This is a genomic window from Streptomyces sp. NPDC048650 (assembly GCF_043199095.1).
In the GTDB taxonomy this organism is placed as follows: Bacteria; Actinomycetota; Actinomycetes; order Streptomycetales; family Streptomycetaceae; genus Streptomyces.
This window is the reverse complement of sequence record NZ_JBICVM010000002.1, coordinates 683,587-739,958: the sequence shown is the minus strand read 5'-3', so window position 1 is coordinate 739,958 and position 56,372 is coordinate 683,587. Positions and strand designations below refer to the sequence as shown.

General features: G+C 72.7%; 53 protein-coding genes (1 of these 53 running past the window's edge). 36 read left to right on the top strand and 17 right to left on the bottom strand.

The window, feature by feature from the left end; translation table 11 throughout:
• The 4 genes from ACGFML_RS09155 to ACGFML_RS09140 form a co-directional block, all read left to right on the top strand.
• Positions 1-646, top strand: the 3' portion of a protein-coding gene (locus tag ACGFML_RS09155; RefSeq protein WP_393541597.1) for a segregation and condensation protein A. 539 nt of this gene lie to the left of the window's left edge; 646 of the gene's 1,185 nt are visible here — the last part of the coding sequence; its start codon lies off the left edge, out of view; its stop codon occupies positions 644-646.
• A 50-nt stretch (positions 647-696) separates the two neighbouring features.
• Positions 697-1,344 (top strand): SMC-Scp complex subunit ScpB, encoded by a 648-nt coding sequence (gene scpB, locus ACGFML_RS09150; protein WP_393541684.1) that lies wholly within the window; start codon positions 697-699, stop codon positions 1,342-1,344.
• Positions 1,344-2,582 carry a pseudouridine synthase gene (locus ACGFML_RS09145; protein WP_393541595.1) on the top strand — a complete coding sequence of 413 codons (1,239 nt, stop codon included), beginning with the start codon at positions 1,344-1,346 and terminating at the stop codon, positions 2,580-2,582. Before scpB ends, ACGFML_RS09145 begins: the two co-directional genes overlap by 1 nt.
• Positions 2,583-2,649: 67 nt before the next feature.
• Positions 2,650-3,660 carry an ADP-ribosylglycohydrolase family protein gene (locus tag ACGFML_RS09140; protein ID WP_393541593.1) on the top strand — a complete coding sequence of 337 codons (1,011 nt, stop codon included), beginning with the start codon at positions 2,650-2,652 and terminating at the stop codon, positions 3,658-3,660.
• Between the two features lie 69 nt (positions 3,661-3,729).
• On the opposite strand, the gene ACGFML_RS09135 is transcribed toward ACGFML_RS09140, so the two are convergent.
• Entirely contained in the window at positions 3,730-4,425 is a 696-nt protein-coding gene (locus ACGFML_RS09135) for a DNA polymerase beta superfamily protein (RefSeq protein WP_393541591.1), read from the bottom strand.
• Between the two features lie 138 nt (positions 4,426-4,563).
• Between ACGFML_RS09135 and aroH the strand changes: the two genes are divergently transcribed.
• The 5 genes from aroH (at position 4,564) to der (ending at position 9,014) form a co-directional block, all read left to right on the top strand.
• Positions 4,564-4,926 (top strand): chorismate mutase, encoded by a 363-nt coding sequence (gene aroH, locus ACGFML_RS09130; protein WP_393541590.1) that lies wholly within the window; start codon positions 4,564-4,566, stop codon positions 4,924-4,926.
• Positions 4,923-6,008, top strand: a complete 1,086-nt coding sequence (locus ACGFML_RS09125) for a prephenate dehydrogenase (RefSeq protein ID WP_393541588.1) — start codon at positions 4,923-4,925, stop codon at positions 6,006-6,008. The genes aroH and ACGFML_RS09125 overlap by 4 nt, the downstream gene beginning before the upstream one ends.
• 99 nt (positions 6,009-6,107) lie before the next feature.
• Positions 6,108-6,827 (top strand): (d)CMP kinase, encoded by a 720-nt coding sequence (gene cmk, locus ACGFML_RS09120; RefSeq protein ID WP_393541586.1) that lies wholly within the window; start codon positions 6,108-6,110, stop codon positions 6,825-6,827.
• Positions 6,824-7,492, top strand: a complete 669-nt coding sequence (locus ACGFML_RS09115; RefSeq protein ID WP_393541584.1) for a lysophospholipid acyltransferase family protein — start codon at positions 6,824-6,826, stop codon at positions 7,490-7,492. The genes cmk and ACGFML_RS09115 overlap by 4 nt, the downstream gene beginning before the upstream one ends.
• Before the next feature lie 58 nt (positions 7,493-7,550).
• The gene (gene der, locus ACGFML_RS09110) at positions 7,551-9,014 is read left to right on the top strand and encodes a ribosome biogenesis GTPase Der (RefSeq protein WP_393541582.1); all 1,464 of its coding nucleotides are present in this window, start codon (positions 7,551-7,553) and stop codon (positions 9,012-9,014) included.
• 21 nt (positions 9,015-9,035) lie between these two features.
• Here der and ACGFML_RS09105 read toward each other — a convergent pair whose 3' ends face one another.
• Both ACGFML_RS09105 and ACGFML_RS09100 read right to left on the bottom strand, forming a co-directional pair.
• Positions 9,036-9,380: a hypothetical protein gene (locus ACGFML_RS09105; RefSeq protein ID WP_393541581.1), complete on the bottom strand. Its 345-nt coding sequence runs from the start codon at positions 9,378-9,380 to the stop codon at positions 9,036-9,038.
• A 116-nt stretch (positions 9,381-9,496) separates the two neighbouring features.
• Positions 9,497-10,306, bottom strand: a complete 810-nt coding sequence (locus ACGFML_RS09100) for a hypothetical protein (RefSeq protein WP_393541579.1) — start codon at positions 10,304-10,306, stop codon at positions 9,497-9,499.
• A 285-nt stretch (positions 10,307-10,591) separates the two neighbouring features.
• On the opposite strand from ACGFML_RS09100, the gene ACGFML_RS09095 reads away from it, so the two are divergent.
• The 4 genes from ACGFML_RS09095 to ACGFML_RS09080 all read left to right on the top strand — a co-directional run bounded on the left by ACGFML_RS09095 (position 10,592) and on the right by ACGFML_RS09080 (position 14,650).
• A complete protein-coding gene (locus ACGFML_RS09095; RefSeq protein WP_393541578.1) occupies positions 10,592-11,155 on the top strand; it encodes a transglycosylase family protein in 564 nt (187 codons plus the stop codon).
• 150 nt (positions 11,156-11,305) lie between these two features.
• A complete protein-coding gene (locus ACGFML_RS09090; protein ID WP_393541576.1) occupies positions 11,306-12,565 on the top strand; it encodes a glycosyltransferase family 4 protein in 1,260 nt (419 codons plus the stop codon).
• Positions 12,562-13,500 (top strand): hypothetical protein, encoded by a 939-nt coding sequence (locus tag ACGFML_RS09085; protein ID WP_393541574.1) that lies wholly within the window; start codon positions 12,562-12,564, stop codon positions 13,498-13,500. Before ACGFML_RS09090 ends, ACGFML_RS09085 begins: the two co-directional genes overlap by 4 nt.
• Before the next feature lie 112 nt (positions 13,501-13,612).
• A complete protein-coding gene (locus ACGFML_RS09080) occupies positions 13,613-14,650 on the top strand; it encodes a helix-turn-helix transcriptional regulator (protein ID WP_393541572.1) in 1,038 nt (345 codons plus the stop codon).
• On the opposite strand, the gene ctaD is transcribed toward ACGFML_RS09080, so the two are convergent.
• A complete protein-coding gene (gene ctaD, locus ACGFML_RS09075) occupies positions 14,541-16,220 on the bottom strand; it encodes a cytochrome c oxidase subunit I (protein WP_393541571.1) in 1,680 nt (559 codons plus the stop codon). The genes ACGFML_RS09080 and ctaD overlap by 110 nt on opposite strands.
• A gap of 472 nt (positions 16,221-16,692) precedes the next feature.
• Between ctaD and ACGFML_RS09070 the strand changes: the two genes are divergently transcribed.
• Entirely contained in the window at positions 16,693-16,908 is a 216-nt protein-coding gene (locus ACGFML_RS09070) for an I78 family peptidase inhibitor (RefSeq protein WP_393541569.1), read from the top strand.
• A 101-nt stretch (positions 16,909-17,009) separates the two neighbouring features.
• Here the strand turns inward: ACGFML_RS09070 and ACGFML_RS09065 are convergent, their stop codons facing one another.
• Together ACGFML_RS09065 and ACGFML_RS09060 are read right to left on the bottom strand one after the other, a co-directional pair.
• Positions 17,010-18,044: a phosphatase PAP2 family protein gene (locus tag ACGFML_RS09065; RefSeq protein ID WP_393541567.1), complete on the bottom strand. Its 1,035-nt coding sequence runs from the start codon at positions 18,042-18,044 to the stop codon at positions 17,010-17,012.
• 279 nt (positions 18,045-18,323) lie between these two features.
• Positions 18,324-19,499 carry a hypothetical protein gene (locus tag ACGFML_RS09060; RefSeq protein WP_393541565.1) on the bottom strand — a complete coding sequence of 392 codons (1,176 nt, stop codon included), beginning with the start codon at positions 19,497-19,499 and terminating at the stop codon, positions 18,324-18,326.
• A gap of 212 nt (positions 19,500-19,711) precedes the next feature.
• Between ACGFML_RS09060 and ACGFML_RS09055 the strand changes: the two genes are divergently transcribed.
• Together ACGFML_RS09055 and ACGFML_RS09050 are read left to right on the top strand one after the other, a co-directional pair.
• Entirely contained in the window at positions 19,712-21,352 is a 1,641-nt protein-coding gene (locus ACGFML_RS09055; RefSeq protein ID WP_393541563.1) for an MFS transporter, read from the top strand.
• Between the two features lie 139 nt (positions 21,353-21,491).
• Positions 21,492-22,688, top strand: coding sequence for an acyl-CoA dehydrogenase family protein (locus tag ACGFML_RS09050; RefSeq protein WP_393541561.1), 1,197 nt, complete (start codon positions 21,492-21,494; stop codon positions 22,686-22,688).
• Positions 22,689-22,736: 48 nt separating this feature from the next.
• On the opposite strand, the gene ACGFML_RS09045 is transcribed toward ACGFML_RS09050, so the two are convergent.
• Entirely contained in the window at positions 22,737-23,183 is a 447-nt protein-coding gene (locus ACGFML_RS09045) for a cell division protein SepF (RefSeq protein ID WP_393541559.1), read from the bottom strand.
• Between the two features lie 403 nt (positions 23,184-23,586).
• On the opposite strand from ACGFML_RS09045, the gene ACGFML_RS09040 reads away from it, so the two are divergent.
• The 4 genes from ACGFML_RS09040 to ACGFML_RS09025 are packed head-to-tail and all read left to right on the top strand — an operon-like array spanning position 23,587 to position 27,461.
• Positions 23,587-26,109 (top strand): nitrate- and nitrite sensing domain-containing protein, encoded by a 2,523-nt coding sequence (locus ACGFML_RS09040; RefSeq protein ID WP_393541557.1) that lies wholly within the window; start codon positions 23,587-23,589, stop codon positions 26,107-26,109.
• On the top strand, positions 26,106-26,531 hold the full coding sequence (locus tag ACGFML_RS09035; protein WP_393541555.1) for a roadblock/LC7 domain-containing protein: 426 nt from the start codon (positions 26,106-26,108) through the stop codon (positions 26,529-26,531). The genes ACGFML_RS09040 and ACGFML_RS09035 overlap by 4 nt, the downstream gene beginning before the upstream one ends.
• Positions 26,528-26,869: a DUF742 domain-containing protein gene (locus ACGFML_RS09030; protein ID WP_393541553.1), complete on the top strand. Its 342-nt coding sequence runs from the start codon at positions 26,528-26,530 to the stop codon at positions 26,867-26,869. The genes ACGFML_RS09035 and ACGFML_RS09030 overlap by 4 nt, the downstream gene beginning before the upstream one ends.
• On the top strand, positions 26,853-27,461 hold the full coding sequence (locus ACGFML_RS09025; protein WP_393541551.1) for an ATP/GTP-binding protein: 609 nt from the start codon (positions 26,853-26,855) through the stop codon (positions 27,459-27,461). Before ACGFML_RS09030 ends, ACGFML_RS09025 begins: the two co-directional genes overlap by 17 nt.
• Before the next feature lie 54 nt (positions 27,462-27,515).
• Here the strand turns inward: ACGFML_RS09025 and ACGFML_RS09020 are convergent, their stop codons facing one another.
• The 3 genes from ACGFML_RS09020 to ACGFML_RS09010 are packed head-to-tail and all read right to left on the bottom strand — an operon-like array spanning position 27,516 to position 30,033.
• The gene (locus ACGFML_RS09020) at positions 27,516-28,460 is read right to left on the bottom strand and encodes an ABC transporter substrate-binding protein (protein WP_393541549.1); all 945 of its coding nucleotides are present in this window, start codon (positions 28,458-28,460) and stop codon (positions 27,516-27,518) included.
• The gene (locus tag ACGFML_RS09015; protein ID WP_393541547.1) at positions 28,457-28,963 is read right to left on the bottom strand and encodes a GNAT family N-acetyltransferase; all 507 of its coding nucleotides are present in this window, start codon (positions 28,961-28,963) and stop codon (positions 28,457-28,459) included. The genes ACGFML_RS09020 and ACGFML_RS09015 overlap by 4 nt, the downstream gene beginning before the upstream one ends.
• Positions 28,960-30,033 carry an LLM class flavin-dependent oxidoreductase gene (locus ACGFML_RS09010; RefSeq protein WP_393541545.1) on the bottom strand — a complete coding sequence of 358 codons (1,074 nt, stop codon included), beginning with the start codon at positions 30,031-30,033 and terminating at the stop codon, positions 28,960-28,962. Before ACGFML_RS09010 ends, ACGFML_RS09015 begins: the two co-directional genes overlap by 4 nt.
• Positions 30,034-30,511: 478 nt before the next feature.
• On the opposite strand from ACGFML_RS09010, the gene ACGFML_RS09005 reads away from it, so the two are divergent.
• The 11 genes from ACGFML_RS09005 to ACGFML_RS08955 all read left to right on the top strand — a co-directional run bounded on the left by ACGFML_RS09005 (position 30,512) and on the right by ACGFML_RS08955 (position 43,060).
• Complete coding sequence (locus ACGFML_RS09005) at positions 30,512-31,384, top strand: amino acid ABC transporter permease (RefSeq protein ID WP_393541543.1); 873 nt, start codon at positions 30,512-30,514, stop codon at positions 31,382-31,384.
• On the top strand, positions 31,381-33,279 hold the full coding sequence (locus ACGFML_RS09000; RefSeq protein WP_393541541.1) for an FAD/NAD(P)-binding protein: 1,899 nt from the start codon (positions 31,381-31,383) through the stop codon (positions 33,277-33,279). The genes ACGFML_RS09005 and ACGFML_RS09000 overlap by 4 nt, the downstream gene beginning before the upstream one ends.
• Before the next feature lie 8 nt (positions 33,280-33,287).
• Entirely contained in the window at positions 33,288-34,187 is a 900-nt protein-coding gene (locus tag ACGFML_RS08995) for an amino acid ABC transporter permease (RefSeq protein ID WP_393541539.1), read from the top strand.
• A complete protein-coding gene (locus ACGFML_RS08990) occupies positions 34,184-34,963 on the top strand; it encodes an amino acid ABC transporter ATP-binding protein (protein WP_393541538.1) in 780 nt (259 codons plus the stop codon). Before ACGFML_RS08995 ends, ACGFML_RS08990 begins: the two co-directional genes overlap by 4 nt.
• 11 nt (positions 34,964-34,974) lie before the next feature.
• On the top strand, positions 34,975-35,964 hold the full coding sequence (locus ACGFML_RS08985) for an ABC transporter substrate-binding protein (RefSeq protein WP_393541537.1): 990 nt from the start codon (positions 34,975-34,977) through the stop codon (positions 35,962-35,964).
• A 23-nt stretch (positions 35,965-35,987) separates the two neighbouring features.
• The gene (locus ACGFML_RS08980; protein ID WP_393541535.1) at positions 35,988-37,025 is read left to right on the top strand and encodes an LLM class flavin-dependent oxidoreductase; all 1,038 of its coding nucleotides are present in this window, start codon (positions 35,988-35,990) and stop codon (positions 37,023-37,025) included.
• Positions 37,025-38,410, top strand: coding sequence for an NtaA/DmoA family FMN-dependent monooxygenase (locus tag ACGFML_RS08975; RefSeq protein ID WP_393541533.1), 1,386 nt, complete (start codon positions 37,025-37,027; stop codon positions 38,408-38,410). Before ACGFML_RS08980 ends, ACGFML_RS08975 begins: the two co-directional genes overlap by 1 nt.
• Positions 38,407-39,201: a DUF1684 domain-containing protein gene (locus tag ACGFML_RS08970; RefSeq protein WP_393541531.1), complete on the top strand. Its 795-nt coding sequence runs from the start codon at positions 38,407-38,409 to the stop codon at positions 39,199-39,201. Before ACGFML_RS08975 ends, ACGFML_RS08970 begins: the two co-directional genes overlap by 4 nt.
• A gap of 282 nt (positions 39,202-39,483) precedes the next feature.
• Positions 39,484-40,386 (top strand): S1 family peptidase, encoded by a 903-nt coding sequence (locus tag ACGFML_RS08965; RefSeq protein ID WP_393541530.1) that lies wholly within the window; start codon positions 39,484-39,486, stop codon positions 40,384-40,386.
• 254 nt (positions 40,387-40,640) lie between these two features.
• The gene (locus tag ACGFML_RS08960) at positions 40,641-41,606 is read left to right on the top strand and encodes a slipin family protein (RefSeq protein ID WP_393541529.1); all 966 of its coding nucleotides are present in this window, start codon (positions 40,641-40,643) and stop codon (positions 41,604-41,606) included.
• A 380-nt stretch (positions 41,607-41,986) separates the two neighbouring features.
• Positions 41,987-43,060, top strand: a complete 1,074-nt coding sequence (locus ACGFML_RS08955) for a S1 family peptidase (protein ID WP_393541527.1) — start codon at positions 41,987-41,989, stop codon at positions 43,058-43,060.
• An 83-nt stretch (positions 43,061-43,143) separates the two neighbouring features.
• Here the strand turns inward: ACGFML_RS08955 and ACGFML_RS08950 are convergent, their stop codons facing one another.
• The 3 genes from ACGFML_RS08950 to ACGFML_RS08940 form a co-directional block, all read right to left on the bottom strand.
• Complete coding sequence (locus tag ACGFML_RS08950; protein WP_393541525.1) at positions 43,144-43,941, bottom strand: metallophosphoesterase family protein; 798 nt, start codon at positions 43,939-43,941, stop codon at positions 43,144-43,146.
• A 123-nt stretch (positions 43,942-44,064) separates the two neighbouring features.
• Entirely contained in the window at positions 44,065-44,505 is a 441-nt protein-coding gene (locus ACGFML_RS08945; protein ID WP_393541523.1) for a subtilase-type protease inhibitor, read from the bottom strand.
• A gap of 316 nt (positions 44,506-44,821) precedes the next feature.
• Complete coding sequence (locus ACGFML_RS08940) at positions 44,822-45,496, bottom strand: TetR family transcriptional regulator (protein ID WP_393541522.1); 675 nt, start codon at positions 45,494-45,496, stop codon at positions 44,822-44,824.
• Positions 45,497-45,601: 105 nt separating this feature from the next.
• Here ACGFML_RS08940 and ACGFML_RS08935 point away from each other — a divergent pair, with 105 nt between their 5' ends.
• Positions 45,602-46,372, top strand: a complete 771-nt coding sequence (locus tag ACGFML_RS08935) for an SDR family NAD(P)-dependent oxidoreductase (RefSeq protein WP_393541520.1) — start codon at positions 45,602-45,604, stop codon at positions 46,370-46,372.
• Positions 46,373-46,486: 114 nt separating this feature from the next.
• Here ACGFML_RS08935 and ACGFML_RS08930 read toward each other — a convergent pair whose 3' ends face one another.
• Positions 46,487-47,536, bottom strand: a complete 1,050-nt coding sequence (locus ACGFML_RS08930; RefSeq protein ID WP_393541518.1) for a DUF3533 domain-containing protein — start codon at positions 47,534-47,536, stop codon at positions 46,487-46,489.
• Between the two features lie 237 nt (positions 47,537-47,773).
• On the opposite strand from ACGFML_RS08930, the gene ACGFML_RS08925 reads away from it, so the two are divergent.
• The 3 genes from ACGFML_RS08925 to ACGFML_RS08915 all read left to right on the top strand — a co-directional run bounded on the left by ACGFML_RS08925 (position 47,774) and on the right by ACGFML_RS08915 (position 53,456).
• Positions 47,774-51,310 carry a DNA polymerase III subunit alpha gene (locus ACGFML_RS08925; protein ID WP_393541516.1) on the top strand — a complete coding sequence of 1,179 codons (3,537 nt, stop codon included), beginning with the start codon at positions 47,774-47,776 and terminating at the stop codon, positions 51,308-51,310.
• Complete coding sequence (locus ACGFML_RS08920; protein WP_393541514.1) at positions 51,307-52,389, top strand: helix-hairpin-helix domain-containing protein; 1,083 nt, start codon at positions 51,307-51,309, stop codon at positions 52,387-52,389. Before ACGFML_RS08925 ends, ACGFML_RS08920 begins: the two co-directional genes overlap by 4 nt.
• A gap of 212 nt (positions 52,390-52,601) precedes the next feature.
• Positions 52,602-53,456: an esterase/lipase family protein gene (locus ACGFML_RS08915; protein ID WP_393541513.1), complete on the top strand. Its 855-nt coding sequence runs from the start codon at positions 52,602-52,604 to the stop codon at positions 53,454-53,456.
• Positions 53,457-53,490: 34 nt separating this feature from the next.
• Here the strand turns inward: ACGFML_RS08915 and ACGFML_RS08910 are convergent, their stop codons facing one another.
• Positions 53,491-53,709, bottom strand: coding sequence for a hypothetical protein (locus ACGFML_RS08910; protein WP_393541511.1), 219 nt, complete (start codon positions 53,707-53,709; stop codon positions 53,491-53,493).
• Positions 53,706-54,485, bottom strand: a complete 780-nt coding sequence (locus ACGFML_RS08905; protein ID WP_393541509.1) for an APC family permease — start codon at positions 54,483-54,485, stop codon at positions 53,706-53,708. Before ACGFML_RS08905 ends, ACGFML_RS08910 begins: the two co-directional genes overlap by 4 nt.
• A gap of 18 nt (positions 54,486-54,503) precedes the next feature.
• Here ACGFML_RS08905 and ACGFML_RS08900 point away from each other — a divergent pair, with 18 nt between their 5' ends.
• Positions 54,504-54,968: an Lrp/AsnC family transcriptional regulator gene (locus ACGFML_RS08900; protein WP_393541683.1), complete on the top strand. Its 465-nt coding sequence runs from the start codon at positions 54,504-54,506 to the stop codon at positions 54,966-54,968.
• A 159-nt stretch (positions 54,969-55,127) separates the two neighbouring features.
• Here ACGFML_RS08900 and ACGFML_RS08895 read toward each other — a convergent pair whose 3' ends face one another.
• Positions 55,128-56,117: a lytic polysaccharide monooxygenase gene (locus ACGFML_RS08895; protein ID WP_393541507.1), complete on the bottom strand. Its 990-nt coding sequence runs from the start codon at positions 56,115-56,117 to the stop codon at positions 55,128-55,130.
• Positions 56,118-56,372 lie beyond the last annotated feature (255 nt).

Here is a 56,372-nt window from a genome sequence, read left to right as displayed (position 1 = left end):
CGAGTTCCTGGTCGTCGCGGCGACGCTGCTGGATCTGAAGGCGGCCCGGCTGCTGCCCGCCGCCGAGGTGGAGGACGAGGCGGACCTCGCGCTCCTGGAGGCCCGTGACCTGCTCTTCGCCCGACTCCTGCAGTACCGCGCGTACAAGCGGATCGCGGACATCTTCAGCGGACGGTTGGCCGACGAGGCGCGGCGATACCCGCGTACCGTCGGGCTGGAGCCGGAGCATGCCGAGCTGCTGCCCGAGGTGGTCATCAGCATCGGGGCGGAGGGGTTCGCCCGGCTGGCGGTCAAGGCGATGAGGCCCAAGGCCAGGCCGCAGGTCTATGTCGACCACATCCACGCGCCGCTGGTGAGCGTGCGGGAGCAGGCGGAGGTGGTGATGGCGCAGCTGCGCGCCGTGGGCACGGCCGGTTTCCAGGAGCTGGTGGCGGACGCCCCGGACACCCTCACCGTCGTGGCGCGCTTCCTGGCACTGCTGGAGCTCTACCGCGAGCGGGTGGTCGCCCTGGACCAGGAGGAGGCTCTGGGGGCGCTGACGGTCCGTTGGACGGGCGCGGAGGGGGCGGAGCCGGTCGTCACGGACGAGTTCGACCAGGAGACGCAGCCCCCGGCGGATGCCCGGGAGAGCGAGGAGACGGAGTGAGTGTGGAGGGAGCACACGAGGTGGAGGGAGCACACGAGGACGCGTACGAGGTGCAGGAGGCGGGGGACGGGGGCCCGGCGCCCACCGGTGCGCTCGGCGTCGCGGAGCTGGCGCTGAAGCCCGCCCTGGAGGCCGTCCTGATGGTGGTGGACGAGCCCGCGACCGAGGAGCACCTGGCGAAGGTGCTGGAGCGCCCGCGTCGCGCGGTGGCCCTGGCGCTGCGTGAGTTGTCCGACGACTACGCCCGCCAGGGGCGCGGTTTCGATCTGCGGCTGGTGGCCGGCGGCTGGCGGTTCTACTCCCGTGCCGAGTACGCGGACGCGGTGGAGAGCTTCGTGCTGGACGGCCAGCAGGCCCGGCTCACCCAGGCCGCATTGGAGACTCTGGCCGTGGTCGCGTACCGTCAGCCGGTCAGCCGTTCCCGCGTCTCGGCCGTACGCGGCGTGAACTGTGACGGTGTGATGCGCACGCTCCTCCAGCGCGGCCTTGTGGAGGAGGCGGGGACGGAACCTGAAACAGGTGCGATCCTGTACAGGACGACGAACTACTTTCTGGAGCGGATGGGCCTGCGCGGCCTGGACGAGCTCCCTGAGCTCGCACCGTTCCTCCCAGAGGCGGACGCGGTCGAGGGTGACTCCGCGGAAGGTATCCCGTCGTTCGACGTAGACGACAGCGGCGACTCTCAGACGGATCATTGATGCGAAGCAGCGGCAGGAACGACAGGGACGGCGGCCGGGGCAACTACCGCGGCGCCGGCAACAAGCGGGACGACAAGCAGCAGCGCGCGGGCCGCCCCCGTCCCGAGGAGCGCCGCTACGACGTGGGCGGATCCGCCGGCTCCGGCGGCTCCTCGGAGCGCAGGGACGAACGCGGCGGGGCCGCCAGGAGCGGTGGCCCGAAGAGCGGCGCTCCGAAGAGTGGTGCTCCCAGGGGCGGTGCTCCCAGGGGCGGTGCTCCGAAGAGCGGTGCTCCCAAGAGCGGTGCTCCCAAGAGCGGCGGCGGCAGCCGGGGCGCGGCGGCCCGCGGCGGAGCCAAGGGCGGTCCCCGTACGGGCGCCGCGTCCAAGGCGTCCCGTCCGGGCGGCAAGGGCGCTCCGCAGCGCGGCCGGGGCCAGGCGCCCGCGCGGCCCCGTGAGCTGGACGCCCAGATCGAGGAGCGCAACCGCGCCCGTCACAGCAAGCCGCAGGTCAAGACCCCCAAGACCTTCGGTGAGGAGGAGGGCGAGCGGCTGCAGAAGGTGCTCGCCAGGGCCGGTATGGGCTCGCGGCGCGCCTGCGAGGAGCTCATCGACCAGGCGCGCGTCGAGGTCAACGGCCAGGTCGTCATGGAGCAGGGCGTCCGCGTCGACCCGCAGAAGGACGAGATCAAGGTCGACGGCCTGACGGTCGCCACCCAGTCGTACCTCTTCTTCGCGCTGAACAAGCCGGCCGGCGTCGTCTCCACGATGGAGGACCCCGACGGCCGCCAGTGCCTGGGCGACTACGTCACCAACCGCGAGACCCGGCTCTTCCACGTCGGGCGCCTCGACACGGAGACCGAGGGCATCATCCTGCTCACCAACCACGGTGAGCTGGCCCACCGCCTCACGCACCCGCGCTACGGCGTCAAGAAGACCTACCTGGCCGCGATCCAGGGCCCGCTCCCGCGGGACCTGGGCAAGCAGCTCAAGGACGGCGTTCCGTTGGAGGACGGCTACGCCCGCGCCGACCACTTCCGGGTCGTGGAGAACACCGGCAAGAACTACCTCGTCGAGGTGAGCCTGCACGAGGGCCGCAAGCACATCGTGCGCCGGATGCTCGCCGAGGCCGGCTTCCCGGTGGACAAGCTCGTCCGTACCGCCTTCGGGCCGATCTCCCTGGGCGACCAGAAGTCGGGCTGGCTGCGACGGATGACCAACACCGAGGTCGGCATGCTGATGCGCGAGGTCGAGCTGTAGCCGAAACCGCTTGCGGCAACGGCGGACCACCCCTTAACGTCATCGTGACATTAAGGGGTGGTTTCACATGGGGGCACCGTCTGCCGCGACCGGCTCGCTCATCGGGCTGGCGCTCGGTGACGCGCTCGGCTTCCCGACCGAGTTCCACGACGTACCGTCGATCCTCACCAAATGCGGGCCCTGGCGGGACATGAGCCTGCCGGTGCCGGCCTTCGTCACCGACGACACCCAGATGACGCTGGCCCTCGGGCGCGGCCTGCGCACGGCCATGGGGCACGGCGAGCTCACCGCCGCCCGCCTGGCGGACCCGGTGCGCGCGGAGTACGTCGCCTGGTGGCGCTCGCCCGACAACAACCGCGCGCCGGGTACCACCTGCCTGGACGCCTGCCGGCTGCTCAGCGACGAAAGCCTGCCCTGGGCCGAGGCCAGCCGGACCGGGTCCAAGGGCTGCGGCGCCAATATGCGGGTCGCGCCCATCGGGCTCGTGCCGGGGCTGAGCGAGCAGCAGCGCTCCGGCGCCGCGCAGCTCCAGTCCGCGCTCACCCACGGCCACCCCACGGCGCTCGCCGCGAGCGACCTCACGGCGTACGCCGTCCACGCCCTCGCCCACGGTGCCAGGCCCGCCGAGCTGACCGGCCTGCTGCGCGCGTACGCCCACGCGCAGCGCACCGACTACCGCGAGGACTGGCTGGGTGACCTCTGGCAGCGCGCCCAGGACCCGTCACCGGAGGCGTTCACGGCGCGCGGCTGGGACGACTGCCTCGGCGTCCTGGACCGGCTGGACGCGGCACTCGCCGCACCGGACCCGGAGGCCGATCCCTGCCTCGCCACCGGCGCCGGCTGGATCGCGGAGCAGGCACTGGCCACCGGCCTGCTCTGCTTCCTGCTCTTCCCCACCGAGCCCCGCACGGCCCTCCGCCGGGCCGCCTGCACCTCCGGCGACTCCGACTCGATCGCCTGCCTCACCGGTGCGTTCGCGGGCGCCCACCTGGGAGCCGACGCCTGGCCCGCCCAGTGGGCGGACCGCATCGAGTACCGGGAGGAGCTGCTGGCGCTGGGGGAGGCGTGGGACGCCTGAGGTACCGGCGGTGACGCGGCCGGACGCCCGTCCTCCGGGCGGCCGGGCCGTCCGCCGCCACCGAACGCCTCAGGAGAGCGCCGACGCCCGCCGGGCCCGGAACAGGAACTCCGCCACCCGGGCCCGGTCGGGCTCGGCCGGCAGCGGCGACCCGGAGAGCGCCGCCCCGGCCTCCTCGATCAGGGCCGCCGCCCGGCGTTCCACCTCCGGCCAGGGCACCTCGCCGCGCTTGACCGCCAGCAGCTCCTCGCGGGCGTCGCCGACGTCGAGGGCGAGGGTGCCGGTACGCAGCAGGTCGCGGCCGGTGGCCAGCAGCCGGAGCAGATGCATGGCGGGCTTCCAGCGGGGTGCGCCGTGCCGGAGGACCTGCGCGCGCAGTTTGTCGAGGTGCCCGGCGGCGTAGCCGGTGAAGGTGCGGTGGACGTGCCGGGAGAGGAAGGCGCCGCGCAGGGCGAGCAGCTCGCGTCCGGTGGCGTCGAGGCGTTCCACGAGGGGGGAGTGGAGGCACTCCAGGACGGTGGGGTTGGCCCGCAGCGCCAGCTCGCAGAACCGCTCCAGCTCCCAGGAGAACTCCTCCTCGCGCGGGCCCGTCACCTGGGCCGGCGGCTTCTCGAAGCGCCAGAAGTGCGCGGTGGGCGCGAGATAGACCCCGCGCCGGTCGGTGTCGCTGGCCGCGGTCGCCAGTCCGAAGGCGCGCGAGCCCATCACACACGCGTAGACGGTGTGCTCGGTGACCAGTTCGTGGCCTGCGGCGTCGTTGGGCATGCGGGCGATTGTGGCTGGTCGGGGCGGTGGCTGTCACCGGAATTCGGGCGCCGGGGGCACGGCTGTCGGCGCCGCTGGTTACGCTGATCAGTGCGTATGCGGTCGTGTACGCGGGCACCGGACGCAGGGAGCAGTGACGTGGCGGTACGAGCGGTCCGGGGGGCCGTCCAGCTGGAGCGGGACGACGCGGAGCACATGCGGGAGCAGGTCGCGGAGCTGCTCACCGCCATCCTGGAGCGCAACGACCTCGTGCCGGACGACCTGATAAGCGTGTGGTTCACCGCCACCCCGGATCTGCACAGCGACTTCCCGGCGGCCGCCGCCCGCGGTCTGGGGATCACCGATGTGCCCCTGATCTGCGCCCAGGAGCTGGATGTGACCGGCGCCATGGAGCGCGTGGTGCGGGTGCTGGCCCATGTCGAGACCGGACTGTCGAAGGCCGGGATCGCCCACGTCTACCTCGGGGCGGCCGCGGGGCTGCGGAAGGACATCGCGCAGTGAGAACGGCACTCGTCATCGGAACGGGCCTGATCGGCACCTCCGCCGCGCTCGCGCTGAACGGCCGCGGGGTGCAGGTCTATCTGGAGGACCACGACCAGGCGCAGGCCCTGACGGCCGCCGCCCTGGGCGCGGGCGCCGCGGAGGCGCCGCCCGGGCCGGTCGATCTGGTCGTCGTGGCCGTGCCGCCCGCCCATGTCGCGGCGGCGCTCGGCGACGCCATTCGGCGCGGCGCGGCCCGCGCCTACATCGACGTCGCCAGCGTCAAGGGCGGCCCGCGCCGCGAGCTGGAGGCGATGGGCTGCGATCTGTCCGGGTACCTCGGCACGCACCCGATGGCCGGCAAGGAGCGCTCCGGACCGCTGGCCGCCACGGCCGACCTCTTCGAGGGCCGGCCCTGGGTGCTCACCCCGACCCGGGACGGCGACACCGAGGTCCTCAACCTCGCCCTGGAGCTGGTCGCGCTGTGCCGGGCCGTCCCGGTGGTGATGGACGCGGACGCCCACGACCGTGCCGTCGCCCTGGTCTCCCACACCCCGCAGCTGGTCTCCAGCCTCGTCGCGGCCCGCCTCAAGGGCGCCGACGAGACCGCCGTGCGCCTGTGCGGTCAGGGCATCCGGGATGTGACGAGGATCGCCGCCTCCGACCCGGGGATGTGGATCGACATCCTGTCCGCCAACCCGGGCCCGGTCGCCGATGTGCTCTCCGAGGTCGCCGCCGACCTGGGCGAGACCGTACGGTCGCTGCGCGCGCTGGAGTCCGCCGACGAGGACAAACGAGGCGGCGGCGTGGGCGGCATCGAGGACATACTGCGGCGCGGCAACGCCGGTCGCGAGCGGGTGCCGGGCAAGCACGGCGCCGCACCGGCCACGTACGAGACCGTCGCCGTCTACATCGGTGACCAGCCGGGTGAGCTGGCGCGGGTCTTCGCCGATGCCGGCCGGGCCGGGGTCAACATCGAGGACGTCCGTATCGAGCACGCCACCGGTCAGCAGGCCGGCTTCATCCAGCTCACGGTCGAGCCGGCCGCGGTGCCGGTGCTGACCGCGGAGCTGCGGGAGCGGGGCTGGTCGATCCGGCAGTGAGACCGTGGACGGGGCGGTGCGGGTGAGCCAGTAACCTTGTGCGAGGCCCTCTGTGGGCCATGGACCTCCGCCCCGTGTACAGGAAAGGTGTTCGTCACCGTGGAAACCGCCGCCCGGACCGCCCCGGCTGCAGTGATTGTCGCCATCGACGGCCCCGCAGGCACGGGCAAGTCCAGCACGTCCAAGGCCGTCGCCGCCAAGCTGGGGCTCGGCTATCTCGACACCGGCGCCCAGTACCGCGCGATCACGTGGTGGATGCTGACCAACGGCATCGACATCCACGACGCCACCGCCGTGGCCGACGCCGCCGGCAAACCCCAGATCGTCTCCGGTACGGACCCGGCCGCCCCGACCATCGCGGTCGACGGCCTGGACGCCGCGGCCCCGATCCGTACCCAGGAGGTCACCTCCGCGGTCAGCGCCGTCAGCGCGGTCCCCGAGGTACGCGCCCGGATCACCGACCTCCAGCGCTCCATCGCCACCGAGGCCCCGAACGGCATCGTGGTCGAGGGCCGCGACATCGGCATAACCGTCCTGCCGGACGCCGATCTCAAGGTCTTCCTCACCGCCTCCGCCGAGGCCCGTGCGGCCCGCCGCAGCGGCGAGCTCAAGGGCAAGGAGGCCACGGACCTGGCCGCCACCCGCGAGGCGCTGATGAAGCGGGACGCCGCCGACTCCTCCCGCAAGAGCTCCCCGCTGGCCAAGGCGGACGACGCCGTCGAGGTGGACACCACGGAGCTGAGCCTGGAGCAGGTCATCGAGTGTGTGGTGACTCTCATCGAGGGTGCCAGCGCCGAAAAGGCGGGACTCGCCCGGTGACCGACAGCGCCAAGGCGCCGAGCCTCGCGGGCGCCGGGGTCGGCCGGCGGATCGGCATCGGCCTGATGTACGGCCTGTGGAAGCCGCGGGTGCTGGGTGCCTGGCGAGTGCCGTCCGCGGGCCCGGTGATCTTCGCGGTCAACCACTCGCACGGTATCGACGGCCCGATGCTGATGGGCACCGCGCCGCGGCCGGTGCACTTCCTGATCAAGAAGGAAGCCTTCGTCGGCCCGCTGGACCCGTTCCTGCGGGGCATCGGGCAGCTGAAGGTGGACCGCGACACCGTCGACCGCAAGGCGATCACCGACGCGCTCGGGGTGCTGGAGCGCGGCGGGGTGCTGGGGATCTTCCCCGAGGGCACCCGCGGCGAGGGCGACTTCGCGTCGCTGCGGGCGGGGCTCGCGTACTTCGCGGTGCGCTCCGGCGCCCCCGTCGTGCCTGTGGCGGTGCTCGGCAGCACGGACCGCATGAGCCGACTGCACCGCGGGCTGCCGGCGCTGCGCGGCCGCGTCGATGTCGTCTTCGGCGACGCCTTCGCGGCGGGCGACGACAGCGGACGGCGCACCCGTAAGGCGCTGGACGAGGCGACCGTACGGATCCAGGAGCGGCTGACCGCCCACCTGGCAGAGGCCAGGCGCCTGACCGGGCGCCAACCGACACTTTGAGTAGTGGGGCGCGCACGAGCGCCCCACCGATGACGATGATGAACGAGGAACGGACTTCATGAACGACCAGACCCCCACCGGCGACGAGCACGGTGCGCTGGGCGACGCCGAGTACGCGGAGTTCATGGAGCTCGCCGCGGAAGAGGGCTTCGACCTCAAGGAGGTCGGGGGCGACATCGCTGCGGCCGGCCACGGCCCGCTGCCCGTCCTCGCCGTCATCGGCCGCCCCAATGTCGGCAAGTCGACCCTGGTGAACCGCATCATCGGCCGCCGTGAGGCGGTCGTCGAGGACAAGCCGGGCGTCACCCGCGACCGCGTCACCTACGAGGCCGACTGGAACGGCCGCCGCTTCAAGGTCGTCGACACCGGCGGCTGGGAGCAGGACGTCCTCGGCATCGACGCCTCCGTGGCGATGCAGGCGGAGTTCGCCATCGAGGCCGCCGACGCGGTCGTCTTCGTCGTGGACTCCAAGGTCGGCGCGACCGACACCGACGAGGCCGTCGTCAAGCTGCTGCGCCGCTCCGGCAAGCCCGTCGTGCTGGTCGCCAACAAGGTGGACGGCGCGTCCGGCGAGGCGGACGCCGCGATGCTGTGGTCGCTGGGCCTGGGCGAGCCGCACCCGATCTCCGCGCTGCACGGCCGCGGCACCGGCGACATGCTCGACGCCGCACTGGACGCACTGCCCGAGGCGCCCGCGCAGACCTTCGGCGCGGCCCTCGGCGGCCCCCGCCGGATCGCGCTGATCGGCCGCCCGAACGTCGGCAAATCGTCGCTGCTGAACAAGGTCGCCGGCGAGGAGCGGGTGGTCGTCAACGAGGTCGCCGGCACCACCCGTGACCCGGTCGACGAGCTGATCGAACTCGGCGGCAAGACCTGGAAGTTCGTGGACACCGCCGGCATCCGCCGCCGGGTGCACCTCCAGGAGGGCGCCGACTACTACGCCTCGCTGCGCACCGCGGCGGCCGTGGAGAAGGCCGAGGTCGCGGTCGTCCTGGTCGACGCCAGCGAGTCCATCAGCGTCCAGGACCAGCGGATCATCACGATGGCCGTGGAGGCCGGACGCGCCCTGGTCATCGCGTACAACAAGTGGGACAACCTCGACGAGGAGCGCCGCTTCTACCTGGAGCGGGAGATCGAGCGGGACCTCGTGCAGATCCCCTGGGCGATGCGGGTCAACGTCTCCGCGCGCACCGGCCGCCACATGGAGAAGCTGGTCCCGGCGATCGAGACGGCCCTGGCCGGTTGGGAGACCCGTATCCCCACCGGGCGGCTGAACGCCTTCCTCGGTGAGATCGTGGCCTCCCACCCGCACCCGATCCGCGGCGGCAAGCAGCCCCGCATCCTCTTCGGCACCCAGGCCGGCACCAAGCCGCCGCGGTTCGTACTGTTCGCCTCCGGCTTCCTGGAGGCCGGCTACCGCCGCTTCGTCGAACGTCGCCTGCGCGAGGAGTTCGGCTTCGAGGGCACCCCGATCCACATCTCCGTGCGGGTGCGCGAGAAGCGCGGCAACAAGAAGAAGTAGCGGTCGACCGGTCGCGGGGGCTCAGCGCCCCTGCGACCGGGAGTCCCGCTGTCCCGGCGGCAGCGCCGGCGGGACATGTCCCCGCGGGTGGTACGGCTGCCGGCCCACGACCTCCCAGTGGCCCGTCGAAGCCGTCGTACGGCCCCAGTGCCCGGTGCCGCGCAGCGATTCCGGTACCTCGGCCTCGTCCGTACGGTCCCCGGGCAGAGCCCTGAAGGAGCGGCGGTACTCGGCGTACAGCGCGTCATAGATCGGCGTGGCCGACGTGCGGTCCGGGCGATGCGTCGCCACCGGCTCGTGCGGCGGGCGCATGCCGGGGATCGGGTGCGGGTACTGGGCGCGGGGAGAGGGGTCGTATGCGTGCACGTATGAGCCAACGACACCGATGCTTGCGGGATGCGGCTTTCGCCCGGAAATGGCTGATCGCGGGAGCAATACCGCCCATCGGGTGGTGATGCTCCCGCGATCGGGTGCCGTGCGGTTCAGGTGCCGGCCAGCGGCATCGCCGCGGCCACCAGGACACCCTGCGCGGCGGCCTGCTCCAGCGCCGCACGCATCAGGTCCTCCCGCGGCTGGTGGCCGATGGCACCCGAGGGGGCGGCGTACATCAGCACGGCCTGCGCCTTGGTGGCCGCCGCGCGCCAGCCGTCGGAGACGGCCAGCGGCTGATGTGCCTGCCACCACGCGGACTGGCTGCCGGTCGTGGCCGGCTGCAGGACGGCGTGCAGCTTGCCCATGGCGAGCAGCGCCGACCAGCCCGGGTTGGGGGCGGGGAGCTGGTTCATGTCGGCCACGTCGCCGAAGCCCTGCTCCCGCAGCAGCGTGAGGAACTCGTCCTCCTGGCCCGTCGAGCCGGGGCGGGCGATCGGGCCGTTGGGCTCGACGACCAGCGCCGGGCGCAGTTCGCCCTCGATGAGGACCAGGCCGCAGGTGATGCCCAGCGTCGCCTGGCGTTCGCCGGCGGCGGCCGGGTTGCCCGGTCCGGGCACCGGCCCGGGGGCGCTCTGGGCGGCCTCCTCGCCGGTGATGGAGCGGACGGCTCCCTTGAGCTGTTCCTCCGACACCGGGACGACCTGCGAGGGGATGCAGGTCGCGTGGGCGAAGGCGAGCACCGCGGTCTCCTCACCCACGAACAGCACGGTGCTGGTGCGCTCCTGCTCGCTGTCGCCGGGGGTGCGGCAGGAGGTGCAGTCGTAGCTGCCGGGGGCGTCGCCACCGGCCAGCAGGCGGTCGGCTTCTTCGTCGCCGATCTCGGCGCGAACGTCGTCGCTGACGTCGAGCATGCGCGGCACGGGTGGCTCCTCGATCTCTGAGCGGCGGCCGGGTGGTCTCCCGGCTCGTACAAGGACAACGGGTGACCTGCGGCCGGAGTCACGCGCGGACGGGAACAGAATCGAACCAATCGACGTACAGGGGGGAAGCGCGGAAAGTGCTCCAAAAACGGTCGCATTCGGTCTGTCTTCGAGTGAAAAGCGACCCAGATGGCTGCTATTCATACGCCGGACCGGGTGGAGCCGGCGGGCGCCACGGGCGTGGCGCGATGGTCCGCGGCGCCGACCTGCTTAGCGTCACCGGCTATGTCCGACCACTTCCCGGCGCCGCGGCGCCGCGCTGCCGCCGCCGGGCTGTTCACCGCGGCCGTCACCGCCCTGCTCCTGTGCCTGCCCGCCGGTGCTTCGTCCGCGGCGGACCCGCACCCCGGGGGAGGCGGCAAGGGCGCGGCGGGCTCCCGGGCCTGCGCCGGTGACCAGTGGCCGTGGGGCTGCGTCGCCAAGTGCGAGAGCGGCGGCAGATGGGACGCCAACACCGGCAACGGCTACTACGGCGGCCTGCAGTTCGGGCAGCCCACCTGGAAGGGGTTCGGCGGCCTGGAGTACGCGCGGCGCGCCGACCTCGCCACCCGGGAGGAGCAGATCACCGTCGCCGAGCGGGTCCTGGCGATCCAGGGCTGGGGCGCCTGGCCCGTCTGCGCCAAGCGCTACGGGCTCAGCGGCACGAGCTACGTGCCGCGCACGGACCCGCTGGACCGGGAGCCGGCATCCGAGGAAGCCAGGCGCCGTCCGTCCGTCTGCCTCCGACAGCTGATGGAGGGATGCGGTCTGAGGGTGGGAGGTTCCATGGTGTTGCTACCGATGGCCTAACTTTTTCGGAACAACTTGGCGAAAGCCCCCAACCCGGAACCCCTTTTCGCGGTCCTACCGTTCAGCAGTCGGAAGCTTGACGCCGCCGGGGGGCGCGTCATGGTCCACGGGGGACCACGAAGACCGGAAGACCAGGGGGCACGGGGACGGATGCACATCTCATTCCTGATTCACAACGCGTACGGGATCGGGGGGACGATCCGGACGACGTTCAACCTGGCCCGGTCCCTCGCCGAGCGGCACGACGTCGAGATCGTGTCCGTGCTCCGGCACCGCGACGCCCCGGCCTTCGGCCTCGGCCCCGGTGTCACGCTGCGGCATCTGGTCGACATCAGGGAGAACAGCCCCGGCTACGACGGCGCCGACCCGGCCCACCACCGCCCCGCCCGGGTCTTCCCGGCGGCCGAGGGCCGCTTCGCGCAGTACAGCGAGCTCACCGACCACCGGATCGCCCAGCACCTGCGCCGGACCGAGGCGGATGTGGTGCTGGGCACCCGGCCCGGGCTGAACGTCCACATCGCCCGGCAGACCCGCCGCGGCCCGGTGCGCATCGGCCAGGAACACCTCACCCTGGACACCCACAGCCGGCCGCTCAAGCTGGCGCTGCGCGGCGCCTATCCGCGGCTGGACGCGGTCACCACCGTCACCGAGGCCGACGCCCGTGCCTACCGCCGCACGCTGCGGCTGCCCGGCGTCCGCGTGGAGGCGGTACCCAACAGCGTGCCCGCCCCCGGGCTGCAGCCCGCCGACGGCAGTGGCAAGTGGGTCGTGGCGGCCGGCCGGCTCGCCCGCGCCAAGCGCTACGACATCCTCATCCGCGCCTTCGCCGAGGTCGCCGCGCAGCGCCCCGACTGGCGGCTGCGGATCTACGGCGGCGGCGCCGAGAAGGGTGCGCTGCGGGCCCTGATCGAGGAACTCGGCCTCTACAACCACGTGTTCCTGATGGGTCCGGCCAATCCCCTGGAGCCCGAGTGGGCCAAGGGATCCATCGCCGCCGTCTCCTCCAGCCTCGAATCCTTCGGGATGACGATCGTCGAGGCGATGCGCTCCGGGCTGCCGGTGGTCGCCACCGACTGTCCGCACGGTCCCGGCGAGATCATCGACGACGGGGTGGACGGCAAGCTGGTGCCGGTCGGCGACCCGCAGGCGCTGGCCGCTTCGCTGCTGGACCTGATCAACGACGACGACGCCCGCAGGCGGATGGGCCGCGCCGCGCTCGCGGCGTCCGGCCGCTTCGACCCCGCCATGGTCGCCGGCCGCTACGAGACGCTCTTCGACGACCTGGTCGCGCGCCGGCGGAGCAGCCATCTGCGCGGTACCTGGCACCGCACCCGGGGAGCGTTGCTCAGCGGGGCCTACGTCACCAAGGACGCGGCCCGTGCCGCAATGAGAGGGGTGCGGACGGCATGAACGCCTCCACCCAGCTGTCCGCGACCGAACCGACGACGAAGGAGCATCCGGCCATCGATCAGGAACCCAAGGTTCCGGCGGCCGTTCCCGTGGAGCTGCGGGCCGACTGCATCGCCGACTCCGCGGGCGGCCTCACCTTCGACCTGAACACCCCTCAGGACACCTCCGTCTCCTGGAACGCCGCCCTGGTGCTTCGGCTGCGCGGCGGCGACGGCGCGGACGACGAGGTGCGGCTGCCGCTCGGGCCGAACGGCTCCGGGCGGCTGCGCGCCGTGCTGCCCAGCACCGTCGCCCTCGCCGAGGGCCGCTGGAACGCCTACGCGGACCTGGGCGACGGCCGGGACCCGCGGCGCCTGCAGCCGGGCGTCAACGACCTGCGTTCCCTGGTGGACCGCCGCCCGCTGGCCGGCATCGGCCGGCTCGGCGTGCGCATCCCGTACGCCACCAAGTACGGCAACCTCGCGCTGCGCAGCTGGCTGCGGGGCCCCCACGCGGAGGCCGGCGACATCCTGGTGGCGCCCGACGGCATCACGGTCTCCGGCCGGCTCTACGGGGCGTCGCCGGCGCCCGGCGCCCAGGCCGAGGCCCACGCCCGCCACACCCCGGAGGGCGCCGTCACCGGCTCGGGCCCCGTCACCGTCCCGCTGACCGTCGAGGGCCCGGACTTCACCTTCACGCTGCCCTACGACGAGCTGGCCGGCCGCTGGCGGCACGGCACCGAGCCGTGGGACCTGTGGCTGCGCCCGGTCCCCGGCGCCCGGCCGGTGCGGATCGCCCGCCTCCTGGACGACGTACCCGACAAGAAGCAGGTCTTCAGCTATCCCGCGCTCGCGGTGGCGGCCGCCACCGCACAGGTCAGGGTCGGCCCGTACTACACGCTCGACAACGACCTGGCGATACGCGTCGCAGGCGCGGAAGAGCGGGACGAGGGGTAGCGGAGGGGGCAGAGCCCCGGGGTGCCGGGTGTGCGGACGCCCGGCTGCCGGCCGGGCTCGGAGTGGCGCCTTGCGGACGGTGGCTGTCCGCAAGGGCTGGCAGACTCGGGGCATGTTGGAGACCTCGGCACGACTGTTGCGGCTGCTGTCCCTGTTGCAGGCCCACCGGAGCTGGTCCGGCGCGGATCTCGCCGACCGGCTGGACGTCACGCCGCGCACCGTCCGCCGGGACATCGACCGCCTGCGGGAGCTGGGCTACCCCGTCCATTCGGCGCCCGGGACGGCCGGCGGCTATCAGCTCGGCCCCGGTGCCGAGCTGCCGCCGCTGCTGCTGGACGACGAGGAGGCGGTGGCCGTCGCGGTCGGGCTGCGGACCGCAGCGGCGGGCGGCGTCGAGGGCATCGAGGAGACCTCGGTACGGGCACTGGCGAAGCTGGAGCAGGTGCTGCCGCACCGGTTGCAGCGCCGGGTGAGCGCGCTGAACGCGTTCACCGTTCCGATGCTGGGCCGGCCCGGCGGCCCGCGCGTCGACCCGCACACGCTCACCGAACTCGCCCACGCCTGCCGGGACTCCTACCGGCTGCGCTTCGACTACACCGGGCACGACGGGACGGCCTCCCGCCGCACCGTCGAACCGCACCGCCTGGTCTCGGCGCAGCGCTGCTGGTACCTCGTCGGCTGGGACGTGGACCGCGGCGACTGGCGGACCTACCGCGCCGACCGCATCGTCCCGGCCCCGCCGCACGGCCCGCGCTTCCCGCCCCGTACGCCGCCCGCCGAGGACCTGGCGGCGTATGTCTCCCGGGGCGTGTCCACCCGCGTCTACGCGGAGCAGGCGACGCTGCTGCTGCACGTCTCCGCGGATCGGGCGGCGGCGCGGATCAGCCCGTCCGCCGGGGTGCTGGAACCCCTCGACGAGCACAGCTGTCTGCTGCGCACCGGGGCGCAGAGCCTCGATGTGATGGTGATGCATGTCGTGCTCATGGGCTTCGACTTCGCGGTGCGGGAGCCGCCGGAGCTGGCCGAGCGGGTCCGGGAGATCAGGGACCGGTTGTCCCGCGCGCTGGGAGAGCCGCCGCCCGGGTGCCGGCCTCCGGATGATGCAGGTCGAAGGCCGGGGACTCGGAGCGGATCCGGGGCAGCGCGGTGAAATTGTGCCGCGGCGGCGGCGACGAGGTGGCCCACTCCAGGGAGCGGCCGTAGCCCCAGGGGTCGTCCAGTGTGGTCCGGACGCCGTGCCGGGTGGTGTGCCAGACGTTGTAGAGGAAGGGGAGGGTGGAGATGCCCAGCAGGAAGGAGCCGATGGTGGAGACGGTGTTCAGGGCCGTGAAGCCGTCGGCGGCCAGGTAGTCGGCGTAGCGGCGCGGCATGCCCGCCACCCCGAGCCAGTGCTGCACGAGGAAGGTGGTGTGGAAGCCGATGAACAGCGTCCAGAAGTGGAGGCGGCCCAGCCGTTCGTCGAGCAGCTTGCCGGTGAACTTGGGCCACCAGAAGTAGAAGCCGGCGAAGGTCGCGAAGGTGACCGTCCCGAAGACGACGTAGTGGAAGTGGCCGACGACGAAGTAGCTGTCGGTGACGTGGAAGTCCATCGGGGGCGAGGCCAGGATGACGCCGGTCAGGCCGCCGAAGAGGAAGCTGACGAGGAAGCCGATCGCCCACAGCATCGGGGTCTCGAAGGACAGCGAGCCCTGCCACATCGTGCCGATCCAGTTGAAGAACTTCACCCCGGTGGGCGCCGCGATCAGGAACGACATGAGCGAGAAGAACGGCAGCAGGACGGCGCCGGTCGCGAACATGTGGTGCGCCCAGACCACCACCGACAGACCTGTGATGGCCATCGTTGCGCCGATCAGCATGACGTAACCGAAGATCGGCTTGCGTGAGAAGACCGGGATGATCTCCGTGATGATGCCGAAGAACGGCAGCGCGATGATGTAGACCTCGGGATGGCCGAAGAACCAGAACATGTGCTGCCACAGCAGAGCACCGCCGTAGCGGGCGTCGAAGACCACCGCGCCGAACTGGCGGTCCGCCTCCAGCACCAGCAGCGCCGCCGCCAGCACCGGGAACGCCATCAGCACCAGGATCGAGGTGAAGAGGACGTTCCAGGTGAAGACCGGCATCCGGAACATCGTCATGCCGGGCGCCCGCATGATGGCGACGGTGGTGATGAAGTTGACGGCGCCGAGGATGGTGCCGAAACCGGCCAGCGCCAGGCCCATGATCCACATGTCCGGCCCGATGCCGGGGGAGCGCAGCGCCGAGTTCAGCGGGGCGTAGGCGGTCCAGCCGAAGGACGGGCCGCCGTCCGGTGTCAGGAAGCTGCCGAGCACGGTCAGCCCGCCGAAGAGGAAGAACCAGTACGAGAGCATGTTCAGCCGCGGGAAGGCGACGTCCGGCGCACCGATCTGCAGCGGCATGATCTCGTTGGCGAAGCCGGCGAACGCGGGAGTGGCGAACAGCAGCAGCATGATCGTGCCGTGCATGGTGAACGCCTGGTTGAACTGCTCGGCGCTGACGATCTGCAGCCCGGGGCGGGCCAGCTCGGCCCGCATCACCAGTGCCAGCAAGCCGCCCACCAGGAAGAATCCGAACGACGTGATCAGGTAGAGGTGACCGATCTTCTTGTGGTCGGTGGTCGACAGCCAGTCGGCGAGCACCGCTCCGCGGCGCCGTGCCCTGCTCGGCCGGGCGGCGGGCAGAGCGGTGTCCGTACCCAATCCACTGCACCTCACTTGTCGCGGGTGTACTGGGGACTGGCACATGATGCTCGCGCGCGGGGCGCGGTGCGAGAGGGCGCTCCGGGCCGTTCCGGTGGCGCCCAAGGACCCGGCGGTCGGGGCGATGTGCGGAAAATGTGTGTGGCGTGTGTCTCGTTGGACTTTTTCCCGGCGGCCGGTAAATGACCCCGGGTATGGGAATCCCCGTCCGATACGGCATGAATTTCCGGGCGCCGGTCGATCCCCGATGTTGTGGGCGGACTCCGATTTCCGGGTGATCAAGAGGGAATTCCGGCCGCTTTGTTTTCCACCCGGTTGCCGCGCCGTTCGGTGCGTATGGGTGACGAGAGTTACCGCAAACACGGCGGTGTTGGCTGTGACACAAGTGTGACCAATGAAGGACCGGACGGGCACCGGGGTGTGCGCCGGACGGGCCTTCCGCACACCGGTGCGGGCGCCTACGGTGGCTGTCATGGCACCCGTACCGGATCTTCCGCACACACCCCAGGACGACATCGAGCGCTATGTCGGCCTCGCTCAGCAGGACGCCGAGGAACGGGCTCGAGAGCACGGCTGGACGACGGTCCGGTCGCTGGCGCCGGGCGCGATCATCACCATGGAGTACCTCGTCGGCCGGCTCAACTTCGAGGTGAAGGACGGCCAGGTGCACCGCACCTGGCAGGGCTGACCGCCCGTACGACGAAGGCCCCGGCAGCTCGTGAGGAGCTGCCGGGGCCTTTCGGTGCGGGGTAGCGGGTGTGCGTACCGGCCCCGCGGCCTGTGCGGGCGTCAGCCGTTTCCGGTGCGGCCGCGCCCGGAGGTCGGGCTCAGCGGCGCGGTGCGCGGGACGCGGTCCGCGTGCGGCGGCCGCCGACTGCCGGCCGGGGTGACCGGGGAGCGCTCGGAACGGATGGTGTACGGGCGGGCCGGGTGGTGCGGCCAGCCGTCCTGGGGGCGGGCGGCTGAGTGTCCGCCGGTGGTGGCGCCGATGGTCTCGCGCGCCAGCACCTCGCCGTCCGGGGCGACGCGCTGCCGGGAGACCCCGGGGGCCAGCGCGCCGACCGGCAGCGGTCCGCGCAGCGAGTCGGGGCGCAGTCGCAGCCACAGCCGCAGGATGATGCCCATGAGGCGGTCCTCCACCCAGGTGATCCCGGGCTCCAGCCAGGGCATCGCCAGCAGCACCAGCAGGCCCGCGGCCCAGCCGAGCAGCACATCGCTGACCCAGTGGGTGCCGAGGTAGACGGTGGTCATGCCGACGCCGAGCGCGCCGAGCGCGGCGATCACCGACAAGGAGCGGCGGCGTAGCGGGGTGGTCGCCAGATAGGCCAGGACGCCCCAGGTGACGACGGCGTTCGCCGTGTGGCCGGAGGGGAATATGTCGCCGCCCAGATACATCTCGTTGGCGCCGACCGTGGTCGCGTAGTGCGGGCCGAGCCGCCCCATGCCGAGCTTGGCGGCGCCCACCGTGATGTTCAGCAGCAGCAGCGAGGCGCCCAGCACCAGCAGCGGATGGAGGTTGCGCTGGCGCCAGCAGCGCCAGCCCAGCCAGGCGGCCACCGCCACCGCGGTCGGGCCGCGCTGGCCCAGCACGACGAAGTAGTCGAGGAAGGCGTGGATCTCCGGCCATTGCTTGTAGGGCCGGAAGAACATGACCTGCCAGTCGAGGGTGACCAGCCATGAAGTGACGAGCACTCCGACCACGATCGCGATGTACACCGCCAGCGTGCCGCCGAACAGCCACAGGCGGGTCCGGGTCATCGGGGGCGGTTGAACGCGATCGGTCGGGCGCTCCTCCATCTGGTCGAGCTTGTCATCGGTACGCACTCAATCGACGTTACCGCGTGTGATGTGGGCGCCTGGTCAAACTGTGAGCTTTGTAATGACGATGTGATGTGGAATGCGTCTCGCGCGGGGCTTCGACTCCGGGAATCGGAAGGGAATTCGGCGCGTTTCCGATTCCCCGGCCGGGCGTCCGCGTGTCGTCCGTCCGCCCGCTTATCTGCTTTTCTCCGGTGGAGTTTATCTTCGATTTCCCCCGGCGTTGCGGGGAGTTTCCCTGCGGCGGCCTTTACGGAGGGCGGCCCTCCGGTCGCCCGGTGCCGCTCAGGGCGGGCCGGATCCGTTCAGCCAGAACGCCCCGTAGGCCGCCGAACCGGCCGCGACCAGGCCGACGACCAGCCAGGACCGCCACGGCCGCCATGCGGCGAGCCCCGCCGCGAGCGGCAGCAACAGCGGATAGGCGGGCATCATCAGCCGCGGTTTGGAGCCGAAGTATCCCTTGGCGGTCAGCGCCAGCAGCAGGACCGTGCCGCCGTAGACGGCGAGCGGCACCGGCTGGCCCCGTCGCATGCCCAGGACATAGAGCCAGATCACCAGCGCGACACCGGCCAGCAGGCCGAGCCCGGCCGGGAGCGGCAGGTGCCAGAGGAAGCGGGCGAAGGCGAGGCCCCCGTCGAAGCCGTTGCCCCAGCCGCCCTGGACGTCCAGGTAACCGGTGAGGCTGCCCTGCCGCGCGCCCACCCACAGGAAGTAGCCGCACCAACCCAGTGGTGCCAGCAGCACGCCCGTGAGCATCCCCGGATGTGTCCGCAGCGCTCTGCGCGGCCGTACGCCGGCGGCCCGGTCGTTCCACAGCGTCACCGCGGCCGTGGCCCACACCGCCGCGACGACCGCGGCGCCCACCGGACGGGTCAGTCCGGCCAGCGAGGCGAGCACACCCGCCCACACCCAGCGTCCGGTCAGCGCGCAGTACACCCCCCACGCCGCGAGCGCGGTGAACAGCGCCTCCGAGTACGCCATCGACTGCACGATGCCGACCGGCAGCGCGGCCCACAGGGCGGCCAGTGCCACGCCGGCCCGCGGGCCGTGCACCCGCTCCCCGGTCGCGTACAGCGCCCAGGCCGCGAACAGTGCGGCCGACCAGGCCACCGCCATCCCTGCATCGGCGGCCGACAGCGGCGACAGGGCCGCGAGGCCGCGCTCGAGCCAGGGCAGCAGCGGGAAGAACGCCAGATCGGAGTGCACGTCGCCGTTGGCCAGGTGGACGGTGTAGCCGTAGCCCTGCTCGGCGACCCGGGTGTACCAGAGCGAGTCCCACCGGGCCGTCAACAGGATGTGCCAGTCCTTGCCGTTCGCCGCCGACCAGACCGCGAGCACGGCAACGCCCAGCAGCCGGATCGCCGCGTACGCCGCCAGCGCCGGCGCGGCGCGGCGCAGTGCGGCCCGTACGGCGGCGCCCCGGGTCCGGCCGGGAACTGCGGCGGAGGCAAGATCGTTCATCCGGACGATTATCCAGGTGGCCGAAGAGTGCCGATCGGCGGTGTGCCCCGGGAACGCGGGGGGCTGCGATGCGCGTCTCACCGTGAGGTGGGACACGCGGCACATGGGGGGACTCGCGTAGTCTGACGTCTCAACTCGCCCGTGCCGCCGGTTTCCCCGGGGCGTTGTCGCGCCCTGATCCACGGCCGCGAGAGCATGACAGGAGGAACTGCATGTCCGGGACGACCGCGTCCGGCAGGGGACGGACGGCTGGTGTCGCCCGGCTCGCACACAGCGGTGCGAACCGCTGGACCGTGCTGATCGTGCTCTGCGTCAGCCTGCTCTTCGTCGCGCTGGACACCACGATCCTTTATGTGGCCGTCCCCTCCGTCACCGAGGACCTGCGTCCCGGTCCGGTGGAGCTCCTGTGGATCGTCGACGTCTATCCGCTGATAGCGGCCTCCTTGCTGATCCTGTTCGGCACGCTCGGCGACCGGGTCGGCCGCCGCCGAGTCCTCCTCTTCGGTTACGGCCTCTTCGGCGTGGCCTCCGCCGCCGCGGCGCTGGCACCCAATCCGCAGATCCTGATGGCGGCCCGAGCGCTGCTCGGCATCGGTGGCGCGATGATCATGCCCGCGACGCTGTCGATCCTGCGGCAGGTCTTCCCGGATCGGCGCGAGCGGGCGGTCGCCATCGGCGTCTGGAGCGCGGTGGCAGCGGTGGGCGCCGCCGTCGGTCCGGTGCTCGGCGGCTTCCTGGTGGAGAACTTCTGGTGGGGCTCGGTCTTCCTCATCAACATCCCGATGATGACGGCGATGCTGCTGATAGGGCGATGGCTGCTGCCGGAGTCACGGGGGGAGCGCAACGGCCCCTGGGACGTGGTCGGCGCGGTCGTCGCGGCGCTCGGGGTGCTGGGTGTCGTCCTCGGTGTCAAGCGCATCGGAGGCGGCACGGCCGTTCTGGATCCGACGACGCTCGGCCCGATCCTCGCCGGCACCGTACTGCTGCTCTTCTTCGTACGCCGCCAGCGCCGCCGCGAGCACCCGCTGATCGACATGCGGCTCTTCGCCCGCCCCGCGTTCGGGACCTCCGTCGGCTGCATCGTGCTGGCGATGCTCGCCCTGGTGGGCCTGCAGCTGATCGCCGTCCAGTACCTCCAGCTCGTCCTCGGGCTGAGCCCCCTGCAGACCGGTGTGCGGATGCTGCCACTGGTCTTCGCCGCCATGGCCGCCGGTCTCACCGGCTCGAAGATGCTGCAGGCGCTGGGGCCGCGGGCGATGGTCTCGCTCGGTTTCACCCTGACCGCCGTCGCGGTGCTGTGCCTGACGATGATGAGCGACCAGGACCGCCCCTGGCTGCTCTCCCTCGGTTTCGTCCTGCTCGGCTTCGGCTTCCAGTCCACGCTGTTCGGGGCGTACGAGTCGATGCTCAGCGAGGCACCGGCCGAGCAGTCGGGCGGTGCCGCCGCCATCGGGGAGACGTCCTACCAGCTCGGTGCGGGGATCGGCGTCGCCCTGCTGGGCAGCGTGATGAACGCCGCCTACGCGCCCGGCCTGCGCCATGTCGACGGGGTCTCCGCCCGGGCTTCCGACGAGGCGTCGCATTCGCTCGGCGAGGCGTACAAGGTGGCGGCGGGTCTCGGCCGGTCCGCCAGTTCCGCGCTGCGTGCGTCCGCCCGGGAGTCCTTCGTCCACGGACTGCACGTCACCCTCGTCGCCAGCGCCGTGCTGCTGCTGGTCGGCGCCGGGATCGCGCTGCGCCTGCCCCGCCGGGCCGCCGAGTCGACGGAGCGCGCCGAGGGCGCCGCCGCGGCCGACGCCGCGACGGATCCGGGCTGCGGCAGCGAACCGGCCCCCGCGCGCTCCGGCCGCTGACCCCCGTGCCGCTCACTCCGGCGCCCCGCCGCAGGGTGGTGACCCTTGCCCGCGCGGCGCCGGGGGCCGTACCGTCGGACCGGTAATAACTACCACTGCTAGTTTTACGTGTGAGCGCTGAACCTGCCGGAGGCCCCGCATGTCCGCACCGCTGTCCTCGAAGCTCCCGCCGTTCGACCCCGGCGACCCGCTGGGCATCGACGACCTGCTCACCGACGAGGACCGCGCCGTCCGCGGCACCGTCCGCCAGTGGGCCGCCGACCGCGTCCTGCCGGACATCGCCGACTGGTACGAGCGCGGCGAACTCCCCGGCATCCGCGACCTCGCCCGCGAGCTCGGGTCCCTCGGCGCGCTGGGCATGGCCCTGACCGGCTACGGCTGCGCGGGCGCCTCGCAGATCCAGTACGGCCTGGCCTGTCTGGAGCTGGAGGCCGCCGACTCCGGTATCCGCTCCCTGGTCTCCGTCCAGGGCTCGCTCGCCATGTACGCGATCTGGCGCTTCGGTTCCGAGGAGCAGAAGCAGCAGTGGCTGCCGCGGATGGCGGCCGGCGAGGTGATCGGCTGCTTCGGTCTGACCGAGCCCGATCACGGCTCCGATCCCGCCGGCATGCGGACGTACGCCAAGCGTGAGGGCGGCGACTGGGTGCTGAACGGACGCAAGATGTGGATCACCAACGGTTCGGTCGCCGGCGTCGCCGTGGTCTGGGCCCGCACCGACGACGGCGTCCGGGGATTCGTCGTCCCCACCGACGCCCCGGGCTTCTCGGCTCCCGAGATCAAGCACAAGTGGTCCCTGCGCGCCTCGGTGACCAGCGAACTGGTCATGGACGACGTACGCCTGCCGACCGATGCCGTGCTCCCCGAAGTGACCGGGCTACGCGGGCCGCTCAGCTGTCTGAGCCACGCCCGGTACGGGATCGTGTGGGGTTCCATGGGCGCCGCGCGGGCGAGTTTCGAGGCGGCGTTGGACTACGCGCGCACGCGTGAGCAGTTCGGCCGGCCCATCGGCGGCTTCCAGCTCACCCAGGCCAAGCTCGCCGACATGGCGGTCGAGCTGCACAAGGGTCTGCTGCTGGCCCATCACCTGGGGGTGCGGATGGACGCGGGGCGGCTGCGCCCCGAGCAGATCAGCTTCGGCAAGCTCAACAACGTGCGCGAGGCCATCGAGATCTGCCGTACCGCCCGGACGATCCTCGGTGCCAACGGGATCTCGCTGGAGTACCCCGTCATGCGGCATGCCACCAACCTCGAGTCGGTGCTGACCTATGAGGGCACCGTCGAGATGCACCAACTGGTGCTGGGCAAGGCGCTCACCGGGCTCGACGCCTTCCGGTGAGCGGCCTCCGTCAGCTGCACAGCCAGGGCCTGTCGTTCGGATCAGGCCCTAGCTCTGATTGAAGAAGCCGCCGTTGCGGCGGCCCGCCGTCCCGCCGCTGACGACCTTGTAGTCGGGCGGGGTGAGCAGGAACACCCGGGTGGCCACCCGGTCGATCGAACCGCGCAGGCCGAAGATCAGGCCCGCCGCGAAGTCCACCACGCGCTTGGCGTCGGCGGGGTCCATGGCCGTCAGATTGACGATCACCGGGACCCCCGCCCGGAAGAGCTCGCCGATGCCGCGGGCGTCACCGAAGCCCTCCGGGGAGACGGTGGCGATGCGGGTGCCCTGGTCCTGCGCGGTCCGGTCGGCCACCCGCACCCGGGGATCGGTCACCCAGGAGTCCGCCGGTGCGGCGGACTCGGGTCCCTCGGCGTAGTCGTCGTCGTAGTAGCGCTCGTCATCGTTGTCGTCGACGAGGCCAAGCCAGGCACTCGCCTTGCGTACCGATCCCATTGACGCCTCCTCTCACCCGCGGTGGTGTTCCATCTCTCCGTGTACCACCCCCTATCGTCGTCCATGATGCGGAGGGTGTGCCAAGTGGATAGCCGCCGCACGGGGGGTTCGTGACACATCTGGTGCAAAGAGGGTGGCGCGCCGTCAGTTCCCGCGCCCCTGAAAGAAACTGACAGTGCGATGGGCATCACGGTCGGTGCGTGATGACGATGTCGACAAGTGGTCACGGGGCGTCGGATCCAACCCTTGGGTCGGTTCCGGCAGAGGACCAGGGCAGACGCCGGTGAGCCCGTCGCTGCCGGCGATATAGGCCGATGATCGGGTGACTGACCTGTCGGAGGGTCGTTGAGACGGATGCAGATCGCCTTCTGCATCCCGAAAGTTTCCCTCCGAAAGTAAGCCAGTGGATACACAGACCACGGAAGCCCGGTCCCAGCGCTTCCGAGCGGCGTTCACGGCCACCGTCGTGGCACCCCGCACCATCCGCGCCAAGCTCATCCGCATCCTCGCCGTGTCCCTGGTGATACTCCTGACGCTGCTGGGCTTCTCCGCGGCCCGCCAGGTGGGCGACTACGGCAACGCCAGCACCACCGCCGAGGACGCCCATCTCTCCGCAGCGCTCCAGGGATTCGTCCACGAGCACCAGAAGGAACGCGGCCTGACCACCGGCTATGTCGGGGGGATCCGGGAGTTCCGCGGCCGCATGCACGCCCAGCGCGCGCTCACCGATGCCGCCCGCAGGAAGGTCGCGCACGAACTGGCGGGCCGTCACGACAGTGCCGCCGACTCCGTGCGCGAGGCTCTCGCCCGGGTCGACGCCCTCCCGGGCATCCGCGCCGCCGCCGACAACGGCTCCGGCGAGGTCGGGCGCACGTACAGCTACTTCACCGGCACCGACACCGCCCTGAACCGCCTCGGCCTCGGCCTCGTCGACGTCCGTGACGGCGAACTGCGCTCCGACTACCAGACGCTCCAGATCCTGGGTGACGCAAAGGAGTTTCTCGGCCAGGAGAGCGCCGTCGTGCTGGGCTCGCTGCACGCCGGACGGTTCCGCGGCGACGACCACACCCGCTTCATGACCGCCCGCTCCGGACGTCTCTTCACCCTGGACACCTACCCCCGCTGGGCCGCCCCCGCACAGCGGCGCGCGCTCGACGCCGCGCTGGCCGCCCCGGCCGCCCAGCAGTTCCTCGGCTACGAGCAGGACATCGTGGCCGGCCGCGGCGCGCTGCCCCGGGCCGGCACGGTGCCGCCGGCCGCCTGGTACGACGCGGCGACCGTCACTATCAACGGGATGCGCACCGTCCAGAGCACCCTGGGCAAGGACATCAGGGACCGCGCGAACGTCCTGGAGGAGGAGGCCACCCGCACCCTGGTGCTCTTCGGGCTGCTGGCGCTGGGCTCGGTTCTCGCCCTCGGCGGGCTCGCCGTCGGCGCCGCCCGTTCGGTCTCCGGACCGCTGGGCTCCCTCACCCGGCAGGCCCGCGACGTGGCCACCGACCGGCTGCCCGCCGCCGTCGCCCGGGTACAGGCCGAGGCCGGCCGGCCCGAACCGCTCGGCCCGCTGGCCGTCCCGCGCGGCGCGGGCACCGAGGTCCGCATGCTGGCCGACGCCTTCGACCAGATGCAGAAGGTGGCCTACGACCTGGCCACCGAGCAGGCCGTACTGCGCCGCAACGCCACCGAGTCGCTGGTCAACCTCGGCCGCCGCAACCAGAACCTGGTGCGCCGTCAGATCAGCTTCATCAACCGGCTGGAGCACGAGGACGCGGATCCGGCGACGCTGGCCAACCTCTTCGAGCTGGACCACCTCGCCACCCGGATGCGCCGCAACGCCGAGAGCCTGCTGGTGCTCGCCGGTGAGGCGAGCCCGCGGACCTGGGCCACCCCGCTGTCCGTCACCGATGTGATCCGCGCGGCACTCTCCGAGGTCGAGGAGTACCGCCGGGTCAAGCTGCGGCGGGTCGATCCCGCGTTCCTCAGCGGCACGGTCGTCACCGAGATCGCCCATCTGCTCGCCGAACTGGTCGAGAACGCGCTGAACTTCTCCCCGCCGGACACCGATGTGGAGGTCGAGGGGCGCCGTACCAGCGCCGGCTACCTCGTCGCGATCGTCGACCACGGCACCGGCATGGGCGCCCAGGCGATGGCCGAGGCCAACGTCCGGCTCTCCGGCATCGCCAGTTTCATGGCCGAACCCACCCGCTTCCTCGGCCACTTCGTCGTCGGCGCGCTGGCCCGTAAGTGCGGGATCGAGGTCCGTCTCGGCGAGGCGCCGGCCGCCGGGACCGTCGCCCGGGTGCTCCTGCCCGGCGCCCTCCTGACGGAGCCCACCGCGGCACCGGTCGTACCGGCGGTGCCGGAGGCACGGCAGAAGCCCGACGGACGGCGGAAGCCGGACGGACGGCGGAAGCCGGACGGACGGCGGAAGCCGGACGGACGAGACACGAAGGAGCCCGGCGTGCCGGAGCGGAAGGGCGGCGAGGACGCGCCGGTGCCGGCCGCGGCGCCCGGCGACGACACCGCGCGCGAGCACGCCGAGGAAGCAGATCCGCCCGCCGCCGCGCCCCGACCCCGCGAGGCCGTGCCCGCCGGACCGCGCGGCTCCTCCGCCGCCCGTACCCGCAACGGCCTGGTCAAGCGGGCCAGGCGCAGCTCCATCCAGTCGGCGGTGAACGAGGCCGCGTCGCCGCGCTGGCAGCAGGCGGCCGCGCCGACTCCGGAACGCAGCCCCGACGAGGTGTCCGGGATGCTCGCCACGCTCCGCAGCGCCCATATGCGCGGCGGGATCAGCGTGGAGAAGGAGAAGGAACGGGCGCAGGAGAAGGAGCGGGCGGCGCAGGAGGCGGAGCGGACCGGGGGGCACGGCCTGGCCGGGCAGCCGGAGCGGGCGGCGCAGGCCGCAGAGAAGGGTGAGCAGAAGTGAGCGTCGATCTCCACAACGATTCCCAGACCTTCAACTGGTTGCTGGCCAGCTTCGTCCGTAAGACGGACGGGGTCCGCGATGCGGTGGCGGTCTCCTCGGACGGTCTGCTGATCGCGGTGTCGGAGGGCCTGGGCCGGACCGACGCGGACCATCTGGCGGCCGTGGTCTCGGGGCTCTCCAGCCTTGCGCGCAGCGCGTCGCGGCGCTATGAGTTCGACGGCGTCAAGCTCATCATGATCGAGATGGGCCGCGGTTTTCTGCTGGTCTCGGCGATCCGGGACGGCAGCTGCCTGGGGGTCCTCGCCGACAGCACCGGCGAACTGGGCCTGGTCGGCTACGAGATGGCGGTGCTCGCCGAGCGGGCCGGGGATCTGCTCAACCCGGCGCTGATCGCGGACCTGCGGCAGGTTCTGCCGCGATGAGCGAGGAGCCCGATGAGGACGCGCTGTTCGTCCGGCCGTTCATCATGACCGGCGGCCGGGTCGAACCGACGCACCAGGGGCTGCGCCTGGAGACGCTGGTGGTGGCGGCGCCCGATGCGCCGCTCGCCTCGCTGGAGTTCGAGCGCCGCCGCATCGTCACCCTGTGCGCCCGGCCGACGATGGTCGCCGAGGTGGCGGAGGGGATCGGGGTGCCGCTGGGTGTGGCCAAGGTACTCATCGCCGACCTCGTCGTCGGTGGTCTGCTGGTCTGTCAACAACCCACGGAGCTGCCGCTCCATGTCCTGGAGAGGATCAGGGACCATGTCCGGGCGCTCTGACAAAGCCGCACCGCTCGCCGTGAAGATCGTGATCAGTGGCGGTCTCGGCGTCGGCAAGACCACCTTCATCGGCGCGATCTCCGAGATCGAGCCGCTGGACACCGAGGCCGCCATCACGCAGGTCTCCGTCGGCGTGGACTCGCTGGTCGGCGTGGAGAACAAGACCACCACGACCGTCGCGCTGGACTTCGGCCGGATCACGCTCGATCCGGCGATCGTGCTGTACCTCTTCGGCACGCCGGGCCAGGACCGCTTCTCGTTCCTGTGGGACGACCTGGTCGAGGGCGCGCTGGGCGCCGTCGTGCTGGTCGACACCCGGCGGATCGAGGACTCCTTCCCGGCGCTGGACTACTTCGAGGAGCGCGCCACGCCGTTCGTGCTGGCGGTCAACCGCTTCGACGGGGCCCGGCTCTTCGAACTGGCGGAGGTACGGGAGGCGCTGGGGATCGACGCCGGGGTACCGGCGATCGCCTGCGACGCCCGCGACCGCTCGTCCGTCCGCGATGTGCTGGCCGCGTTGATGGACCGGGTCGTCCAGCGGCATGCGGCCGGCGCCCCGGTGCGGGCGAAGGCGGGGGCGCCGGCCCGCTGAGCGGAACGGGGCGGGCGGGCGTACTCCTGGGAGGGGGTCCGCCCGCCCCGTTCCTCACCGGATCTCCGGCGGCGAGATCTGCGAGGTCTTGATCGCGGAGGGGCCGGTACCCCACTTCTTGAGGATCCGGTCGTACCCGCCGTCCTTCTTCAGCCGGTTCACCGCGGCCTGTACGGCGGGTGCCAGCGGCGTCCCCTTCTTGAACGCGAAGCCGACGTCCAGCCGCTTGAACTCGCCCAGGAACCGCAGCCCCTGCTGCTGGCGCACCGCGTAGCGCAGCCCGTTGATGGTGCTCATCACGACGTCGGTGCGCCCCTGCTGGAGCGAGATCCACAGCGCGCCCTGCTCGGCGTACGTCTTCACGTCGTAGGGCTTCTTTCCCGCCTCCCTGCACAGGTGACGGTTCTCCTCCAGCGTGGCCTCGAAGGTGGTGCCGGCGCCCGTGGCGACCGTCAGCCCGCACAGTCGGCGCAGCGAGGTCACCTTCTTCAGCGGGCTGTCCTTGCGGACCGCGAAGCCCTGGCCGTCGTTGATGTACGTGACGAAGTCGATGGTCCGGCGGCGCTCGTCGGTGACGCCGAAGTTGCCGGTCCCCAGGTCGTACCTGCCGCTGCCGAGGGCGGGCAGGATGGCCTCGAAGCCGGCCACCTCGCGTCGGAGGCGGATGCCGAGGACCTTGGCGACCGCGTCGGCGAAGTCGACGTCCTGGCCGGCCAGGGTCCTGCCGTCGGCCAGGTAGGTGGCGCCGGGCGGGGTGCCGACGCTGACGGCGAGGGAGAGCGTGCCCCGCTTGCGGACGTCGGCGGGCAGCAGCCGGGCGGCGGCCGGGTCCTTCCTGATGCCCGAGACGACATCCGTGGTCGGGATCTCGGCGGCCGCCCCGCCCGTCGGGCCGCCGGCCGCCGGCTCGCCCGAGCCGCAGGCGGTGAGCGCCAGGACCGCGGTGGTCAGGAGGGCGGCGGCGCGCAGCGCGGCGGTGCGGGGCGTGGTTCCGGTCATGGGCGCGGGTTCTCCAGAGGCTTCTCGAACGGCAGGGGGCCGATGGACTCGGGGGCGGCGGTCAGGTCGAACAGCGGGCGGTAACCCGCGGCGAGATACAGGCCCTTGGCCTCGGGCTGGCGGGGGCCGGTCGTCAGGTACAGGCGGGTGTAGCCGTGGTCGGCGGCCTCCCGTTCCAGCGCGTCCAGCACCTGCCGGGCCAGGCCGCGCCGGCGGTGCGCGGAGTGCGTCCAGATCCGCTTGAGCTCGGCGGTCCGGTCGTCGTACCGGCGGTAGGCACCGCCGGCGACGGGCTCGCCGTCCTCCAGGAGGAGCAGGAAGGCGCCCCGTGGCGGGGCGAATTCCTCGGCCGGGTACTCCAGGCCGAGGTCGACCGGCCGCTGGTAGCGGGTGCGGTACTCGTAGGTGAGCTCGTCCAGCAGGGGGCGGGCGAGCGGGTCGGTGACGGTGGTGTGCAGCACCGTCGGGGCGGTGATCGGCAGCGGCCGGGGCGCGGCGGTCACCGCGCGGCCTCGGGTACGGGGAGGGGAGCGGCCGGCCACGGCAGCTGGTCGGGCAGCTCGGAACGCAGCCGGGGCAGCACCTCGGCGGCGGTCAGCCGGAGCACGTCGGCCTTGCGGTGGAAGGGCAGGCCGGCGCTCTCCACGGAGAAGAACTGCAGCGTGTGGCCGTAGGCGTAGTGCTGCTGGAGGATTTTGTCGGTGATCCGCGCGGGGGAGCCGACGAGCATCGGGCCGTGGTCGGCGGCGTCGTCCAGGGTGCGGAAGGGGGTGTTGTTGCCGGGCACGTCACGGGCGGCGACGGCGGTCTCGTAGTACGGCGCGAAGTCCCGGCGGGCGGTGCGGTCGTCGTCGGCGGCGTAGAGGATGCCGCCGGAGCCGACCACGGCGGCCGAGGGATCGTGACCGTACTCCGCCCAGCGTGCGCGGTAGTGGTCGATCAGCTTGGCGTAATTGGCCACCGGCTGGATGGCGTTGGCGGCGAAGAGCGGATCCCCCCACAGGGCGGCCAGCTCCACCGAGCGTTCGCTGGTGGCGCTGCCGTGCCAGATGGTGGGCGGCTGCCGGTACGGGCGGGGGAGCACGGTCACCTCATCGAGCGGCGGCCGGAAGCGGCCCGACCAGCTGACCTTCTCCTCGCTCCACAGCCGTCGCAGCAGCTCGTAGTTCTCCTCCTGGAGCGCGTACTGGTCGGCCACGTCGCGGCCGAACAGCTGCCAGGGCTCGGGGGCGTTGCCCTTGCCGATGGTCAGCTCCAGGCGGCCGCCGGAGAGTTGGTCGACGGTGGCGTAGTCCTCGGCGACCCGGACCGGATCGAGGGTGGAGAGCACCGTCACGGTGGTGAACAGCCGGATGCGACGGGTGCGGGCGGCGATCGCGCCGAGTACCGCCGGGGGTGAGCTGGACAGGAACGGCGGTCCGTGCCGTTCCCCGACGCCGAAGGCGTCGAATCCCAACTCTTCTGCCAGTACGGCCAGTTCGACGACCTCGCGAAGACGTTCGGAGGGGGTCGGGAGATGTCCGGACACCGCGTCCGGAACGTTGTCGATCAAGGTCATGACGCCGAAGCGCATACCGCGCCCTTCTGTGAGCGGGCCGAGGAAAGGGGTGGGGAGGGTGCAGCGAGGCGGAAGCCGGGGTGGTGCGAGGGGAGGGTGCGCCGGACGGCGGCGCGAAGTGTGAAGGCGCGGTGACGGGAAGAGAACCGCGAAACGGCCCGGCCTCAGCGGCGACGGGCTTCAGGGCAGGGGGTCAGCTCAACAGGACGACGACCACACGCGACCGAAGTCGATGTGGTCGCGGGTGACCAGCCGCTGCCATGAGTACATGGGCACAAGTGGAACAGGCATCCGTTTCCGCGTCAACCGCCGGTCACCGCACCGCTCACAGTGTGGACGGCCTTGACAACGTGCCGTGTTCACCCCATAGCCTCAAGGCCGGTCGTGCTGAGGGGCGCGGCCACCTCGCACGACTGCGTTCCGCGCACCGTGCACCGCCTGTGTGAAGGCGTTCCACTCCCGTGTTCGATCTCTGCATCCACGGAGCCTTCGCATGTCTTCCGACACCCTCGACGGCCTTGGCGCCCGCGCCGAACCCGCCCCGCCGCCCGGCGCCCCCGCCCCCGCCGTACCGCGCATCGTGCCGCGCCGCCGCACCGGTCAGTGGACCGCGGCCGCCGCCGTCCTCGTCCTGCTGGCGCTCGCCGCCCTGTCCGTCGTCCGCAACGACGCCTTCCAGTGGGGCGTGGTCGCCGACTACTTCCTGACCACCGCCGTCCTGCGCGGCCTGGGCCTGACGCTCTGGCTGACCGTGCTGGTCATGGCGCTCGGCTTCGTCCTGGGCACCCTGTTCGCGACCATGCGGCTGTCCGCCAACCCGGTGCTGCGCGGGGTCAGCTGGGGCTACGTCTGGCTCTTCCGGTCGACGCCGATCCTGGTGCAGCTGCTGTTCTGGTTCAACATCGGCGCGCTCTATCCGACCGTCCTCGGCGTCAAGACCGTCAACCTGCTCAGCCCCGTCGCCATCGCCGTCATCGGCCTCACCCTCCACGAGGCCGCCTACGCCACCGAGGTCGTCCGCGGCGGCATCCTCTCCGTCGACAAGGGGCAGCTGGAAGCCGCCCAGTCGCTGGGGCTGGGTGCCTGGCGACGGCTGCGCCGGATCGTGCTGCCGCAGGCGATGCGGGCGATCGTGCCGCCGGCCGGGAACATGCTGATCGGCACCCTCAAGGGCACCTCCATCGTCAGCGTGATCGCCGTCCAGGACCTGCTCTACTCCGTCCAGCTGGTCTACCACCGCACCTATCAGGTCATCCCGCTGCTGCTGGTCGCCACCCTCTGGTATGTCGCCGTCACCTCGGTGCTCGGCGTCGGCCAGCACTACCTGGAGCGGCGCTACGCCCGCGGGACGACAGGTGCCCGGTGACGCCCCCCGCGCGGGCCTCCGTGGTGATCGTCGGCGCCGGGCCGCGGGGCACCGGACTGCTGGAGCGGATCGTCGCCAACGCCCCCGAGCTGTACCGCGGCAGGCCCCTCGACCTGCACCTCGTCGATCCGTATCCGCCCGGCGGCGGCCGGATCTGGCGGCACGACCAGTCCCCGCTGCTGTGGATGAACTCCACCGCGCAGGACGTCACGATGTTCGCCGACGAGAGCGTGGAGCAGGCCGGCCCGCTGCGGCCCGGCCCCTCGCTCGCCGAGTGGGCGGATGCCGTACGGTCCGGCGACATCCTCCTCGCACCCGGTGCGGCCGACGCCGTCGAGGCGCTCGGGCCACGGGACTTCCCCAGTCGGCGGCTGCAGAGCGGGTATCTGCGTTGGGTGTACGAGCGGTCGGTGGCCGCGCTGCCTCCTGGCATCGCGGTACACGAGCACCGCCACCGGGCCGTGCGGGTCACCGGGCCGCGCGACGGCCGGCAGAAGGTGTGGCTGCAGGGGCGCCCGGCGCCGCTCCCCGCCGACCTGGTGGTGCTGACCCTGGGGCATCTGGAGTCCGAACTGCCCCAGGAGCAGCAGGAGTTGAGTGCATTCGCCGGCCGCCACGGTCTGACGCACCTGCCGCCCGCCTTCACCGCCGACACCGACCTGAGTGCGCTGCGCCCCGGTGAACCGGTCCTCGTGCGCGGCTTCGGGCTGGCCTTCGTCGATCTGATGGCGCTGCTGACCGAGGGGCGCGGCGGCGAGTACACCGAAGGCGCCGACGGGACACTGACCTACCGGCCCTCGGGGCGCGAGCCCGTGCTGCACGTCGGGTCGCGGCGCGGCGTCCCCTACCACTCCAAGATCGGTTACGAGTGGACGGGCGAACGCCCGCCGGTGCCCCGCTTCTTCGGCCCGGAGCAGGTCGACGCGCTCCTCGCACGCCCCGCACGGGCGGCCACCCGCCCGACCGGGGACGAGCCTGCGGGCCCCGACTTCCCGCGCGACGTCCGGCCGCTGATCGACAAGGAGCTGGGCTTCGCCCACTACCACCGGCTGTTCACCGCCCACCCCGAGCGCACCCGGATGAACTGGCCGGACTTCGAGGAGAGGTACGCCGCCGCCGACCCCGGCAGCGCCGCACTCCGGGCCCTGGTGGGCGCCGCGGTCCCGGACCCCGCCGACCGTCTCGACCTGGACGCCCTGGACCATCCACTGGCCGGCGTCCGCTACCCCGACGGCGAGGCCCTGCAGGAGGGGCTGCGCGGCTACATCGAGGCCGACCTCGCCCGCCGCCACGACCCCGCGTACAGCCCCGACCTCGCGGTCTTCCTCGCCCTGCTGTCGGTCTACGGCCAGCTGGTACGGGTCGGCGACGGTGGCCCCTGGTGGCACGGCTTCTTCAGCTATCTCGCCTCCGGCCCGCCGGGACCGCGGCTGCGGCAGCTGCTCGCGCTCTCCCGGGCCGGGGTGGTGCGGTTCCTCGGTGCGGACACCACCGTCACCGCCGATGAGCGGCGCGGGGTGTTCCGCGCGCAGAGCGCCAGTGTGCCGGGGGAGTCGGTCGAGGCCCGTGCGCTGGTGGAGGCGCGGCTGCCGGAGCCCACCGTCGCGCGCACCGGCGACGCCCTGCTGCGCGCCCTGCACGCCGACGGTGCCGCCGAGACGCCCGCCGGACTGCTGGCCGTGGACGCTGCCGACGGCCGGATCCTGGACCGTTCCGGCCGCCCGCACCCGCGCCGCTTCGCCCTCGGGCCGGGCACCGATGCCCGGGCCGGCGGCGCCTTCGCCCGCCCCCGTACCAACGCACCCGCCTTCCGCCAGAACGATGCCACCGCCCGCGCCCTGCTCGCCTTCCTCCCGGACCGGACCACCCCGCCGGTCCCCGTGCCCGCCCCCTAAGGACCGCCGTGACGCTGACCCGTGATCTCCCCGCCGGAAAAACCGCCCCCGAGCGCGCCGGCCCGCCGGAGACGGAGGACCCCGCCGCCCTCAAGGTCGTCCCCGTACGCCACCCCTGGCGCTGGGTGGCCGTCGCCGTCACGGCCGTACTGATCGCCCAGTTCGTGCACGGCCTGGTCACCAACCCGGCCTGGGAATGGGAGGTGTTCGCCCAGTTCTTCACCGCGCAGACGGTGCTCAAGGCCGTCTGGACCACCCTCCAGCTGACCGTCTACGGCACCGCCCTCGGTTTCGCGCTGGGCATCGTGCTGGCCTTCATGCGCCTGTCCGCGAGCCCCTTCCTGCGCTGGGTCGCCTTCGGCTACATCTGGGCCTTCCGCTCCATCCCGCTCATCGTCCAGCTGCTGTTCTGGTTCAACCTCGCCTATCTCTACAAGCGCCTGGACTTCGGCATCCCCTTCGGCCCCGGCTTCTTCCACTTCGACACCATGGGGCTGGTCGGCGCGATGGGCTCCGCGGTACTCGGCCTCGCGCTGCACCAGGCCGCCTACGCCGCGGAGATCGTGCGCGGCGGGGTGCTCGCCGTGGACGGCGGACAGTTGGAGGCCGCCGCCGCACTCGGCATTCCCCGGCTGCGGCAGCTGCGCCGCATCGTCCTCCCGCAGGCCATGCGCTCGATCCTGCCGAACGCCACCAACGAGGTGATCTCCCTCTTCAAGGGCACCTCCATCGTCTCCGTGATGGCGATCGGCGAGCTCTTCTACCAGGTCCAGGTCATCTACGGACGGAACGGCAGGGTCGTCCCCCTGCTGATGGTGGCCACCGCCTGGTACATCCTCCTGACCACCGTGCTCTCCGTCCTCCAGCACTACGTCGAACGCCACTTCGCCAAGGGAGCCACCCGATGAGCACCACGACCGCCACCCGCGCGATGGTCGAGATCCGGTCCGTCCACAAGAGCTTCGGCGCGCTGGAGGTGCTCAAAGGGGTCGACCTCGCGGTCCGTACCGGAGAGGTCACGGTCGTCCTCGGCCCGTCCGGCTCCGGGAAGTCCACGCTGCTGCGCACCATCAACCACCTGGAGAAGGTCGACAGTGGCACGGTGAGCGTGGACGGCGCGCTGGTGGGCTACCGCCGCTCCGGCGACAAGCTCTACGAGCTGCGCGAACGCGAGATCCTCAGGCAGCGCACCGACATCGGCTTCGTCTTCCAGAACTTCCACCTCTTCCCGCATCTGACCGTGCTGGAGAACATCGTCGAGGCGCCGATCGCCGCGCTCCGCCGGCCGCGGAAGGACGTCCTCGCGACGGCGGTGCAGCTGCTGGAGCGGGTCGGGCTCGCCGACAAGGCGGACGCCTACCCCCGCCGGCTCTCCGGCGGCCAGCAGCAGCGGGTGGCCATCGCCCGCGCGCTGGCGCTGGAGCCCAAGCTGCTGCTCTTCGACGAGCCGACCTCGGCGCTCGATCCGGAGCTGGTCGGCGAAGTCCTCGACGTCATCAAGGACTTGGCGCGAGGGGGCACCACGATGATCGTCGTCACCCATGAGATCGGCTTCGCCCGTGAGGTGGCCGACACCGTCGTCTTCATGGACGGCGGGCGGATCGTCGAACAGGGCACCCCCGGCGAGGTCCTCGACAACCCGCGCCACGAGCGCACCAAGTCCTTTCTCTCCAAGGTCCTCTGAGCGACCTGACCATGAGGAGTCACACCGTGAACCGCCGCCGTACCCTCGCCGCCGTCCTCGCGCTCGCCGCCGGCTCCACCGTGCTCACCGCCTGCGGCGGCGGTGACGTGGCGGGCCGGCGCGTCGCCGCCCCGGGGAAGCCGGGAGCGAAGATCAATATCGGTCCCGACCAGCACCGCATCCACGGGACGAAGGACCCGAAGGCCGCCGCCCTGCTGCCGGAGCGGGTGCGCAGGGCCGGCACGCTGCGCATCGGCGTGGATGCCACGGGAACGCCGCCGCTGGACTTCCACGCCACCGACGACAAGACCCTCATCGGCGTCGAGGAGGACATCGCCACGCTCGTCGCCGACACCCTCGGCCTCCGGCCGCGCTTCGAGCCGCTGTCGTGGGAGAACCTCTTCGTCGGGCTCGACAGCGGCAAACTCGACGCCGTCTTCTCCAATGTGACCGTCACCGAGGAGCGCAAGGAGAAGTACGACTTCGCCACCTACCGCCTCGACCAACTGGCGATGGAGGCAAGGAAGGGCAGCGGCTGGCGGGTGCGCGGCGCCCGGGACGTCGCCGGTCGGACCATCGCGGTCAGCAGCGGCACCAACCAGGAGAAGATCCTCGTGGACTGGAGCCGGGAGAACGAGAAGGCGGGCCGCAAGCCGGTCGACATCAAGTACTTCCAGAAGAGCTCGGACACCTATCTCGCCCTCCAGTCGGGCCGTGTCGACGGCTACTTCGGCCCGAACCCGTCCGCCGCGTACCACGTGAACACCGCGGGACAGACCGAGATCGTCGGCACCTTCTCCGGGGGCGGCAGCACCGTCCGGGGCAAGATCGCCGCCACCACGAAGAAGGGCAGCGGGCTGGTGCGGGCCTATGCCGCCGCGCTGCAGAAGGTCATCGACAACGGCCGCTACGGCAAGGTGCTGGCGCGCTGGGGGCTGACCGAAGAGGCGCTGAAGACGTCCCAGACCAATCCGCCGGGCCTGCCCCGGACGGCGAACTGACCCCGCGCGAGAAAGGCCCCCTCATGCCCGAATCCCCGACCCCGCTCCGGCTGGCCGTCGCGCTGGACGCCCCCCGGCCGGATGCCACGGCCGTCCACGACGCCGCGTACCATGTCGCCCTCGCCCGCCTCGCCGAGCGCGGCGGCCTCGACTTCCTGACCCTCGGCGACGGCTTCGCCCGGCCCGGGCTCGACGCGCTCGCCGTACTGGCCAGGGTCGCGCCCGCGACCGAACGCATCGGCCTGGTCCCGACCGTCACCACCACCCACACCGAGCCGTTCCATGTCTCCACCGCCGTCGCCACCCTGGACTGGGTCAGCCACGGCCGGGCGGGCTGGACGGTCGGGGTGTCCACCACCGCGGCGGAGGCGGCGCTCGTCGGCCGCCGGGCGGCCGCTCCGCCCACCGACGTCTGGCGGGAGGCGGGCGAGGTCGCCGATGTCGTCGCCCGGCTGTGGGACAGCTGGGAGGACGACGCCGAGATCCGCGACCGGGCCACCGGCCGCTTCCTCGACCGGGACAAGCTGCACTACGTCGACTTCACCGGCTCCACCTTCAGCGTCCGCGGCCCGTCCATCGTTCCCAGGCCGCCGCAGGGCCGGGCCGTCACGGTCGTCGAGGTGACCGGTGCGGGCGACTCGGCCGACGAGGCGGTGCGGGAGGTGGCCGCCGCACACGCGGACGTGGTGCTCGTACGGGTCGAGGACCCGTACGCCGCCGGCGCGGCCCGCGCCGAACTCCGCGAGCGGGCCCGCGCACACGGCCGCGACCCGGACCGGCTGCTGGTGTTCGCCTCGCTGCCCACCGAGCTGCACTCCGCCGACGATGCCGCCGGGCTCGCCGATCTGATCGGCGACTGGTACGCGGCCGGCGCGGCCGACGGCTTCCACCTGCGGCCCGCCGACCCGGCCCGGGACCTCGCCCGGCTCGTCGAGGGCACCGTTCCGCGGCTGCGGGACCGCGGGCTGCGGCGCCGCGAGCAGCTCGGCGGAACGCTCCGCGACCACCTCGGCCTGGCGCGCCCCGCCAACCGTTACTCCCCTGCCCGAGAGGCCTCGTGATGAGCCAGAGCCGTAGCGGCCCGGACCGCAAGCAGATCCACCTGGCCGCCCACTTCCCCGGCGTCAACAACACCACGGTGTGGGGCGACGCCCTCGCCGCGGGCCAGGCCACCGCCTCCGGCCGGGACGCCGCGGCGGACTCCCCCCTCGGGAGCCAGATCGCCTTCTCCTCCTTCGCGCATCTGGCCCGTACCGCCGAGCGCGGCCTGTTCGACTTCTTCTTCCTCGCCGAGGGGCTGCGGCTGCGCGAACACAAGGGCCGCATCCACGACCTCGACGTGGCCGGCAGACCCGAGTCGATCACCGTGCTCAACGCGTTGGCGGCGGTCACCGAGCGGCTCGGCCTGGCCGCCACCGTCAATGCCACCTTCAACGAGCCCTATGAGCTCGCCCGCCGGTTCGCCTCCCTGGACCACCTCAGCGGCGGCCGGGCCGCCTGGAACGTCGTCACCACCTCGGACGCGTTCACCGGCGAGAACTTCCGCCGCGGCGGCTACCTCGACCGGGCCGACCGCTACTCCCGGGCCGCCGAATTCCTCGATCTGACACGGCAGTTGTGGGACTCCTGGCCCGCCGGAGGCCGCCCGGAGCCGGTCGACCACCGCGGCGCCCACTTCACCGTGCGGGGCGAGTTCACCGTGCCGCACAGCCCGCAGGGCCACCCCGTCGTCATCCAGGCGGGGGACTCGCCCGAAGGGCGGGAGTTCGCGGCCTCCGCCGCCGACGTGATCTTCACCCGGCACAGCGGTCCGGAGGCGGGACGTGCCTTCTACGCCGACGTCAAGGGCCGGCTCGCGGCGTACGGCCGCCGGCCGGACGACCTCAAGATCATGCCGGGTGTCACCTTCGTCCTCGGCGACACCGCGGCGGAGGCCCAGGAGCGGGCCGCCGAGATCCGCCGCCGGCAGGTCTCCCCGCAGAACGCGCTGCTCGCGCTGGAGCAGGTCTGGGGCGTCGACCTGTCCGCGTACGACCCGGACGGACCGTTGCCGGACATCGACCCGGATCCGGGCAGCGAGCTGGCCCAGGGCCGGGTCAGGATCGCCGATCCGAAGGCCGTCGCCGACCGCTGGCGCGCACTGTCGCGCGCCAAGGGCCTGTCCCTGCGCGAGACCGTGATCGAGACCACCGGGCGGCAGTCGTTCGTCGGGACGCCCGCGGCCGTCGCGGCGGAGATGGACACCTTCGTGCAGACCGGTGCGGCCGACGGATTCATCCTCGTCCCGCACCTGACCCCGGGGGGCCTGGACGACTTCGTCGACCGGGTCGTGCCGCTGCTCCAGGAGCGCGGCGTCCACCGGACGGAATACCGCGGCCGCACGCTGCGCTCGCATCTGGGGCTGCCGGCGTCGGCGCGCCCGGTAGGGGAGGACGGACGTTCATGAGCACCACGCACGCACACGCACTCCAGGAGTGGCGGGACTGGCGCGAGCAGCGCCTCGCAACGATCTCCGCGCCGTACGGCCCGCTGGCGCTGACCGGTACCCACTGGCTCGCCGACCATCCGGACGGCCGGATCGAGGGACTGCCGGGCACCTGGACGGCGGACGGCGACGAGGTCGTGCTGCGGGCCGCGGAGGGGGACCGGCTCAGCGTCGACGGCCGGCCCGCGGCCGGCGAGATACGCCTCGGGCCGGACCGCGCACCGGACGCCACCCGTGTGGCGCAGGGGGAGCGGCACCTGCTGGTGCTGCGCCGCGACGGCCGGTGGGCGGTACGCGACTTCGACCCCGGCTCCGCCAACCGCCGCGACTTCGCCGGCACAGCCGTCTACGACCACGACGAACGCTGGGTCCGGCCCGGTCTGTTCCGGCCGTACGGGGAGCGGCGCAGCGTCGAGGTGGCCCACGCCGACGGTGCCCGGCGCGGCCTCGGCCTGGCCGGTGAGCTGGCCTTCACCCTGGACGGTGACGGGCACACCCTCCAGGTCGCGGTCGAGGACGACGGTTCGCTGTGGGCAGTGCTCGCCGACGCCACCAGCGGTACGGAAAGCCACCGCTTCCGTTTCCTGCGGTCGCCCGCGCCCGCCGCCGACGGCACCGTCACCGTCGACCTCAACCGCACCCTGCTGCCGCCCTGCGCCTTCGCCGACCACTTCCTGTGCCCGTTCCCGCCGCCCGGCAACACCCTGCCGTTCGCGCTGCGGGCCGGTGAACAGCGCCGCCTCCCACGCTGATCCGCCCCCTCGGCGACCGAGGGGGCGGCCGCCGCCCCGGCGGTTCCGGAGGGATTTCCCACGGAGTGCGGGGCGGTGTCGCGTACCGCCGCCCGCTGACCTGCCGTCATCCGACGGATCGCGGACGCCCTCTTGCGCCGTGGGGGCGGCGCACCGGACACTCCGGTCCAGCGCTTGTCAGGGGCACGCTGAAAAGACACCGTGCGGATTTCCGCGTGCCCTTCGGCTGCGCCTCACCGGGCCGCCCACCGGCGGCCCAGACATCCCCCTCGGAGGAATCACGTGAGGAACGAGCGCACCACCCCCCGCAGCAGCGGCGTAGCGAGACGCACCCGGCTGATCGCCGTGGCGTCCGGACTGCTGGCCGTCGGCGCCGTCGCCGTACCGGCCGCGAGCGCCCAGGACCCCGCCCCCGCAAAGACGTTCAGCGCCTCCCAGCTCTCCGCCGTCGGCGGCGCCGTGCGCGCCGCCGACGTCGCGGGCACCGCCTGGTCCGTGGACCCGACGTCGCACACCGTGGTGGTCACCGCCGACCGCACCGTCTCCCAGGCCGAGATCGCCCGGATCGAGCGGGCCGCGGGCGGCAACGCCGGCGCGCTGCGCATCGACCGGATCTCCGGCACCCTGCGCAAGTTCATCTCCGGCGGCGACGCCATCTACGCGCCCAGCTGGCGCTGCTCGCTCGGCTTCAACGTCCGCAGCGGCAGCACGTATTACGCCCTGACCGCCGGTCACTGCACCGACGGCAACCCGCCCTGGACCACCGGCTCCGGCGCGAGCATCGGCCCGACCGCGGGCAGCAGCTTCCCCGGCAACGACTACGGCATCATCAAGTACACCGGCTCGGTCTCCCACGAGGGCACCGTCGGCAGCCAGGACATCACCAGCGCCGGCACCCCGACCGTCGGCCAGTCGGTCACTCGCCGCGGCTCGACGACCGGCATCCACAGCGGCAAGGTCACGGGCCTGAACGCCACCGTCAACTACGGCGGCGGCGATGTCGTCTCCGGCCTGATCCAGACCACCGTCTGCGCCGAGCCCGGCGACAGCGGCGGCCCCCTCTACTCGGGGACCAAGGCCCTGGGCCTCACCTCCGGCGGCAGCGGCGACTGCACCTCCGGCGGCACGACGTTCTTCCAGCCCGTGACCGAGGCGCTCAGCGCCTATGGCGTGAGCGTGTACTGACCGACACCTGAGTGTGTGCTGACCGACTGAGTGTGTACCGACCGGCTCGCTCGTGAGCGTGCGCCGACCGGCCGGACACGACGAGGACCAGCGAGGCCGGCAGAGGGCCCCCGTCCGCCGGCGGACGGGGGCCCGATCGCGTTCCGGACACCCTTCGGCCGCCTCGCCGAACCGGGCATACCATGTAAAAAAGCGCCATTCGGGCCGACGGGTTCGCATGGCGAACGGCTTGTGCCCGAGGTCAGGGGGCCGTGATGGTCGAAGAACTGGTGACGGCCGGGGTGGCGCTGGCCGCCTTCGGCGCGGTGTACGTCGTCGCGGCGGCGCGCGTGGTCAAGCAGTACGAGCGGGGCGTGGTGCTGCGCCTGGGGCGGCTGGCCTCCGAGGTGCGCCAGCCGGGATTCACCATGATCGTTCCGGGCGTCGACCGGATGCGCAAGGTCAACATGCAGATCATCACGATGCCGGTGCCCGCCCAGGAAGGCATCACCCGCGACAACGTCACGGTCCGGGTCGACGCGGTGGTCTACTTCAAGGTCGTCGACGCCGCCGACGCGGTCATCCGGGTCGAGGACTACCGCTTCGCGGTCTCACAGATGGCGCAGACCTCGCTGCGTTCGATCATCGGCAAGAGCGAGCTGGACGATCTGCTGTCGAACCGCGAGAAGCTCAACCAGGGGCTGGAGCTGATGATGGACAGCCCGGCCATCGGCTGGGGCGTGACCGTCGACCGGGTGGAGATCAAGGACGTCTCGCTGCCGGAGACCATGAAGCGGTCGATGGCCCGCCAGGCGGAGGCCACCCGCGACCGGCGCGCCCGGGTGATCAATGCCGACGCCGAGCTGCAGGCCTCGAAGAAGCTGTCCGAGGCCGCCGCGGCCATGTCCGACCAGCCTGCGGCGCTGCAACTGCGGCTGCTGCAGACCGTGGTGGCGGTCGCCGCCGAGAAGAACTCCACCCTTGTCCTGCCCTTCCCGGTGGAGCTGCTGCGCTTCCTGGAGCGCTCCGGCCTCCAGGCCCAGGCGCAGACCGTACAGGCGCAGGAGGAGCGGTCGCAGGAGCGGCCGCAGCGGGCGGCCGCCGCGGACGGCGAGGCCCGCGAGGGGGCCGGGGACGCTGCCGGCGCCCTGGAGGACGGGATGCTCGCCGCGCCGGCCGAGCTGCCGGATCTGCCTCCGGTGGACGGCCTCGACGTGGGGCGGGGCGCCGGGAGCGGATAGCCGGGCCGACGGCGACCGACCGCCGCACCTGCCACCGGGCGGGTGCGGCGGTCGGTCGCTGAACGGGCCCGGACAGCCGCCGGGGGTGGTTTCCGGCCAGGCGCAGTCCGTCCGCAGTCAGGAGCCCCGTGCGCGGATATCGGCGTGCCCGCCATGTGATGAAAGTGTGAACTCCCGGATGCGGGACCGGTACTCGGTCTTGTGCACGAGTGAGGTGGATGGGAATACTCGGCTCCGCAGGTTGGCATGGACGCGATTACCCGGAGCGCTGTTGCGGAGTGCTGCTACGCCGGGCGGAACGTTTGTGTCCCGATTCCTCATACTCTCGGGCCCGCACTTCTCCCCACAGAACGGGCCCGTCCCCCACGGGAGGCTCTGAGTTGAAGCACCGACGCATACCCAACCGGCGCGCGGTCCTGGCAGGCGCGGGCGCGCTGGCCCTCGCCGCCACCGCCACCGTCACCCTGGCCAACGCCAACGCGGCCCCTGCCCCGACCACCCCCACGGTGGCCAAGCTGACCTCCACGGCGGCGACCACCCTGGCATCCCAGCTCAAGACCGGCACGGCGGGTGCCTACTACGACGCCCGGGCCAAGAAGCTCGTGGTCAACGTCGTGGACGAGGCCGCCGCCAAGGTCGTCCGCGCGAAGGGGGCGCAGGCGAGACTCGTCAAGCACTCGCTCGCCCAGCTCGACGCGGCCCGGCAGACGCTGAAGTCGAAGGCGACCATCCCCGGCACCTCCTGGGGCGTCGACCCGGTCGGCAACCGCATCGTGGTGACCGCCGACCGCACGGTCAAGGGCGCCAAGCTGGAGCGACTCACCAAGGTCACCAAGACCCTCGGTGACAAGGTCCAACTCCGGCACAGCAAGGGCAAGTTCACCCCCTTCATCGCCGGTGGCGACGCGATCTGGGGAAGCGGCGCCCGCTGCTCGCTCGGCTTCAACGTCGTCAAGGACGGCCAGCCGTACTTCCTGACGGCCGGCCACTGCGGCAACGCGATCAAGAGCTACTCCGACAAGCAGGGCGGCTCGGAGATCGCGACCACCGAGGACTCCAAGTTCCCGGGCGACGACTACTCCATCGCCAAGTACACCGCGGACACCCCGCACCCCAGCGAGGTGGACCTCTACAACGGCAGCAGCCAGAAGATCACCAAGGCCGCGGACGCCACGGTCGGTGAGAAGGTGCAGCGCAGCGGCAGCACCACCCAGGTCCACGACGGCACCGTCAAGGCCCTGAACGCCAGCGTCAACTACCAGGAAGGCACGGTCGAGGGCCTGATCCAGACCGACGTCTGCGCCGAGCCCGGCGACAGCGGCGGCGCCCTGTTCGACGGCGAGTCCGCGCTGGGCCTCACCTCCGGTGGCAGCGGCGACTGCTCCGGCGGCGGCGAGACCTTCTTCCAGCCGGTCCCCGAGGCCCTGGAGGCCGAGGGCGCGCAGATCGGCTGACCTGCGCCACGGCACCACATCCGCGAGCGGTACGGCCCCGGACCTGTCGAGGTCCGGGGCCGTACCGCTGCCGCGGCGCCCGGTCAGTCGTCCCTCCGCCCGTCCCCGGGTCCGAACGCAGCCAGCGCCTCCTCGGCCGAAGGCCGGGCCCGGACATAGGTGTCCGCCCACGCGGCCGCCCCGGGGAGGTCCGACTCCCGCGCGATCCGCTCGCAGGCCGCGTCCTGGTCGAAGGGCGTGTGCCGCAGCGTGACCGCCCCGCCGCCCGGCCCCAGCAGCGCCCAGTGCGCGCCCGCCCTGCCGTAGGGCATCCCGACGCTGCCGGGATTGACCACCAGCCGCCCGTGGGTGAGCCGGACGAACGGCATATGGGTGTGTCCGCAGACCACCGTGCGGACGGCGTCGGGCACCCCCGCGAACACCTCGGCCCAGCGGTCTCGCCGGGAGTCGACCAGTACCACCTCCGTGTCGTCGCGCGGTGTGGCGTGGCAGAAGAGGACGGGCCCGAGCCCGGCCACCTCCAGGGTCACGGTGGCGGGCAGCGACCGCAGGAGGTCCAGCTCGTCCGGGCGGAGTCGGGTCGCCGCCCAGCGGTCGACCGGGTCCGTCCCCGGCTGCGGGTCCGCCATCTCGCGGTCGGCGTTGCCCCTGATCCACACCGCCCGGTCGCCGAGGGCGCGCAGCAGTTCAAGCGTCTGCCGGGGGAACGGCCCGGCGAGCAGGTCGCCGGTCAGGACGATGCGCCGGGCGGCCCGCACCTCCGGCTCGGCGAGCACGGCCTCCAGCGCCGGCAGCGCACCGTGGATGTCGGAGAGGACGGCGACCCCGGCATCGGCCGTCGTGCCGTACGGCGGGGCTGCGGGGAGATCGGGTTCGGCCATGGGCGGAGCCTAAGGGCCGTCCGCGAAGCCCCGTCGTCCACCGGGAGGGTGGGGACGCGGCGGCGCGTACGCAGAGATCCCCGGGCGCCGCCGTCCGGCGCCCGGGGATCTGGTCCGTCCGCCTCAGAACCGGAAGACCGAGCCCTGAGTGGCGTTCATCGTGCAGGCGTTGGCGAAGGTGTAGGTGTACGACACCCGGCGGCCCTGCCAGACGCCGTCCGCGGTGACCACGACCGGGTTCCACTCCTTGGTACACAGTCGCTCCGTCACGGTGCCGGTGACGGCGTTGAAGTCACCGGCCACCGAACGCAGCTGGGTGCAGGCGGCTTTGGGGCTGGGGTGGCTGCCGGTCGCCCGCGGCATGCAGCTGAGGGTCACCGCGCGCTCGACCGTGGCCGTCGCGCGGTCCTCGCCCTGGCCGACGGTCAGCACCAGCTCCGTCGGGGCGTACAGCCCGCCGGAGCGAAGGGGCTGCGCCGGGGTCGTGGCCGCCTGTGCGGTGGTGGCCAGCGAGCCGAGAACCAGCGCCGCGCCGAGTGCGATCGCTCCAGAGATGTACCGCATTGACGAACTCCTTTGTCCGTTGCTTCGGATGACGGTCGGGAGTCTGGACCCATCGGCACGCCGCGTGCACCTCGGCCGATCGCTTTGAGTCGTTAGGGGAAAGCACTGAGTAATGGCGCGAACAAAAGCGGTGGAGTTGTGTCAAAAGTGTGACCGCGCGGTGGGCGGCCAGCGGGGATGCCGTACCGGTGATCGCGCCGCGAGGGAGATCAATCACGCCAGGAGCGCAAGGTTCCGGCCACCGACCGGTCGTTCGGCAGGGCGTCGATCTCCGGCGATTGGCCGAAGAGGAGGGCCGGAGGAGGTCTCCGTATGACTACGGGGCCACGAAGTGCTCCCCGTTGCGGGCGTCCAGCTCCGGCAGCCCCGCCGTCAGGGCCCGCATTCCACGGGCCACCAGCTCGGCCGGCCCCTGCGGCCCGTCCTCGGGGGCGTCGCCCGCGGCCCACTCCTCCACCGCGACCCGCATCGCGGTGTTCGCGGCCGCCGCGGCCAGGCGAACCGTCAGCGGGTCGGCGCCCGTCAGTCGCGCCAGGACCGGGACCAGTGCCTCCTCGGAGTCGTGGTGCACCCGGTGCCAGACCCCGCGTAGCGCCGGATCCCCGGGCATCGCCCGCAGCAGTCCCCGTGTCCACTGCAGCGCCTCCCCGGCCGGGGCGTCGGCGGGGGTCAGCGCCCGGCGTGCGGCCCGCTCCAGCGTCGCGCGCACCGGCGGTGCGTCGGGCCCGTCGGCCGCGGCGAGGTCGTCGATCCAGTCCCGCACCCCGACGGCGAGCAGCGGTGCCACCGCGTCCTCCTTGGTGCGGAAGTAGCGGTAGAAGGTGCGCAGTGCGACGCCGGCCGCGCGGGCGATCTCGTCGGCGGTGACCGCGGCGCCGCGCTCCGCGAACAAGGCGGCCGCGGTGCGGGCGATCTCCAGCTGGGTCTCGGCCTTGCGTCGCTCGGTCAGCGAGGGGCGGGCGGGGGAGGAGGGGCGGGGCGCGGTGGGCATGGGATCAGCTTACGGACCCGTGACAGAGTGGCGCGACATGCAAGGATGGCACATTGTGCCAGACAGGCGTACGGTGCGACGGAACCTCGAGAACGGAGCAGCACCATGAACCGCTTTGACGGCCGCCGCGCACTGATCACCGGAGCCGGCTCGGGCATCGGCCAGGCCACCGTCCACCGGATCCTCGCCGAGGGCGGCCGGGTCGTCGCGGCGGACGTCGACGAGGCGGGTCTCGCGGCCACCGCCGACCGGGCCGCCGCGGACGGCGTCGCCGACCGGCTGGTGACGGCGCCGCTGGACATATCCGACGAGGCGGCGGTCCGGGCCGGCGTCGCCGCCGCGGTCGCCGGCCTCGGCGGCCTGGACGTCCTGGTCAACGCGGCCGGCATCCTGCGCTCCTCGCACACCCACCTGACCACCCTGGACTTCTTCAACAAGATCATCGCGGTCAACCTGACCGGCACCTTCCTGATGATCCGTGAGGCGCTGCCCGCCCTGTTGGAGGGCGATGCGCCGGTGGTGGTCAACTTCAGCTCCACCTCCGCCTCGTTCGCGCACCCGTACATGTCGGCGTACGCGGCCAGCAAGGGCGGCATCCAGTCGATGACGCACGCCATCGCGAGCGAGTACAGCAAGCAGGGGCTGCGCGCGGTGTGCGTGGCGCCCGGCTCCATCGCCAGCGGGATGACCAGCGGCCGGGGTCCGGGGCTGCCCGAGGACGCGGACATGGGCCTGTTCACCAAGCTCGCCCCGGCCATCGGTCAGGGCTTCGCCGGCCCGGAGACCGTCGCGGGCGTGATCGCGATGCTGGCCTCGCGGGACGGCGCGTTCATCACCGGTACCGAGCTCCGCATCGACGGCGGCACCCACATGTGAGCCCTGCGCAGGGCTGATTCGGGCACCGGCGGGAAGGGCGCGGTGCCCGTGCGTGCGGCGTCGGGAGGGGCGTGGCACGCGCGGGCGCCGTGCCCTTTCGGTGCGGGAGGTGCGTCACGCTCCGGTGCGCCGCGTACCGCCGTTCCCGCGGAGCGTCGCGAGCACCGTGGTGACCAGGACGCCGCCCACCGCCCAGGCGGACAGCACCAGCAGCGACCCGGTCACGGCGTGGCCCCGGAAGTACGCGACGGAGCGCGCCGCCCAGGTGCCGGCGCCCGGTGGCAGTGCCGGGCCGATCGCCTGCCAGAACGGCGGCAGCAGCGGGTAGGGGTAGGCGCCGCCCGCGCTCGGGTTGCCCAGCACCACGATCACCAGGATCGCCAGGCCGATGCCGATGACGCCCATCAGTGCCTGGAAGGCCAGCGTCGTGGCCCCGACGGCGAAGACGACCAGCGCCCCCAGCCCCCACAGCCCCACGATGCTGCCGGGCAGTGCGCCGAGCACCGGGGCGACGACGATCGCGCCCGCCAGCCCGGCGACGATCGCGTAGAGCGCGAGCGCGGCCAGCCGGATGATCGCGCGCGCTCCGTTGGCCGGGCGGGCCCCGGCGCTGATGGCGAGGATCGCGGCGCACAGATAGCCGCCGACGCACCACCCCACGACGAGATAGAAGGACGTCAGGCTGCGGGCGTCACCGGTGGCGGCCGGGGTGACGTCCACCGTGCGCACGGTGCGCTGCTGGGACTTCTCCGCCGCCCGCACGATCAGTTCGACGGCCTGGGAGAGCGAGGCGCCGCCGCCGCTGGCCACCAGGAGCCGGTCGGTGGTGCCGCGCGGATCGACGATCAGCGCGGCGTCGATCGTCCGGTCCGCGATCTGCTGCCGTGCCCGCCGCTCGGAGGCGACCGTGCGGGGGGCGAGCGGCGACCCCGGCAGCCGGTCCAGCTTCGCCACCAGCTGCCCGCCGCTGCGCGCGGGGGCGACCACACCGAGCGGCACATCCGTCGCCTTGGGGGCGTGGAAGGCGCCCGCGTACGACGCGATGAACGCGATCATCAGACCCAGCACGCCGCCCACCATCAGCGCGGCCCGGGTCGTCACCGCGTCCTTGACCTCCTCGCGGAAGGTGAGGCGGGTGGGGGATCCGTCATCGGTGGTGGCCATGTGCCGCTCCGTTCGGGGCGCGCCGGGGCTTTTATCTGCTTTCTTACGGTGTCCCATTTCGCCGGAGCGATGGTGGGGGCGCGCGGGTCGAGCGGGGCCGATCGGCGGACGGCGCCACCGCCGGGGTTCGTCCTCGGCGAGTGTTCGTACGAATGTTCGAGTTACGCGTTATGGTGGAGAGCGAAACCAGAGGGACTCAGGATCAGCCGGGGGGCAGATGAGGTGCAGGAGGTGTGAATGCCCGGGTTCACGCATCTGCACACCGCTTCGGGGTTCTCCCTGCGTTACGGCGCCTCCCACCCGGAGCGGCTCGCCGAGCGCGCCGCCGAGCGCGGCCTGGACGCCCTCGCGCTGACCGACCGGGACGGGCTCTCCGGAGCCGTACGGTTCGCCAAGGCCGCCGCCGAGGCCGGTGTGCGTCCCCTGTTCGGCGCCGAACTCGCCGTGGCGGAACGCGAGCCGGCCCCCACGGCCACCACCCGCCGCCGCACCCCGGTGCGCGGCGGCGCCTTCCTCGACGAGTCCGCCGCCCGCGTGGTCTTCCTCGCCCGCGACGGCGCGACCGGCTGGGCCGCCCTGTGTCGGCTGGTCTCCGCCGCCCACGCGGGCCGGGCCCGGCCGCCCGTCCTGCCGTGGGACGCCCTGGCGTCCGCCGCCGACGGCCTGACCGTCCTGCTCGGCCCGGACTCCGAGGTCGGCCGGGCGCTGGCCGCCGGTCGTCCGGACCGCGCCGCCAGGCTCATCGCCCCCTGGCGCGAGCTGTACGGTGCCGCGCTCCGCCTGGAGGTCGTCGACCACGGCCGCCCCGGCTCCTTGCGGCTGGCCGCCCGGACCCTCGGCTTCGCCGTCGACCAGGGCGTCCACGCCGTTCTGACCAACGCGGTCCGCTACGCCGACCCCGGCCAGGGGCCGGTCGCCGACGTCCTGGACTCCGCCCGCCGCCTGGTCCCGGTCGACCGCCGCCCCGAGGCCCGGGACGGCGGCGAGCGCTGGCTCAAGGACACCGCCGCGATGAGCCGGACCGCCGAGCGGATCGCCGAGGCGGCCGGATTCCGCCGCGGCCTCGCCCATCGGCTGCTCGCCATGACCGAGGAGACCGCCGGCGAGTGCCTGGTCGACCCGCGGGACGACATCGGGCTCGGCCGGATCCACTTCCCCGAGCCCCGCCTGGTCGGCGCCGGGCGGCGCACCGCCGCCCGGGTGCTGCGCTCGCGCTGCACCGCCGCGATGGTGCTGCGCGGCTACGACCGCGACCGCGAGCGCTGGGCCCGGCTGCACGACGAACTCCGTACGATCGAACGGCTCGGCTACCCCTCGTACTTTCTGACGGTCGCTCAAGTCGTGGACGACATAAAGGGGATGGGCATCCGGACCGCAGCCCGCGGGTCCGGCGCCGGATCCCTGGTCAACCACCTCCTCGGCATCGCGCACGCCGATCCGGTCGAGCACGGCCTGCTGATGGAGCGCTTCCTGTCCGAGCGCCGGGCGGCGCTGCCGGACATCGACATCGATGTGGAATCCGCCCGCCGGCTGGAGGTCTACCGCGCGATCTTCGACCGCTTCGGCCCGGAGCGGGTCGCGACCGTCTCCATGCCCGAGACCTACCGGGTCCGGCATGCCGTACGGGACGTGGGTGCCGCCTTCGGCATGGACCCGGCGCGGGTGGACGGCCTCGCCAAGTCCTTCCCGCACATCCGCGCCGGCGACGCACGGGCCGCGCTCGCCGAACTCCCCGAGCTGCGCGGCGTACCGGAGGCCGGCAACGAACGGCTGTGGCAGCTGGTCGAGGCGCTGGACGCGCTGCCGCGCGGGATCGCCATGCACCCGTGCGGGGTGCTGCTCTCGGACGCCACGCTGCTGGACCGCACGCCCGTCGTGCCCACCAGCGGTGACGTCCCCCACGGCCCCGACGGCGCGGGAGGCGGCCCCCTCGCCATGTCGCAGTTCGACAAGGAGGACGTGGAGGACCTGGGGCTGCTCAAACTCGATGTGCTGGGCGTGCGGATGCAGTCCGCGATGGCGCATGCGGTCGCCGAGATCGGCCGGGCCACCGGGCACCGGATCGATCTCGACGACCCCGCGCAGGTGCCGCCCGGTGACCAGGACACCTACGACCTGATCCGCTCCACCGAGACGCTCGGCTGCTTCCAGATCGAGTCGCCGGGCCAGCGCGACCTGGTCGGCCGGCTGCAGCCCGCCACCTTCCACGACCTGGTCGTCGACATCTCGCTGTTCCGGCCGGGGCCGGTCGCCGCCGATATGGTGCGGCCCTTCATCGAGGCCCGGCACGGCCGCAAGGCGGTCCGCTACCCCCACCCCGACCTGGAGGAACCGCTGCGCGAGACGTACGGGGTGGTGGTGTTTCACGAGCAGATCATCGAGACGCTGCGGATCATGACCGGCTGCGCGCGGGACGAGGCGGACGAGAAGCGGCGCGCGCTGTCGCACCCGGAGCTCCAGGGGCGGGTACACGCCTGGTTCGCGCGGCGGGCCGAGCGGCGCGGATACGGCGCGGACGTGATCACACGCACCTGGGAGATCGTCGAGGCGTTCGGCTCGTACGGCTTCTGCAAGGCGCATGCGGTCGCCTTCGCGGTGCCCACCTACCAGTCCGCCTGGCTCAAGGCGCACCACCCCGCGGCCTTCTACGCCGGGCTGCTCACCCACGACCCCGGGATGTACCCGAAGCGGCTGCTGCTTGCGGACGCCCGGCGGCGCGGAGTGCCGGTGCTGCCGTTGGATGTGAACCGGTCGGCGGTCACCCATCGAATCGAACTGGTGTCCGGTGAAGAGGATTCCCGTGGTGTCTGGGGACTGCGGCTCGCGCTCTGCGACGTCCATGGGATGAGCGAGGCCGAGGCGCTGCGGATCGAGGCCGGGCAGCCCTACCGCTCGCTCCAGGACCTGTGGCAGCGGGCCCGCCCGGCCCGCCCGGTGGCCGAACGCCTCGCCCGGGTCGGCGCGTTGGACCCCTTCGGCGCCAACCGCCGCGACCTGCTGCTGCACATCGCCGAACTGCACCACCGGCAGCGGAGCGTGCCCGGTGGGCAGCTGGCGCTGCACACCGACCAGGAGGCGGCGGCCGAGGTCGTCGAGCCGGTGGGCCTGCCCGACCTCGGCGACGTCGAACGGCTCAGCGCCGAGCTGGGCGTCCTCGGCATGGACGCCTCCCGCCATCTGATGGCCGACCACCGGGAGTTCCTCGCCGAGCTGGGCGCCCTACCGGCCCGGCTGCTGCGCGATGCCCGGCACGGCGAGACGGTACTGGTCGCCGGGGCCAAGGCGGCCACCCAGACGCCCCCGATCCGCTCCGGCCGCCGGGTCATCTTCACCACCCTCGACGACAGCACGGGGCTGGTCGACTGCGCCTTCTTCGACGACAGCCACGCCGCCTGCGCCCGCACCGTGTTCCACTCCTGGCTGCTGCTGGTCCGCGGTACGGTCCAGCGCCGCGGGCCACGCAGCCTCAGCGTGGTCGGCGCGGCCGCCTGGAACCTCGCCGAGCTGGCCGAACTGCGCCGCGAAGGCGGACTGGAGGCGGTCACCGCCCGGCTGGCCGCGGGCCCGGAGGGGCCGGACGCAGGGGCGGGGGAGGGGCCGGACGAGGGGCCGGACGAGGGGGGCGCGGAGCAGCCGGGTCCAGCCGCCGCCGGCCGCACCATCCGCCTGGAGACCGGCTACGAGATGCACCCGTGGGCCGACCTCCAGCCCGCCGGCGACCGCGCCGCCACCGGCCGCAAGCTGTGGCACGCCAGCCCCGGGAGCGCGGGATGAGCCCCGGTGCGGGCACCGGCTCCACCGGGGCGGCCGACGCGGCGCCGCCCGCCGCCCCGCCGGATCCCGCCGCACGCCCGCCGGCCACGCTCCATGTGCGCTTCCGGACCACGGACGGCACCCCCGTCGACGCCACCCGGTACGAGCAACTGCTCGGCCTGCTGGCGCAGTTCACACCCGTGATCGAGGCGCTGCCGCCGGACGCCGCGCTGGCCGACGTCCGCGGGGCGCTGCGCTACTTCGACCGGGACGCGGCGGGCATCGCCGAGCTGGTACGGCTGCGCGCGTTGGCCTGGTACGGCGTGCGGTGCACGATCGGGGTCGGCGTCAACCCGCTGCTCGCGCGGATGGCGGCCCAGGGCGCGCCGCCCGGCGAGATCCGCTCCGTCCCCTCGGACGCCGGGTCCGTCGCCTCCTTCCTCGCCCGCCGCCCCGCCTCCTCGCTGTACGGCGTCGGGCCGGCGACCGCGCGCACCCTGTGCGCGTACGGGCTCGACAGCGTCGCGCGGATCGCCGCCGCGCCGCCCGCCACGCTGCAGCGCATCCTCGGTGCGAAGGCCGGCCGCGCGGTGTACGAGCGGGCCCGCGGCATCGACCCCACGCCGGTGACGCCCAACGCCCCGTCCCGGTCGATGGGGGCCGAACACCGCTTCGCCCACGACGAACTGGACCCCGTCCGGCGCCGCCACGCGCTGCTCTCGCTCGCCGACGACCTCGGGGCCCGGATGCGCGCGGGCGGTCAGGTGGCCCGTGCGCTCACCCTCACCGTCCGCTACGCCGACCGTTCCACCACGACCCGCACCCGGCGGCTGGACGGGCCCACCGCGCACGGCCCCGCGCTGACCGAGGCGGCCTATGCGCTGCACGCCGCCCTCGGGCTGCAGCGGGCGCGGGTACGGTCCGTGGCGCTGCGCGCGGAGGACCTGTGCCGCGCCGAACTCGCCGCCCGTCAGCTGTCGTTCGACCCCGTCGACGACAAGGCGCACCGCATCGAGGCGGCCGTCGACCGGGCCAGGGCGCGCTTCGGGCCCGGCGCCGTCCGCCCGGCGGCCAAGCTCGACGGCGCCGGATGGCGGTAGGGCGCCGATGGGCGGGCACGCCCGTGCCTCCTCGTACCCGGACGTCCGGTAGAGATTCCGTGTCGTTTCCTTCACCGTCACGTGACTGGCTCATCCCGCTTACCCGGCCGTAACTTACTTGTCAGTCAACTGCGTTGGCCCTTGCGATCCGGATCGCAGGTGAACGGCTCACCGAGCACTTCGGAGTCCCCTCACCCCGCAAGGAGCATCGTATGAAGCTGCGCTGGTCAAGAGCGCTCGCCCTCCTCCCCGCCCTCGCCCTGGCCTTCGGTGTCACCACCGCTCCCGCCTCCGCCGACGCCCCCACCGTCCGCAGCGGCTGGAACAACTACGCGTGCAAGCCCTCCGCCGCGCACCCCCGCCCCGTGGTGCTGGTGCACGGCACCTTCGGCAACTCCGTCGACAACTGGCTGGGCCTCGCGCCCTATCTGGTGGCCCGCGGCTACTGCGTCTTCTCCCTCGACTACGGCGAGCTGCCCGGCGTCCCCTTCTTCCACGGTCTGGGCCCGGTCGACGCGTCCGCCGGGCAGCTCGCCGCCTTCGTCGACCGGGTGCTGGCCGCCACCGGCACCCCCAAGGCCGACCTCGTCGGCCACTCGCAGGGCGGCATGATGGCGCGGGTGTATCTGAGGTTCCATGGCGGCGCGGACAAGGTGAACACGCTGGTCGGCCTGGCCCCCGACAACCACGGCACCGACCTGAACGGCCTGACCCGCCTCCTGGACCAGTTCCCCGATGCGAAGAAGTACCTCGGTCGGCTGACCCCGGGCCTGACCGACCAGATCGCCGGCTCCGACACCCTCAAGCGCCTCAACGAGGGCGGCGACACCCTCCCGGGTGTGCACTACACCGTCATCGCCACCAAGTACGACGAGGTCGTCACGCCGTACCGCACGCAGTTCCTCGACGGCCCCGGCGTCCGCAACGTCGTGCTCCAGGACCTGTGTTCCCTCGACTTCTCGGAGCACGTGGCCATCGGCCTCGTCGACCGCATCGCCTTCCACGAGACCGCCAACGCCCTCGACCCGGCCCACGCCACCCCGACGACCTGCGCGTCGGTCGGCTGACCGCCCGCCACGGTCCGTCCGCCGCTTTGCCGCCTCACCTCTCGACGGGCCGCCGCTCCGCGGCCCGTACGAGCGTCCCGCGCAACGTGAGGAAGCAGAACGTGGCGGTCGCCAGCACAGCGGGGAGCAGCAGCAGCCATCCGGAGAACGCCAGGACCGCCACCGTCAGCACGGAGCCGGCGACCACCCCGCAGAACAGCGGGGTGCGGCGCGGGAGCAACGCCATGGCGGCGGCGAGACCGGCCAGCGTCACGGCGCCAGGCAGGTGGCGGTCGCCGCCATCAGGAGCTGCAGATCGACGCCGCCCCACCCGGCCGCCACGGCCGGCAGCGCGGCGGCACCGCCCAGCACCGCCAGCGACCGGCGCGGTACCCCGCCCGGCTCGCCGCCCTTGGCCAGCCAGCGGGGTGCCGCCCCGCCCCGGCCGAGGGCGGCACCGAGCCGGGAGGCCCCGGCCAGATAGGAGTTGACCGCCCCGAAGGTGAGGAACAGCGCCGCCACCGCGGCGACCGGGCGGGCGGCGGCCCCCACGCTCTGGGTGAGCAGCGCGGTCAGCGGGGTGTCGGTACCGGCCGCGGCCGGACCCAGCGCCCCGATGGTGGCGACGGCCAGCCCGAGGTAGAGCACGGTGACGACGGCCAGGGCGTTACGGGTCACCCGCGGCAGGTCCCGGGGCGGATCGGCGAACTCACCGGACAGATGGCTCGCCGCCTCCCAGCCCGCGAACGCGAAGAACAGCACCGAGGCCGCCGTAGCGACCGATGTCCAGCCGCCGGGCATGAACGGTGTGAAGTGTGCGGCGCTCAGATGCGGCAGGGAGGCGAGCACTGCGCACAGCAGCACCGCCGCCAGCAGGCCGCCGAGCATCAGCTGCACCCGTCCCGACATCCGCAGCCCGAAGGCATTGGAGGCCAGCGACCCGGCCAGCACCAGAGCGCCGACCGTCGCCGCACCCGGCTCGCCCCAACCGGCTGCGTCCGCTACGTACTTGCCACCGATCCAGGCCGCCGAGACCACCCCGATCGGCACCGCACCGTAGATTCGGCGATTGTCCGCGAACTCCAGCGCGATGCGCGGCAGACCAACCGCGAACTGGCCCGCATGCTCAACATCGCCCCCTCCACCTGTCTGGAGCGGGTCCGCGCGCTACGCGCCCGCGGGGTGATCACCGGCTACCGCGCGATGGTGGACCGGCGCGCCCTCAACCGCCCTGTACAGGCCCTGCTCTCCATCCGCATCCGTCCCCTGGACCGCGAACTCATCGAGCGCTTCAAGGCGTTCTTGATATCCCTGCCCGAGGTGCTCAACATCTACGTCGTCGCGGGCGGCGACGACTTCCTGGTCCATGTCGCCGTACCGGACGTCGACCGGCTGCACGGGCTCCTGATGGACGAGGTCCTCAAGCGCCGCGAGGTCGTCGACTGCCGCAGTTCGGTCATCTACCAGCACGTTGCCAACGACATCATCGGCCCGCTGCCGCCGAACGGACGGAACGGACCGAACGGCGCATGACGGTGCGGTGCATGACGGTGCGGTGCATGACGGTGCGGCGCATGACGGTGCGGCGCCGCCCCTTCGCGGTACGGAAGGAGGCGGCGCCGCGGTGCGCCGGGAGCCGTCGCAGGCGGCCCCGGCGCGACTGCCGCCGGCGGGGCGGGCCGGCGGCAGGGATCAGCCGCGCCGGCCGGCGGCCTTGCGGCGGGTCGTCGCGAACAGCACTGCGGCGCCCATGGCCAGGACGGCGGCGCCGCCGATCGCCATCGGGGCGGTCGAGCTGTCCCCACCGGTCTCGGCCAACCGCTGCCCGTCGGCCGGTACGGCGGCGCCGTCGGGGTGCGTCCCGCCGGACGCGGCCGGGGCGTCGGCGGCGGCCTGGGCGGAGTGCGTGGAGTGGCCCGCGGCGGCACCGTGACCATGACTGCCCATGTCCATCGACGACTTGTCCGCACCCGCCTCGATCTGCCGGTCCGTCGGCGCGGAGGCGGACGGCGCCGCGGACGGCCCGGCGCCCGCCCCGCCGCCACTGTCCTTGCCGAACACCACGTCGGAGCAGGTGTAGAACGCCTCCGGACTGTCCGACCGCTGCCAGACGCTGTAGATCAGATGGCGCCCGGACCGCGCCGGCACCTTCCCGTCGAAGACGTACTCACCGTTCGTCAGCGTCGGGTCGGTCACCTTCACGAACGGCTTCGCCTCCAGGTCCGACCACTTCAGCGGCTTGGTGGGGTCGTAGCCGTCCTTGGTGAGGTACAGCTCGAAGGAACCCTTGTGCGGGGCGGTGGCCTTGTAGTGGAACGTGTGGTTGCCGGCCCGCATCGCGGACGACGGCCAGTCCGCACGCGGCAGGTCCAGCCCCTTGTACTTGTCGTCCCCGCCGCTGCACAGCCTCCCGTCCGGGATCTTCGTCTTCGATCGGCCGCCGGCGTTGCCGTCCCGCACCGCGTTCCAGTCGTAGAAGGCCTGCGCGCCACTGGCCTGCACGGCGGCCTTGCACGCCGCGGACCTGGGGGTCTCGGGCCCCTCCGCGTAGCAGGCCGAGACCCGGCTGACGGGATCCGACATCGAACCGTGCGCCGCGGCCGGGCCCGCGGTCAGAACGGTGAGCGCAAGCGGCGCGATACCGGCCAGTGCTGTCCCGGTGGCCTTACGACGAGCGGTCATCGTGGGGGTCTCCTTCATCAGGTACGTCGAGCGTGGCTGGCGGCAAGACGGGCCGTGGGGGGTCGGGACGCATGCCCGGCGCCGTCCCCCGGTGAGCGGCGCCGGCGGCACACAACCCCGCCTTGCGAGAAGCACGCTAGCCCCGCTGAGCAGCGAATCTGAGGCCCGAGGACCGATCCTGGAGATCCTTATGGTGCGGTTAAGGAAGGGCTAAGCGGGGGCACAGGCAGGGGTGCCGAAAAGGGACATCGGGGG

Bases quoted from the DNA above. Each gene is read 5' to 3' on its own strand.
- ACGFML_RS09145 (WP_393541595.1), top strand. From the start codon at position 1,344: ATGCGAAGCAGCGGCAGGAACGACAGGGACGGCGGCCGGGGCAACTAC.
- ACGFML_RS09140 (WP_393541593.1), top strand. From the start codon at position 2,650: ATGGGGGCACCGTCTGCCGCGACCGGCTCGCTCATCGGGCTGGCGCTC.
- ACGFML_RS09135 (WP_393541591.1), bottom strand. From the start codon at position 4,425: ATGCCCAACGACGCCGCAGGCCACGAACTGGTCACCGAGCACACCGTC.
- der (WP_393541582.1), top strand. From the start codon at position 7,551: ATGAACGACCAGACCCCCACCGGCGACGAGCACGGTGCGCTGGGCGAC.
- ACGFML_RS09095 (WP_393541578.1), top strand. From the start codon at position 10,592: ATGTCCGACCACTTCCCGGCGCCGCGGCGCCGCGCTGCCGCCGCCGGG.
- ACGFML_RS09090 (WP_393541576.1), top strand. From the start codon at position 11,306: ATGCACATCTCATTCCTGATTCACAACGCGTACGGGATCGGGGGGACG.
- ACGFML_RS09085 (WP_393541574.1), top strand. From the start codon at position 12,562: ATGAACGCCTCCACCCAGCTGTCCGCGACCGAACCGACGACGAAGGAG.
- ACGFML_RS09080 (WP_393541572.1), top strand. From the start codon at position 13,613: ATGTTGGAGACCTCGGCACGACTGTTGCGGCTGCTGTCCCTGTTGCAG.
- ACGFML_RS09070 (WP_393541569.1), top strand. From the start codon at position 16,693: ATGGCACCCGTACCGGATCTTCCGCACACACCCCAGGACGACATCGAG.
- ACGFML_RS09060 (WP_393541565.1), bottom strand. From the start codon at position 19,499: ATGAACGATCTTGCCTCCGCCGCAGTTCCCGGCCGGACCCGGGGCGCC.
- ACGFML_RS09055 (WP_393541563.1), top strand. From the start codon at position 19,712: ATGTCCGGGACGACCGCGTCCGGCAGGGGACGGACGGCTGGTGTCGCC.
- ACGFML_RS09050 (WP_393541561.1), top strand. From the start codon at position 21,492: ATGTCCGCACCGCTGTCCTCGAAGCTCCCGCCGTTCGACCCCGGCGAC.
- ACGFML_RS09045 (WP_393541559.1), bottom strand. From the start codon at position 23,183: ATGGGATCGGTACGCAAGGCGAGTGCCTGGCTTGGCCTCGTCGACGAC.
- ACGFML_RS09030 (WP_393541553.1), top strand. From the start codon at position 26,528: ATGAGCGAGGAGCCCGATGAGGACGCGCTGTTCGTCCGGCCGTTCATC.
- ACGFML_RS09025 (WP_393541551.1), top strand. From the start codon at position 26,853: ATGTCCGGGCGCTCTGACAAAGCCGCACCGCTCGCCGTGAAGATCGTG.
- ACGFML_RS09020 (WP_393541549.1), bottom strand. From the start codon at position 28,460: ATGACCGGAACCACGCCCCGCACCGCCGCGCTGCGCGCCGCCGCCCTC.
- ACGFML_RS09010 (WP_393541545.1), bottom strand. From the start codon at position 30,033: ATGCGCTTCGGCGTCATGACCTTGATCGACAACGTTCCGGACGCGGTG.
- ACGFML_RS09005 (WP_393541543.1), top strand. From the start codon at position 30,512: ATGTCTTCCGACACCCTCGACGGCCTTGGCGCCCGCGCCGAACCCGCC.
- ACGFML_RS08990 (WP_393541538.1), top strand. From the start codon at position 34,184: ATGAGCACCACGACCGCCACCCGCGCGATGGTCGAGATCCGGTCCGTC.
- ACGFML_RS08985 (WP_393541537.1), top strand. From the start codon at position 34,975: ATGAGGAGTCACACCGTGAACCGCCGCCGTACCCTCGCCGCCGTCCTC.
- ACGFML_RS08980 (WP_393541535.1), top strand. From the start codon at position 35,988: ATGCCCGAATCCCCGACCCCGCTCCGGCTGGCCGTCGCGCTGGACGCC.
- ACGFML_RS08975 (WP_393541533.1), top strand. From the start codon at position 37,025: ATGAGCCAGAGCCGTAGCGGCCCGGACCGCAAGCAGATCCACCTGGCC.
- ACGFML_RS08970 (WP_393541531.1), top strand. From the start codon at position 38,407: ATGAGCACCACGCACGCACACGCACTCCAGGAGTGGCGGGACTGGCGC.
- ACGFML_RS08960 (WP_393541529.1), top strand. From the start codon at position 40,641: ATGGTCGAAGAACTGGTGACGGCCGGGGTGGCGCTGGCCGCCTTCGGC.
- ACGFML_RS08950 (WP_393541525.1), bottom strand. From the start codon at position 43,941: ATGGCCGAACCCGATCTCCCCGCAGCCCCGCCGTACGGCACGACGGCC.
- ACGFML_RS08945 (WP_393541523.1), bottom strand. From the start codon at position 44,505: ATGCGGTACATCTCTGGAGCGATCGCACTCGGCGCGGCGCTGGTTCTC.
- ACGFML_RS08940 (WP_393541522.1), bottom strand. From the start codon at position 45,496: ATGCCCACCGCGCCCCGCCCCTCCTCCCCCGCCCGCCCCTCGCTGACC.
- ACGFML_RS08935 (WP_393541520.1), top strand. From the start codon at position 45,602: ATGAACCGCTTTGACGGCCGCCGCGCACTGATCACCGGAGCCGGCTCG.
- ACGFML_RS08930 (WP_393541518.1), bottom strand. From the start codon at position 47,536: ATGGCCACCACCGATGACGGATCCCCCACCCGCCTCACCTTCCGCGAG.
- ACGFML_RS08925 (WP_393541516.1), top strand. From the start codon at position 47,774: ATGCCCGGGTTCACGCATCTGCACACCGCTTCGGGGTTCTCCCTGCGT.
- ACGFML_RS08920 (WP_393541514.1), top strand. From the start codon at position 51,307: ATGAGCCCCGGTGCGGGCACCGGCTCCACCGGGGCGGCCGACGCGGCG.
- ACGFML_RS08915 (WP_393541513.1), top strand. From the start codon at position 52,602: ATGAAGCTGCGCTGGTCAAGAGCGCTCGCCCTCCTCCCCGCCCTCGCC.
- ACGFML_RS08895 (WP_393541507.1), bottom strand. From the start codon at position 56,117: ATGACCGCTCGTCGTAAGGCCACCGGGACAGCACTGGCCGGTATCGCG.